The 57,671-nt window shown below is 58.2% G+C and carries 47 protein-coding genes and 2 pseudogenes (2 of these 49 only partly in view); 16 read left to right on the top strand and 33 right to left on the bottom strand.

The features are described 5' to 3' along the window. From V8J88_RS10980 to V8J88_RS11015, 8 genes are all read right to left on the bottom strand, one after another. Positions 1 to 268 carry the 5' portion of a TetR/AcrR family transcriptional regulator gene (locus V8J88_RS10980; RefSeq protein WP_338849543.1) on the bottom strand. The gene continues 380 nt to the left of window position 1, outside the view, so 268 of the gene's 648 nt are visible here — the first part of the coding sequence; it begins with the start codon at positions 266 to 268; the stop codon falls past the left edge of the window. A 153-nt stretch (positions 269 to 421) separates the two neighbouring features. After that, positions 422 to 793, bottom strand: a complete 372-nt coding sequence (locus tag V8J88_RS10985; RefSeq protein ID WP_338849545.1) for a hypothetical protein — start codon at positions 791 to 793, stop codon at positions 422 to 424. Continuing rightward, positions 794 to 2,194, bottom strand: a complete 1,401-nt coding sequence (locus V8J88_RS10990; protein WP_338849547.1) for an acyclic terpene utilization AtuA family protein — start codon at positions 2,192 to 2,194, stop codon at positions 794 to 796. After that, on the bottom strand, positions 2,191 to 3,906 hold the full coding sequence (locus V8J88_RS10995; RefSeq protein ID WP_338849549.1) for an isovaleryl-CoA dehydrogenase: 1,716 nt from the start codon (positions 3,904 to 3,906) through the stop codon (positions 2,191 to 2,193). The genes V8J88_RS10990 and V8J88_RS10995 overlap by 4 nt, the downstream gene beginning before the upstream one ends. Next, positions 3,903 to 5,939: a biotin carboxylase N-terminal domain-containing protein gene (locus tag V8J88_RS11000; protein WP_338849550.1), complete on the bottom strand. Its 2,037-nt coding sequence runs from the start codon at positions 5,937 to 5,939 to the stop codon at positions 3,903 to 3,905. Before V8J88_RS11000 ends, V8J88_RS10995 begins: the two co-directional genes overlap by 4 nt. Next, positions 5,936 to 7,093 carry an acyl-CoA dehydrogenase family protein gene (locus V8J88_RS11005; RefSeq protein WP_338849551.1) on the bottom strand — a complete coding sequence of 386 codons (1,158 nt, stop codon included), beginning with the start codon at positions 7,091 to 7,093 and terminating at the stop codon, positions 5,936 to 5,938. Before V8J88_RS11005 ends, V8J88_RS11000 begins: the two co-directional genes overlap by 4 nt. 17 nt (positions 7,094 to 7,110) lie before the next feature. Continuing rightward, on the bottom strand, positions 7,111 to 8,760 hold the full coding sequence (locus tag V8J88_RS11010; RefSeq protein WP_338849552.1) for a carboxyl transferase domain-containing protein: 1,650 nt from the start codon (positions 8,758 to 8,760) through the stop codon (positions 7,111 to 7,113). An 8-nt stretch (positions 8,761 to 8,768) separates the two neighbouring features. Further along, complete coding sequence (locus V8J88_RS11015) at positions 8,769 to 9,686, bottom strand: SDR family oxidoreductase (protein WP_338849553.1); 918 nt, start codon at positions 9,684 to 9,686, stop codon at positions 8,769 to 8,771. A 512-nt stretch (positions 9,687 to 10,198) separates the two neighbouring features. Between V8J88_RS11015 and V8J88_RS11020 the strand changes: the two genes are divergently transcribed. Next, entirely contained in the window at positions 10,199 to 10,564 is a 366-nt protein-coding gene (locus V8J88_RS11020; protein ID WP_338849555.1) for a hypothetical protein, read from the top strand. A gap of 73 nt (positions 10,565 to 10,637) precedes the next feature. Here V8J88_RS11020 and V8J88_RS11025 read toward each other — a convergent pair whose 3' ends face one another. After that, positions 10,638 to 11,384 (bottom strand): SDR family NAD(P)-dependent oxidoreductase, encoded by a 747-nt coding sequence (locus tag V8J88_RS11025; protein WP_338849556.1) that lies wholly within the window; start codon positions 11,382 to 11,384, stop codon positions 10,638 to 10,640. A 216-nt stretch (positions 11,385 to 11,600) separates the two neighbouring features. On the opposite strand from V8J88_RS11025, the gene V8J88_RS11030 reads away from it, so the two are divergent. From V8J88_RS11030 to V8J88_RS11050, 5 genes are all read left to right on the top strand, one after another. Continuing rightward, a complete protein-coding gene (locus V8J88_RS11030) occupies positions 11,601 to 13,193 on the top strand; it encodes a diguanylate cyclase (RefSeq protein ID WP_338849558.1) in 1,593 nt (530 codons plus the stop codon). Between the two features lie 20 nt (positions 13,194 to 13,213). Then, positions 13,214 to 15,841 (top strand): tetratricopeptide repeat protein, encoded by a 2,628-nt coding sequence (locus V8J88_RS11035; protein WP_338849560.1) that lies wholly within the window; start codon positions 13,214 to 13,216, stop codon positions 15,839 to 15,841. Then, the gene (locus V8J88_RS11040) at positions 15,838 to 16,641 is read left to right on the top strand and encodes a hypothetical protein (protein WP_338849561.1); all 804 of its coding nucleotides are present in this window, start codon (positions 15,838 to 15,840) and stop codon (positions 16,639 to 16,641) included. The genes V8J88_RS11035 and V8J88_RS11040 overlap by 4 nt, the downstream gene beginning before the upstream one ends. 21 nt (positions 16,642 to 16,662) lie before the next feature. Continuing rightward, positions 16,663 to 18,348, top strand: coding sequence for a hypothetical protein (locus V8J88_RS11045; RefSeq protein WP_338849563.1), 1,686 nt, complete (start codon positions 16,663 to 16,665; stop codon positions 18,346 to 18,348). Positions 18,349 to 18,466: 118 nt separating this feature from the next. Further along, a complete protein-coding gene (locus V8J88_RS11050; protein WP_338849565.1) occupies positions 18,467 to 18,937 on the top strand; it encodes a hypothetical protein in 471 nt (156 codons plus the stop codon). 36 nt (positions 18,938 to 18,973) lie between these two features. Here the strand turns inward: V8J88_RS11050 and V8J88_RS11055 are convergent, their stop codons facing one another. Then, a complete protein-coding gene (locus V8J88_RS11055) occupies positions 18,974 to 19,741 on the bottom strand; it encodes an alpha/beta fold hydrolase (protein WP_338849567.1) in 768 nt (255 codons plus the stop codon). 357 nt (positions 19,742 to 20,098) lie between these two features. Here V8J88_RS11055 and V8J88_RS11060 point away from each other — a divergent pair, with 357 nt between their 5' ends. Further along, positions 20,099 to 20,557, top strand: coding sequence for a T6SS effector amidase Tae4 family protein (locus tag V8J88_RS11060; RefSeq protein ID WP_338849569.1), 459 nt, complete (start codon positions 20,099 to 20,101; stop codon positions 20,555 to 20,557). Continuing rightward, positions 20,557 to 20,949 carry a hypothetical protein gene (locus V8J88_RS11065; RefSeq protein WP_338849571.1) on the top strand — a complete coding sequence of 131 codons (393 nt, stop codon included), beginning with the start codon at positions 20,557 to 20,559 and terminating at the stop codon, positions 20,947 to 20,949. Before V8J88_RS11060 ends, V8J88_RS11065 begins: the two co-directional genes overlap by 1 nt. On the opposite strand, the gene V8J88_RS11070 is transcribed toward V8J88_RS11065, so the two are convergent. The 6 genes from V8J88_RS11070 to V8J88_RS11095 all read right to left on the bottom strand — a co-directional run bounded on the left by V8J88_RS11070 (position 20,946) and on the right by V8J88_RS11095 (position 27,751). After that, positions 20,946 to 21,218 (bottom strand): DUF6429 family protein, encoded by a 273-nt coding sequence (locus V8J88_RS11070; protein ID WP_338849573.1) that lies wholly within the window; start codon positions 21,216 to 21,218, stop codon positions 20,946 to 20,948. The genes V8J88_RS11065 and V8J88_RS11070 overlap by 4 nt on opposite strands. 37 nt (positions 21,219 to 21,255) lie before the next feature. Then, positions 21,256 to 22,104, bottom strand: a complete 849-nt coding sequence (fdhD, locus tag V8J88_RS11075; RefSeq protein WP_338849574.1) for a formate dehydrogenase accessory sulfurtransferase FdhD — start codon at positions 22,102 to 22,104, stop codon at positions 21,256 to 21,258. Next, complete coding sequence (locus tag V8J88_RS11080) at positions 22,101 to 22,379, bottom strand: hypothetical protein (protein ID WP_338849575.1); 279 nt, start codon at positions 22,377 to 22,379, stop codon at positions 22,101 to 22,103. Before V8J88_RS11080 ends, fdhD begins: the two co-directional genes overlap by 4 nt. Next, entirely contained in the window at positions 22,376 to 24,691 is a 2,316-nt protein-coding gene (locus tag V8J88_RS11085) for an FdhF/YdeP family oxidoreductase (RefSeq protein ID WP_338849576.1), read from the bottom strand. Before V8J88_RS11085 ends, V8J88_RS11080 begins: the two co-directional genes overlap by 4 nt. Before the next feature lie 159 nt (positions 24,692 to 24,850). Beyond that, complete coding sequence (locus V8J88_RS11090) at positions 24,851 to 27,016, bottom strand: prolyl oligopeptidase family serine peptidase (protein WP_338849577.1); 2,166 nt, start codon at positions 27,014 to 27,016, stop codon at positions 24,851 to 24,853. Positions 27,017 to 27,088: 72 nt separating this feature from the next. Next, positions 27,089 to 27,751, bottom strand: coding sequence for a methylamine utilization protein (locus V8J88_RS11095; protein WP_338849578.1), 663 nt, complete (start codon positions 27,749 to 27,751; stop codon positions 27,089 to 27,091). Between the two features lie 174 nt (positions 27,752 to 27,925). Between V8J88_RS11095 and V8J88_RS11100 the strand changes: the two genes are divergently transcribed. The 3 genes from V8J88_RS11100 (at position 27,926) to V8J88_RS11110 (ending at position 34,187) form a co-directional block, all read left to right on the top strand. Beyond that, on the top strand, positions 27,926 to 30,940 hold the full coding sequence (locus V8J88_RS11100; RefSeq protein WP_338849579.1) for an ATP-binding protein: 3,015 nt from the start codon (positions 27,926 to 27,928) through the stop codon (positions 30,938 to 30,940). A gap of 56 nt (positions 30,941 to 30,996) precedes the next feature. After that, positions 30,997 to 33,825, top strand: coding sequence for an ATP-binding protein (locus tag V8J88_RS11105; protein WP_338849580.1), 2,829 nt, complete (start codon positions 30,997 to 30,999; stop codon positions 33,823 to 33,825). An 80-nt stretch (positions 33,826 to 33,905) separates the two neighbouring features. Continuing rightward, entirely contained in the window at positions 33,906 to 34,187 is a 282-nt protein-coding gene (locus V8J88_RS11110) for a hypothetical protein (RefSeq protein ID WP_338849582.1), read from the top strand. 157 nt (positions 34,188 to 34,344) lie between these two features. On the opposite strand, the gene V8J88_RS11115 is transcribed toward V8J88_RS11110, so the two are convergent. From V8J88_RS11115 to V8J88_RS11160, 10 genes are all read right to left on the bottom strand, one after another. Further along, positions 34,345 to 35,142, bottom strand: a complete 798-nt coding sequence (locus V8J88_RS11115; RefSeq protein ID WP_338849583.1) for a glucose 1-dehydrogenase — start codon at positions 35,140 to 35,142, stop codon at positions 34,345 to 34,347. Between the two features lie 452 nt (positions 35,143 to 35,594). Beyond that, entirely contained in the window at positions 35,595 to 35,936 is a 342-nt protein-coding gene (locus V8J88_RS11120; protein ID WP_338849586.1) for a DUF3579 domain-containing protein, read from the bottom strand. Between the two features lie 164 nt (positions 35,937 to 36,100). After that, the gene (locus V8J88_RS11125; protein WP_338849587.1) at positions 36,101 to 37,075 is read right to left on the bottom strand and encodes a CobD/CbiB family protein; all 975 of its coding nucleotides are present in this window, start codon (positions 37,073 to 37,075) and stop codon (positions 36,101 to 36,103) included. A gap of 15 nt (positions 37,076 to 37,090) precedes the next feature. Further along, positions 37,091 to 37,759 (bottom strand): CoA pyrophosphatase, encoded by a 669-nt coding sequence (locus V8J88_RS11130; protein ID WP_338849588.1) that lies wholly within the window; start codon positions 37,757 to 37,759, stop codon positions 37,091 to 37,093. A 154-nt stretch (positions 37,760 to 37,913) separates the two neighbouring features. After that, positions 37,914 to 38,297 (bottom strand): 50S ribosomal protein L19, encoded by a 384-nt coding sequence (gene rplS, locus V8J88_RS11135; protein WP_338849590.1) that lies wholly within the window; start codon positions 38,295 to 38,297, stop codon positions 37,914 to 37,916. A 104-nt stretch (positions 38,298 to 38,401) separates the two neighbouring features. Next, entirely contained in the window at positions 38,402 to 39,163 is a 762-nt protein-coding gene (gene trmD, locus V8J88_RS11140) for a tRNA (guanosine(37)-N1)-methyltransferase TrmD (protein ID WP_338849592.1), read from the bottom strand. 7 nt (positions 39,164 to 39,170) lie between these two features. Further along, positions 39,171 to 39,698 (bottom strand): ribosome maturation factor RimM, encoded by a 528-nt coding sequence (gene rimM, locus V8J88_RS11145; RefSeq protein WP_338849594.1) that lies wholly within the window; start codon positions 39,696 to 39,698, stop codon positions 39,171 to 39,173. A gap of 19 nt (positions 39,699 to 39,717) precedes the next feature. Continuing rightward, positions 39,718 to 39,963 carry a 30S ribosomal protein S16 gene (gene rpsP / locus V8J88_RS11150; protein WP_338849596.1) on the bottom strand — a complete coding sequence of 82 codons (246 nt, stop codon included), beginning with the start codon at positions 39,961 to 39,963 and terminating at the stop codon, positions 39,718 to 39,720. A 94-nt stretch (positions 39,964 to 40,057) separates the two neighbouring features. Beyond that, positions 40,058 to 40,660, bottom strand: coding sequence for a hypothetical protein (locus V8J88_RS11155; protein ID WP_338849597.1), 603 nt, complete (start codon positions 40,658 to 40,660; stop codon positions 40,058 to 40,060). 99 nt (positions 40,661 to 40,759) lie between these two features. Then, entirely contained in the window at positions 40,760 to 41,314 is a 555-nt protein-coding gene (locus V8J88_RS11160; protein WP_338849599.1) for a PEP-CTERM sorting domain-containing protein, read from the bottom strand. Between the two features lie 493 nt (positions 41,315 to 41,807). Here V8J88_RS11160 and V8J88_RS11165 point away from each other — a divergent pair, with 493 nt between their 5' ends. Continuing rightward, positions 41,808 to 42,377 carry a cob(I)yrinic acid a,c-diamide adenosyltransferase gene (locus V8J88_RS11165; protein ID WP_338849600.1) on the top strand — a complete coding sequence of 190 codons (570 nt, stop codon included), beginning with the start codon at positions 41,808 to 41,810 and terminating at the stop codon, positions 42,375 to 42,377. Between the two features lie 74 nt (positions 42,378 to 42,451). Here the strand turns inward: V8J88_RS11165 and V8J88_RS11170 are convergent, their stop codons facing one another. After that, positions 42,452 to 45,628 carry a M10 family metallopeptidase C-terminal domain-containing protein gene (locus V8J88_RS11170; RefSeq protein ID WP_338849601.1) on the bottom strand — a complete coding sequence of 1,059 codons (3,177 nt, stop codon included), beginning with the start codon at positions 45,626 to 45,628 and terminating at the stop codon, positions 42,452 to 42,454. Positions 45,629 to 45,672: 44 nt separating this feature from the next. After that, positions 45,673 to 47,001, bottom strand: a complete 1,329-nt coding sequence (locus tag V8J88_RS11175) for a DUF4214 domain-containing protein (RefSeq protein WP_338849603.1) — start codon at positions 46,999 to 47,001, stop codon at positions 45,673 to 45,675. A gap of 192 nt (positions 47,002 to 47,193) precedes the next feature. On the opposite strand from V8J88_RS11175, the pseudogene V8J88_RS11180 reads away from it, so the two are divergent. The 4 genes and pseudogenes from V8J88_RS11180 to V8J88_RS11195 form a co-directional block, all read left to right on the top strand. After that, a pseudogene (locus tag V8J88_RS11180) lies at positions 47,194 to 47,300 on the top strand (IS5/IS1182 family transposase); the annotation flags it as partial. Positions 47,301 to 47,304: 4 nt separating this feature from the next. Continuing rightward, positions 47,305 to 47,424, top strand: a pseudogene (locus tag V8J88_RS11185) (IS5/IS1182 family transposase); the annotation flags it as partial. A 413-nt stretch (positions 47,425 to 47,837) separates the two neighbouring features. Then, positions 47,838 to 49,577, top strand: a complete 1,740-nt coding sequence (locus V8J88_RS11190; protein ID WP_338849605.1) for a right-handed parallel beta-helix repeat-containing protein — start codon at positions 47,838 to 47,840, stop codon at positions 49,575 to 49,577. A 750-nt stretch (positions 49,578 to 50,327) separates the two neighbouring features. Continuing rightward, on the top strand, positions 50,328 to 51,437 hold the full coding sequence (locus V8J88_RS11195) for a DUF4214 domain-containing protein (RefSeq protein WP_338849607.1): 1,110 nt from the start codon (positions 50,328 to 50,330) through the stop codon (positions 51,435 to 51,437). 25 nt (positions 51,438 to 51,462) lie between these two features. On the opposite strand, the gene def is transcribed toward V8J88_RS11195, so the two are convergent. From def to smc, 5 genes are all read right to left on the bottom strand, one after another. Beyond that, on the bottom strand, positions 51,463 to 52,011 hold the full coding sequence (gene def, locus V8J88_RS11200) for a peptide deformylase (RefSeq protein ID WP_338849609.1): 549 nt from the start codon (positions 52,009 to 52,011) through the stop codon (positions 51,463 to 51,465). Then, positions 52,011 to 52,907, bottom strand: a complete 897-nt coding sequence (galU, locus tag V8J88_RS11205; RefSeq protein ID WP_338849611.1) for a UTP--glucose-1-phosphate uridylyltransferase GalU — start codon at positions 52,905 to 52,907, stop codon at positions 52,011 to 52,013. The genes def and galU overlap by 1 nt, the downstream gene beginning before the upstream one ends. A gap of 2 nt (positions 52,908 to 52,909) precedes the next feature. Then, on the bottom strand, positions 52,910 to 54,958 hold the full coding sequence (gene ligA, locus V8J88_RS11210) for an NAD-dependent DNA ligase LigA (RefSeq protein WP_338849613.1): 2,049 nt from the start codon (positions 54,956 to 54,958) through the stop codon (positions 52,910 to 52,912). 61 nt (positions 54,959 to 55,019) lie between these two features. Beyond that, a complete protein-coding gene (locus tag V8J88_RS11215) occupies positions 55,020 to 56,102 on the bottom strand; it encodes a cell division protein ZipA C-terminal FtsZ-binding domain-containing protein (RefSeq protein WP_338849872.1) in 1,083 nt (360 codons plus the stop codon). Continuing rightward, positions 56,102 to 57,671, bottom strand: partial view of a chromosome segregation protein SMC gene (gene smc, locus V8J88_RS11220; RefSeq protein WP_338849614.1) — the 3' portion only. Its footprint extends 1,955 nt past the window's final position; 1,570 of the gene's 3,525 nt are visible here — the last part of the coding sequence; its start codon lies off the right edge, out of view; its stop codon occupies positions 56,102 to 56,104. The genes V8J88_RS11215 and smc overlap by 1 nt, the downstream gene beginning before the upstream one ends.

Raw genomic sequence — 57,671 nt, forward strand, 5'->3', positions numbered from 1 at the left:
CCAGCCCCTCTTCCATCACCGCCGCCAGAATTTCCTGCTTGCTCTTGAAGTGGTAAAACGGACTGCCGGAACGCATGCCGACCGCATCCGCAATTGCGCGGATGGTGGTGCCCTCAAAGCCTTTTTCACGAAACAGGCGCGCCGCCACCCGTAACAAATCTGCACGCCGGTTGCCATCTTCATCGGCGACTGTCATCAATGCTGTCTTCACCACTGCGGTTTCTTCGGCTTTCATGTCTCTTTCGCTCAAGGTTGGCAGCTGCTTCATCCAAGCAGCCTGATATTGGCATTCTGTTGAGATGCATAGACAAGTATTGCTCATGACGCAACATGCCTGCAGGCAACAAGCCCACACTTTACCATGAGACAGGGCGTACAGACGCCTGTGCGCCATACCAGCGCGCGCCGCTTGCGCCAGGCTTCAAGCCTCAAGCGCGGGCACGGGCGGCCAATCCGGCGGCAACTGCAGGCGCATGCGCAGCAGCCCGGCGGCCAGCGATTTGCCCAGATTGTCGCTGCGCAGTGAATACGCTGCGCCGCCATCCAAGGCCTGATGCAAGACAAATTTGATCGCGAGCAGGCCCGGCAGGCAGTAACGTTCGACCTTGGGCGTTTGCGGATTGGCGAAAAATGCGCTGAATTGCTGCGCCACCGCCGCTTCATCAATCTGCGCCACCGCCAGGGCATAGCTGGCGGCGTCGGGCAAAAACAGGCTTAAGTCCGCGCTATTGCCTTTATCGCCGCCGCGCGCGTGGGCGATTTGCGCCAGATAAATACTTTTTTGCGTCTCCATTCACACCTCCAGCAGGGTGACTGTTGGCTGCAGGCAGTCAAACGGCAGCCGGCTTTGCCAAATGCCCAGCAATTGGCTGGGACTGGCCGCGCCCATGCGCCCGGCGACAAAGGGCGGGCCGGATAAGGCCAGCGGCGGAAACATGCGCGGCAGCGCTTCGGCAATCTGCCGTTTCGCGCTGCGCACCGCCAGGCGCAACCAGACTTCCGCATGATCTTGCGCCGCATCGGCTTGCGCCATCGGCCCCAAAATCGCATCATGTCCCAGCATTTCGACCCGCATATCCTGCTGCGCCACGCCGAGCTTGCCCAAACGCGCGCAAATCTGCTCTGCCGCAAAGCGCGCTTTGCGCAAGGCTTGCGGCCAGGCATAACCAATCATGCCCTGTCCCAGCCAGCCGGCGTGATAACCGGCCACCACTTTGGCTTGCGCCGGACGCGGCAGACCGCGCGCGCCGCGCAATTCCATCAGATCCGGGGCCACTTCATGCAGGCTGATGGCGCGCATATCCAATATCAGATCCGGGCTGTAATACGCCGCCGGGTCGTGCACTTCGTACAGCAGCTGTTCGCGCAGGGTGTCAAAATTGACCCGCCCGCCAGTCTCTGGCGCTTTGCCGATCTGCACCCGGCCATCGGCCCAGACTTCGGCGATAGGGTACGCCAGGTGCGCCAAGTCCATTTCAGTCCAGCCCAGGCCGCCGAAATTGCCGCCGCAAGCCTGGCCCGAGCATTCCAGCAAATGTCCCATCGCCAGTGCTTGCGCCAGGCGGTCGAGATTGTCCGGCCTGGCGTAATCCGGGCCAGACAAAGGCCAGCCGAATTCATGCGCCATGGGTGCTAAAAACAGGGCGGCGTCGGCGACCCGTCCGGCAATCACAATATCCGCGCCCTGCGCCAAGGCTTGCGCCAGGGCCTGCGCGCCGAGATAGGCATTGCAAAATTCCACTCGCGGCAACAAGGGTCCCTGTGCATCGCTGGCATCCGCCAACGCTACGCCGTCTTGCGCGAAGGCATGTCCGTCCTGCTGCAATTGCGCCAAACGCGGCAACACATCGTCGCCTGTCACCACCGCGATCCTGGCGCGCCAGCCCTGCTTGGCAAACAGCGCCGCCAGCGCCTGCGCCGCGCCATGCGGATTGAGGCCACCGGCATTGCTTAAAAAGCGCACCCCGCCTGCCGCCTGCGCCAGTGGCCACAAGTCTTTCATCATGGGCAGCAAGTCGCGGCAATAACCGGCGGCGGGATCGGCGGCGCGGTCTTTTTGCAAAATCGATAATGTCAGCTCGGCCAGATGGTCGGAGGCGAAATACTGCAGATTGCCGCGTGTGAAAGATGCTTTCGCGCCGTCCCAGGAGTCGCCGTAAAAACCGGGGCCGGCGCCGATGCGCACAGATTTCATGGCGCCCCCGCCGGCCAGGCGCGCGCGATAATCGCGGCGCAATCGGTGTCAAAGTCCAGCCCGCCGAAGCAAGCCGCCGGCCCCCCGTCACGCAAGCGGCTGTGAATGAAAGCCTGGGCCACAAAGCGCGGCGCATGACGCAATAAGAGGCTGGCTTGCAGCGCCAGCACGATGCGCATGGCCAGTTCGCGCGCGCCGAATTCCTGTTGCGCCTGGTTTTCGATGTGTGCAGGCGGAGTTTGCAACAAGTCTTCGCACAGTGTTTTGCTGTACGCGTCAAACTGGGCGTTGCGTCCCTGCGCCGCTTTCAATTCCTGTTGCAGCGCGAGTTGCGGGGCCGGCCCCTTGGCCAAGACGCGCAGCACATCCAGGCAGATCACATTGCCAGAACCTTCCCAAATCGAGTTCACCGGCAATTCGCGATACAGGCGCGCCAGCACGCCCTCTTCCACATAGCCATTGCCGCCCAGCACTTCCATGGCTTCCGCGCCAAACGCAGGGCCGCGCTTGCAGAGCCAGTATTTGCCGGCGGCGGTCAATAAGCGCGCCAGGGCTTTTTCTGCGGCGTCGTCAGCGTCAAAGCAATGCGCTAAGCGCAAGGCGAACCAGGTCGCGGCTTCGCTTTCGAGCGCCAGATCGGCCAGTACGTTTTGCATCAAGGGTTGTTGCGCCAGCGCTTTGCCAAAAGCCTGCCGCATGTGCGCATGCTGCATGGCGATGCTGAGCGCGGCGCGCAAGATGCCGGCGCTGCCCAAGACACAGTCCAAGCGCGTCAAACTGCCCATTTCCATAATGGTGGCGACCCCGCGCCCGCTGGGGCCAAGCGGGTAGCCGATGGCTTCCTGAAATTCGACTTCAGAAGAAGCGTTTGAGCGGTTGCCCAGCTTATCTTTCAAGCGCTGCACAAGAATCGGGTTGCGCTGGCCGTTGCGCAGATAGCGCGGCACAAAATAGCAAGACAGGCCGGCCTCCTGCCCGCTTTCATCCACGCTTTGCGCCAAAATCAAATGGGCGTCGCACTGTGGCGCGGAGAAAAACCATTTATGCCCGATGATGCGGTATTGCATGCCCCATTCATCCTGCACCCCGCTTGCGCAGGCGCGCGTGCTGTTGGCGCGCACATCCGAGCCGCCCTGTTTCTCGGTCATGCCCATGCCCAGCAACACACCGTTTTTCTGCTGCGCCGGCAAAGAGCGCGGATCATATTCGCGCGACAGAATTTTTGGCAGCCAGTCGCGCGCCAAGGCGGGATTGGCCTGCAGCGCCGCCACTGAGGCGAAGGTCATGGTGACAGGACATTGGCTGCCGTTTTCCAATTGCCCATACAGTAAATACAGTGCGCCGCGCGTGACATGGCTGCCGCCATCCCAGGGCGCGGCATGCGCGCCGCTGGCAATCAGGCTGCGCATCAGGGCATGCCAGGCTGGATGAAATTCGATTTCATCAATCCGGTTGCCCACGCTGTCATACGGCAGATGACGCGGGCCGTATTGATTGGCCAGACGCGCATGTTCTTGCATCTCCTGCGCGCCCCATTCCTGGCCGCGCTCGCGCAGCATGGCGCAATCTTGCAAACTCACGCCAAACACTGCAAGCGCGCTTTGCAGGGCTAAATCGCTGTCATATAAATTGACGTAGGCGCGCGGCGCCACATTGTGCACCCGGTGCGTGACAAAACGCTGCGGCGCAGCTGCTTCTGGCTCTGGCTTCATGTTTCTTCCCTGGTTTGCAGTCTGGCCAGCGCGGCGCCGCTGGCCACCTGGCCGCCGCTGCCAACCAGCAGCGCTTCCAGGCGCAGCGCCGCCGGGGCGCGCACCGCATGTTGCATTTTCATGGCTTCCAAGACCATGATCACATCGCCAGCGGCCAGGCACTCGCCGGGCTGACGGCAGATTTCCTGCACCCTGGCGGCAAATGGCGCATACAGCACGTCCCCGTTTTGCGATTGCGCCGGGGAACGCACGGCGGCCATGGCGTCTTCTGCGCAATAACTCACGCCATCCAAGGCAAACCACAGCTGTGCGCCGGCGCTGCGCCAGCAAAACGCATGGCTGGCGCCATTGATCTGCAGCTGCGCGCCATCGGCGGCAAATTGCAGCACAGTTGGCGGCGGCGCTTCTTTTTGCGCCGCTGCGCTGTCGATGCGTGCGCGCCAGACGCCATCGCACCACGTCAGGCTGGCGCGATAAGCTGTCGCCGCAGCGCTGGCGGCGTTTTGCTGATCGAGGTGAAAACGCCAATACACCGGCAAACAGGCGGTGCTGGAAAATGGCGCGGCAAGGCCCGGCGCCGGGTAGCGCGCCTGGCTTGCCAGCACATAGGCGGCGCAGGCGGCGCCCAAAACTTGCGGCGTGTGCGCCGGCTGGCCCCAGGCGGCAAGCATCTGCTCCAGCCAGGCGGTGTCGAGTGCGCCGCGCTGGCACGCCGGGTGCGCCAGAATCGCTTGCAGCAGCGCGCCGTTATGGCGCACGCCCAGCAGCTGCAGATTGCGCAAGGCGCGCTGCAAATCTGCCTGCACTTGGGCCCGGCTGGCGCCATGCGCCACCAGCTTGGCCAGCAGCGAATCATAATAATTGCTGATTTCATCGCCGGTGTGCAGCGCGCTATCGCAACGCAGCGCCGGCGCGCGCCAATGCAACACGCGCCCGCTTTGCGGCAAACAATCCTGCTGCGGATCTTCGGCGCATAAGCGCAGTTGCATCGCCACGCCGCCTTGCGCCAGACGTTGCGTGATTTGCGCTTGCGACAGCGGCATGGGCGCGCCTTGCGCCAGCTGCAATTGCCACGCCACCAGATCTTCGCCTAAACGCTGCTCTGTCACGGTGTGTTCCACCTGCAGGCGCGCATTCATTTCCATGAAATAAAATTGCGCGCCATCGAATAAAAATTCCAGCGTGCCCAGGCCCAGATAGGGGCAGCCGCGCGCCGCCGCCGTTTGCAACAGGGTGTGTGCGCAAGCCAGCAGCTGGTTGCGCAGTTCTGGGGACAAATCCGGGGCCGGACTTTCTTCCATGATTTTTTGATGGCGCCGCTGAATCGAACATTCGCGCTCGCCCAGATCAACTATCTGTCCCTGCGCATCGACCGCGATTTGCACTTCAATATGGCGCGGCGCTTCCAGCGCGCGTTCGAGCAGCAGATCAGCGCGCCCGAAAGCCTGTTGCGCTTCGGCTGCGGCCTGCCGCAAAGCGCCCGGCAAGGCCGCCATGCTGCTGACTTTGCGCATGCCGCGCCCGCCGCCGCCGGCTGCCGCCTTGATCATGATGGGCAGGCCGATTTGCTGCGCCATTTCCAATAAGTGCGCCGCATCCTGGCGCTGCCCGGCGTAGCCCGGCAAGAGCGGTAAATCCGCGCCTTGCAGCAGGCGTTTGGCGCTGGCTTTGTCGCCCAGGGCGCGCATGGCGGCAGGCGGCGCACCGATCCACAGCAAGCCGGCGTCTTGCACGGCTTGCGCAAAATCCGGGTTTTCCGCTAAAAAACCATAGCCGGGGTGCAGCGCATCCGCGCCCAGCGCGCGCGCCGCCGCCAACATCGCATCAGCCTGCAAATACGATTGCGCCGGCGTCGCACCGCCGATGCAACAGGCCGCATCCGCCGCACGCCACCAGGCTTGTTCCGCGTCCGCCTGCGAATACACGCACAGCGCGCGCGCGCCGGCTGCACGCACGCTGCGCATGATGCGCAAGGCGATTTCGCCGCGATTGGCGATTAAAACTGCATGCACGGGCCGCACTGAGGCGCTCATTTGCGCTTGCCCGGCAAAATGCCCATTTGCTTGGCGATAATGCCCAGCATCACTTCGTCGGCCCCGGCCCCGATTGAGGCTAAGCGGCCATCGCGATATAAGCGCGCCACCAGATTTTCTGCGGTATAGCCCATGCCGCCCCAGAATTGCAGGCAGGCGTCGGGAATGATGCGCATCAAGCGCCCGGCTTTGAGTTTTGCCATCGAGGCCAGCTCGGTCACGTCCTGACCGGCTAAAAACAGGCTGCCGGCGCGGTAGGTCAGCGCGCGCAGGGCTTCCAATTCAGACTTCAATTCCGCCAGCTTGAAATACACCGCCTGATTATCGAGCAGCGGCGCGCCGTAAATTTTGCGTTCGCGCGCCCACTCCACTGTCCAGTCAATGCAGTTTTGCAGGGATTGCAAGGAATTCGCCGCCGCCCATAAGCGTTCTTCCTGGAATTGCAGCATCTGGTATGTGAAGCCCATGCCCTCTTCGCCGACCGCATAATGTTGCGGCACCCGCACATTGTCGAAATAAATCATGCCGGTGTCTGAGGCGTGCATGCCGATTTTGCGGATTTTTTTGGCCACCGAGACGCCCGGCGTCTTCATCGGCAGCATGATCAGGGTTTTATTGCGGTGCGGCGGGCCGTCCGATGTATTGGCCAGCACGCACATCCAGTCGGCCTGAATGCTGTTGGTGATCCACATCTTGCTGCCATTGATGATGTAATCGCCGCCATCTTTGCGCGCCGTGGTTTTAATCGCCGCCACATCCGAACCGGCCCCGGCTTCTGAAACGCCGATGCAGCCCACCATTTCGCCGGCAATCGCCGGGGCCAGAAAGGCGCGTTTCAAGGCGTCCGAACCAAAGCGCGCCAGAGCCGGCGTGCACATATCGGTTTGCACCCCGATCGCCATCGGAATCGCGCCGCAGTGCACATGTCCCAGGGTTTCCGCCATGGCCATGGAAAAGGAATAGTCCAGCCCTAAGCCGCCATATTCCGGGTCGCGGGTTAAGCCCAGCATGCCAAGCTTGCCCAGCTTGCCGAAGATTTCATGCGCCGGGAAAATCTCTGCCTCTTCCCATTCTTCCACATGCGGATTGATTTCATTATCGATGAAGCGTTTCAAGGTGTCTTGCAGCTGACGGTGTTCCGGGGTGTCGTACATGGTGGGGTCTCCTGAATTCATGCGCGTTGTACGCCAAAAGCCAAGGGCCGCAAGGTGCGCTGGCGCGCGCTGCGGCAGATATCGAATAAGAGGGACAGCACGGTGCGGCTGTCGCGCGGGTCGATCACGCCATCGTCAAGCAGGCGCGCGGAGGTGTGAAATGCCCCGCTTTGGGCCTGGAAATTTTGCACAATGCGCGCACTGTTGGCGGCGATTTGCTGTTCTGCCTGGGCGATGGCGGCTTGCGCCTGCTCGGGCGGCAGCTTGGCGGCGCGCCGCAATGCGCCGGCGCGCGCCACTTCGGCCATGGTGGCGGCGGCTTGCTCGGCCCCCATCACCGCGCTTTGCGAGGCCGGCCAGGAGAGGCAGAAATCCGGCGCAAAACCGCGCCCGCACATGCCGTAATTGCCAGCCCCGAAGCTGGCTCCGCAATACAGGGTGATGCGCGGCACATCGGCATTCGCCACTGCCTGCAGCATTTTGGCGCCATGCTTGATCATGCCGCCCTGCTCTGCCGCCCGGCCAACTAAAAAGCCGGTGGTGTTTTGCAAAAACAGCAGCGGCGTGCCGCTTTGCGCCATGAGCTGAATAAAATGGCTGGCTTTGTTGGCGCCGGCTGGATCGAGCGGGCCGTGATTGCTGACAATGCCGATCATCCGGCCCTGCAAGCGGGCTTGTCCGCACAGGGTGGCGGGGCCGAAATCGGGCTGAAATTCGAGCCAGGCTGAGCCATCGACTATGCGTGCAATCACTTCGCGCATATCGAGCGGGGTTTTCAGATTCGCCGGCAACAGGGATAACAGATCGTCGGCGGCGTAAAGTGGTTCAGCAAATGGCCCGGGCGCGGCGGCGATTCTGTCCCACTGCAAGTTTTCCACCAGCATGCGGGCCAGCGCCAGGGCGTGCGCATCATCTTCGGCGATGAAATCGGCCAGGCCGGTCATGCTGGCGTGCATTTCAGCGCCGCCCAATTCTTCTTCCTGCGCCACTTCGCCGGTGGCGGCCAGCAGCAGCGGCGGGCCGGCCAGAAACGCGCGCGCACGGCTGCGCACCATCACCACATAATCCGACAAGCCCGGCATATACGCGCCGCCGGCGGTGGAAGAGCCATGCACCACGCTGATCACCGGCACGCCGGCGGCGGACAGCCTGGCCAGATTGCAAAACACGCTGCCGCCGTGGATGAAGTGCTCGACCTTGTATTCCATCAAATTCGCGCCGGCGCTCTCGACCAGATGCACAAAGGGGAGTTTTTGCTGCAGCGCGATGGCTTGTGCGCGTAAAAATTTATCCAAGCCGGCTGGCTGCAGGGCGCCGGCCTGAATCCCGGCGTCGGATGCGACCACCATCACGCGCACCCCGCACACCTGGCCAATGCCGCAAATCACCCCGCCGCCGGGCAGACTTTGCGCCAGATCCCGCTTATCCATGCCGTAGCCGGCCAAGGTGGACAATTCCAGCCAGGGGCTGGCCGGATCAAGCAAAGCGGCGATGCGCCAGCGCGGCAAGAGCTGGCCGCGCTTGTCAAATTGCGGCGCGGCGGCGTCTGAGGCATCGCGCGTGCGCTGCTCCAGCGCGCGCAAAGCCTGCAGCGCGGCCAGTTGCGCAGCGCGGTTGGATGCAGTTTCTTCACTCTGGACAAGCGGCTGACAGCGGATCACTTGCATGTGCGGCCTCATTCCTGCGCCAGGTTTTGCAAAACGCGCGGCGCCGAAGCCGCCGCCGGATCGGCAAAGCCGGTAAAGCCCTCCGTTTTACGCTGCACGCGCGCTTGCGGCCAGCCGGAGCGCACCTGCGGTCTGGCCCCATCCACGCGCACACATGTCCCGCTGATAAAGGCTGCCGCCGGCGAGAGCAAAAAGCAAATCGCCGCCGCCACTTCGGCTTCTGTCCCCATGCGCTGCAGCGCCACGCCCTGCACCGCCTGCCCGATCAAGGGCAAGACCTGGGGCGGATATTGATCCATGCCGCTGGAGGCGATATAGCCCGGCGCGACACAATTCACGCGCACCCCATACGCGGCCCATTCCAGCGCGGCAGTTTCGGTAAAACTGTGCATGCCGGCGCGCGCCGCGCCTGAATGGCCCATCATCGGCATGCTGCCAAACACATCCGCGCTGATATTCACCATCGCGCCGCCATGTTCTTGCATATATTGTTTGAGCACTTCGCGCGCCATCAAAAAGCCGCCGGTCAGATTGGTTTGCAACACCGCTTCCCAGCCTTTTTTGCTGATGTCTTTCAGGGCTGCCGGAAATTGGCCGCCGGCATTATTCACCAGGCCATCGATTTTGCCATGCGTTTGCAACACCGCCGCCACAGTGGCCGTCACCGCTTCCTCGTCGCGGATATCGCACACATGGCAGGAAATCTTGACATCCGCAGTTTGCAATTCCTGCGCCACCGCCTGCAATTTTTCCAGCTTGCGCCCGACCAGGGCCAGATGCGCGCCCAGGCTGGCCAACTCAAACGCACAGGCGCGCCCGATGCCGGAACCGCCGCCGGTGATGACAACAGTCTGACCGGCGAACAAAGCGGGACGGAAAATGCTGTGATACAGCGGCGCCGCAGCGCCTGTGTTGGCCTGATTCATAGTGTGATGTGGAAAGAGAAAATAGATGGAAAAACGCCGCCGGCGCAATGGGACAAGCGGACAGATGGCTTGCGCAAAATGCACCAGAATGGTGCAGATTCGCACAAAACCCAGGCAAGCCGCTTACCATGCCGCCGCCGCAGCGGTATCGCTGGCGGGCGCAGGGATATTTTTTGCAAACCGGACCGATGTTTCATAAAGATGCAGTAATACAGATTTATCTTCCAAACCGCCATGGCTGGCGAGCGCTGACGCGGGCAAACATGATGGCATGGAAAAGCCGGCGCGCATCAAACAGTGCCGTCAAACGCCATAGATGGCCATGGATTTGTTGCGGCGATTGTAGCAACCAAGCAATTGCTTTGTAAAGTTATCGCAACAAATCCTGCAAAAAGAGCGGAAATTGCATTAAAGAAAGACAAAAGGCATCCGATATGCTTTCCATACGGAAATTTTTGCAAGCAAATCTTACAGCAGGCCCGGATTTTGCTTGTTGTGCTGTTACAGTGACGATGCTGCACAGTTATCTCAAACCTGATTTCTCACAACAACAGATTGCCGACATGAAGCCATCCACCAGCCTCGCCACCGTATGCACCGCCTGCCTGCTGGCAGTCGGGCATGCTGACGCCGGCACGGAACGTGCGTGCCGGCAGGCCAGCGCCGGCCATGCCGCGCATTGCGTGCAAGAACGTCTGCGGCAAAACCGCGCCCAGCCCGGCCCCAACGCCAGCGCGCCAAATTACGACTCACCGCAACTGCTGCAATTTTTCAGCACGGTGCAAGCCTATACCCAGGCCCCGGATGTCTTGGCCGACAGCGCGCCGGCGGAACAGGAATGCACCGGCAACACCGCCAGGACTTATTTTTCAGAGTGAAGCAAAGGCTTTGCGCGGCAGCGTCTCAGGCCGCGCAGCTCTGCTGAAAAGCCAAAACGGGCCGCCCGCACATTCACTGATCAAAATCATCCACCACATAGCGGCCGCCATTTTCCACTTCTGCGGCCAGCACATTTAACAGCGCCTGCGCCACATTTTCCGGGCTGCGCAGCTGGCCCTGCTCTTTTAGGGCGCGGAAACGTCCGACATCGGCAAACAAGGCGTCCGGCGTGGCGCGGATTTCAGCTTGCATATCGGTATCGATCACGCCCGGGCCAAAATTCACGCACAACACCGGATGCGGCAAGCCTTGCTGTTCAGCCGCCAGCGAGCGCACATAGTTTTCCAAACCGGCTTTGGCCGCGCAATACATGGCCCAAGAGCCGTAGCCGCGCAAAGCCGCGCCGGACGAGACTGAGAGCAAGACCTTGCGCGCGGCGGCATGGCCCTGAAAATGGCGCATGAAGGCCGCCATCACGCGCAGGCCGGAAGTGAAATTGATCGCGATATTATCCAGCATCTGCGCATCCGCCAATTGCGCCGCCGGCGCCACGGGGCCGACCACCCCGGCATTATTGATAAATGCAATCTCTGACCATGGCTGTTGCGCCAATTGCGCCAGATGCGCTTCCAATTGCGGCAGGGCTTGATCCGGTTTGGCTAAATCCAGCGCCCAGTGTTCGCCGGCATTGCCGCCCTGGCTGCGGGCAAAACCATAAACCTGCCAGCCGGCGTCTTTGGCCAGCCGGCTCAAGGCCGCCCCCATGCCGCGCGAGGCGCCGGAAATGACCATCAGTTTGTTTTCATGCGTGGCTTGCATCTTACTTCCTGCCTTTCATCATGCGCCGCGCAGCAAGCTGCTGATCACGGCGTAAAAGTTTCACCAGAGAAATATCGTTGTATCAGTGCATCAAAAGCGGCGGCAAGCGGGAAAAAACTGAAGTGGCGCCGATAAAGCCTGTTAATTTGCAGAATGTGCGCCAGGCTTCTGACGTAACATGGAATGTAATCCAAGGCTCATTGCTGGAACATCGTCATGACCACCAAGAAATCGCCTGCTGAAATCGCCCGTGAAGCATTCCGCCAATTGGCGGTGCGCCGCATTGTACCGACCCCGGAAGCATACCGCGATATTTATTACGAAATCGCCGGCATGCCGCCGCCGACGCCGGAACCGGTCGAGAGTGAAGCGGAAAAAATGTTGAGCGGCTTTGCCGCCACCCTGTCCGGCGCGCCCGGCGACTATGCCGATTTTGGCCGCCGCTGCAGCCGCGCAGCCAAATCCCGGGATTGGGAAGCCTACGGCAAAATTCTGACCCAATTTATTGAGCGCAGCTTGAAAAAACCGGCTGGCGGCATCGAACTCGCGCCACCGCCGCCGCCGCCCGCCTCAGCCAATATCCCATTGAGTCTGGTGGATGAAAAACAAGACGCGCGCCAGTTGCGTGAAATGCTCGGGCGCGCGCTGAATTTCGCCCTGCCCTGCCTCTTACAAGCCACGCCGGAACTGGCTGCCGAATCCGAAAACCTCGGACGCGCCTTAAAAGACGCGCACAGCGATGAAGCCTTGAACGGCATCGCCGCGCGCTTAAAACAACTCTGCTATCAAATTGAAGTGCGCAGCGGCGACGCCGGCGAGCAACAGGAAATGCTGTACCGCCTGTTTAAGCTCTTACTGGAAAATATCAGCGAGATGCTGGAAGACGACAGCTGGCTGCGCGGCCAGATTGAAGTGGTGCAGGATCTGCTTTCCGGCCCGCTGGATCAACGCGCGCTGGAAGACGCCACGCGTGCTTTCAAAGATGTGATTTATAAGCAAGGCCAGTTGAAAAACAGCATCGCCGACGCGCGCGGCACGGTCAAAAATCTGATGCAAACCTTCCTTGACCGCTTAGCCGGCATGGTGGCCTCGACCGGTGACTTTCACGACAAAATGGGCGGTCTGAACCAGCGCATCTCACACGCGCAAAATATCGCCGATTTAAGCAGCCTGATGGATGAAGTGCTGGCTGAAACCCGCCATATGCAAGAAGAGGCGCGCAACTCGCGCGACCGCATGGCGAGCGCGCAAAACGAAGTCACCGAAGCCGAACGCAAAATCGCCGAGTTGGAACAAAAACTGCAGCAACTCAGCGAACTGGTGCGCGAAGACCAATTGACCGGCAGCTTGAACCGGCGCGGACTGGAAGATGTGTACGAGCGCGAAACCGCGCGTTCTGAGCGGCGCGGCACACCGCTGTGCGTGGCCATGCTGGACTTGGACAACTTCAAAAAACTCAATGACTCACTCGGCCATCAGGCTGGCGACGGCGCCTTGAAACACCTGGTGCGCATTGTGAAAAGCACGCTGCGCTCAATGGATGTGATTGCGCGCTATGGCGGCGAAGAGTTTTTGATTTTATTCCCGGAAACCACAGTCGAGGCCGCCACCACCTCGATGATGCGGGTGCAGCGCGAATTGACCAAACATTTTTTCATGCATGAAAACGAAAAGGTCTTGATCACCTTCAGCGCCGGGGTCGCCTTGCGGCAACCGGGCGAGAGTCAGGAAAGCTTGTTAAAACGGGCAGATGAAGCGATGTACCAGGCCAAACGCACCGGCAAAAACCGGGTCGTGGTGGCCGAGTAAATACGTCTGAAAGCGAAACCATGAATGCAGTCAGCAATCCGCCCATGGCGCAAGCCATGACGCAAGAGCAAGCCCAGCAACGCTTGCAAGACATGTTGCAAATGCTGGCGCACGCCGTGGCAGCCAACCAGGTCGCCCAAGTGATCGAGCTGGCCAATCGGCTGGCCTCAGTCAACCTCTTACCCATTGTTGAATTATTCACCAGCGCGGAAACGCTGGCGCGCAATGGCCGCATGGACGCCAATATCGCGCTGTACCAGAATTGGCTGGCGCACACCGATCACCCGGTGGCGTATGCGGCCTGGTTCAATCTGGCGGTGAATCTCTCCGGCCAGGAACAACAGGTCGCCGCCGAAGCCGCCTACCGCGAAGCGATTGCGAGCAAGCCGGACTTTATCGAAGCGCATTTAAACCTGGGCACCCTGCTGGAAAAACTGGGCCGCCCGGATGAGGCGCTGGACTTATGGCGCAAAACGCCCGCCTTTGGCGATGCGCAAAAAGACAAAGCGCTGCATGTGCAGGCGTATAACAATCTGGGCCGCCTGCTGGAAATCCGCAAGCAATTGCTGCCGGCGCGCGAGATGATGGAAAAAGCGCTCGCGCTCGATCCCGCCCAAACCAACACCCTCACCCATTGGGTGCATGTGCGGCAAAAAATGTGTGAGTGGCCGACTTACACCAGCCTGCCCGGCATCAGCGTCGAGCAAGCCAAACAGGCCACCTCCGCACTGGCCCTGTTAAGCGCCTCAGATGATCCGGCGGTGCAACTGGCCAGCGCGCGCCGCTTTGTGGCCGATAAAGTGATCAAAGACGCGCCGCGCCTGGCCCCGCCGCATGGCTATGCGCATCAACGCTTGCGCATCGGCTATCTGTCTTCCGATTTTTGCGCCCACGCGGTGAGCATTTTGACCGCTGAACTGTATGAATTGCACGACCGCAAGCGGGTTGAGGTGTATGGATTTTGCTGGAGCCGGGAAGACGGCTCGCCCTTGCGCGCCCGCGTGGTGCAGGCGTTTGACCACCACATCCGCATCGGCCAGATGACTGACCGCCAGGCCGCCGAATGCATACGCGCGCATGAAATCGACATCCTGATTGATCTGCATGGCCTCACCTCCGGCACCCGGCCCGACATCATGGCCTACAAACCGGCCCCGGTGCAAATGACCTATTTAGGCTTTCCCGGCACCTCGGCCATGCCGCACACCGATTATGTGCTGTCTGACGAGCGCGTGCTGCCGCCTGCGCTGGCTGAATTTTTCTCAGAAAAACCGGCCTATCTGCCGCGCTGCTTCCAAATCAATGACCGCAAGCGCGAAGTCGGCCCGCGCCCCGAGCGCGCCAGCCTGCAATTGCGCGACGATCAATTTGTGTTTTGTTCGTTTAACAATAATTTCAAGATCACCGAACCGGTGTTCGCCTGCTGGATGCGGATCTTGCAGCGCTGCCCGCATGCCGTGCTGTGGCTGGTGGCGGACAACCCCTGGGTGCAAAACAATCTGCGCCAGGCGGCGCACAGCGCCGGCATTGAAGCGTCGCGCCTGGTGTTCGCCGAACGCGCCGTGCCGGCGCAATATCTGGCGCGCTACCAGGCCGCTGATCTGTTTTTAGACAACTACCCTTTTAACGCCGGCACCACCGCCAGCGACGCGCTGTGGGCCGGCCTGCCCTTAATCACCATGTATGGCCGCACCTTTTCCTCGCGCATGGCGATGAGCTTATTGCACGCCGTCGATTTACCGCAATTAGCGGTGGACAATCTGGCCGCCTATGAGGAATTGGCGGTGTCGCTGGCGCATGATCCTGCGCAAATCGCCGCCTTGAAACAGCATTTGCAACAAAACCGCATGACATGCGCCCTGTTTGACAGCCCGCGCTTTGTCAAAGATCTGGAAGACATTTACGAAAGGCTGGCCGTGCATCCTGCTGAACAACCCACCGCAGAACAAGCCGCCGAGAGCGGCGCAGAACCCTTGCGCAGCCTGGCGCAGACGCCGATTAACGACATCTACAACGTCGATGTCTTGAATATGATGCGCAAAGATTGCCGCAAAGTGGTTGAAGTCGGCTCCTCCAGCGGGGTGCTGGCGCGCGCCTACCGCGAACAAAACCCGGCCTGCGAATATGTCGGCATCGAAGTGGTGCAAGAATACGCTGAACGTTCGCGCGCGCATTGCCAGCGGGTGATTTACGGCGATGTGGAAAAACTGCCGGACGCTGAATTCGCCAGCCTGCAAGACGCCGATTGCTGGGTGTTTGCCGATGCGCTGGAACATTTATACGACCCCTGGCGTTTATTGCGCCGCATCCATGACAGCCGCAACGGCGCGGTGGAAGTGGTGGCCTGTATTCCGAATGGCCAGCATTGGGGCGTGCAAAGCTGCCTCAACTCAGGACGCTTTATTTATCAAGACGCCGGTTTGCTCGATCGCACCCATATCCGCTGGTTTACCCGCATCACCATCCTGGACATGTTCGCCAGCTGCGGCTTTCAAATCACCAGCATGATCGCGCGCAATATGCACCTGCCCAACCCGGAACAGCAGGCCGCGATTCGCGCCATGGCGCAAAGTTTTGGCCATGATCCTGAGCAGGCCATGGCCGACGCCATTCCCTTCCAATATGTTTTGCGGGCTGTTTCCGTATGAGCGCAAAAAAACTCTCGCTGCACCATATTGCCTATAACGATGCAACCGTGGCCGGCCTGCCGCCCGGCTTTGTGTTGATGGACAACACCGACCATGCGCGTGACGATTGGCGCGAATACTGGCCCATCCGCCGCTTTTTACTCTCCGCTGCGCTGGATGAGGATTGTTATTACGGCTTTTTATCGCCGCGTTTCGCTGAAAAAACCGGCCAGACTTTCGCCAGCGTGCAAGCCTTCTTAGACCAGGCGCCGGACGATGTGGATGTCATCGCCTTCAGCCCGCAGCCGGATATGGGCGCCTTCTTTTTGAATATTTTTGAGCAGGAAGAATTATTCCAGCCCGGCTTTCAGGCTGTGGCGCAAAGCTTTTTCGACGCCATCGGCTACCCGGTGCAATTAGCCGGCCTGGTGATGGATTCGCGCCATGTGGTGTTTTCCAATTACCAAATCGCGCGCCCGCGCTTTTGGCGCGCCTGGCTTGAGATCAATGAAAAACTGTTTGCCCTGTGCGAAGGCGAAGACAATCCGCTCATGCGCGAACTCAACAGCGCCACCGCCTACCCCGGCGCCGTGCCGCGCAAAGTGTTTTTGCAAGAGCGCATCTGCTCGCTGATGTTAGCCACCCAGGCCGGCTGGAAAAGCAAGCTGTTTGACACCTTCCAACTGGCGTGGTCAGCCTCGCGCTTAAACCAATTCCAGCATGAAGCGGTGTTATCCGACGCCCTGAAAATCGCCATGCGCGAACAGGGCTACCCGGAATATCTGAGCGCGTTTGCGCAATTGCGCGATAAATTGCGCTAACCCGATACCCGCCCGGCGGCCATGGATAACGCCCTGCTGATCTTGCATGCCGAAGATATTCCCTTAGCCGAACAAGTGGCGGCCAAGGTCGGCAATTTCTGCGTGGTGGTGTTTGACCCGGTATTGCAAGACCGGGTTTTGCAAAGCACCCTGCCGCAAGCGCATTTTATTTCCTGGGATGAAGCCCCCGCCTACGCCAGCCTATACAGCCAGGCGCAGCGCAGCGCGCAAGCGCTGGAGCGGGAATTAGACGCCATCCGGGCCCGCCATTTGCCGCAATTTTCCATCCAGGGCTGGCAGCATCTGCACCTGTATTACCTGCACCTGAGCTTGCATTGGCACCGCAATCTGGCGCAAAGCATGTTGCCGCGCCTGCAAAACTATCGGCTGCATTTATTTTTGTGCGAACACGTCGCCGCCTATCATTTGAATTCCTTTGTGCCAGCGCTGATGTTTTTACAAATGGCGCGCAATTTCGGCCTGGATTGCCAGGCATACACCTATCGCAGCAAACAGGAAGCGCCGGAACTGATGCCGGATTTCAGCACCCCCTGCCCGCACGCCGACGGACAATATCTGCTCGCGCACCTGCCCACATGCGTGTATGACATGCCGTATTTCAACCAGGAAATGCAAGCCAGCGGCTTGCCGGTTTTGGAAATTGCGGCGAAAAACTTTGATGTGCCGATTCCCTGCGCCAGCATGGTGGGCTTATTCCCCGCCAGTCAATATCAAGCCGCCGCTGACATCAGCGGCGCGATTGAGGCGTTTTTAGAACAAGGCGCAGATCTGGTGCAAGGCTTTTTGGAACAGCATATCGCCACCCCGGCGTTTTGCGCGCGCCAGCTGGAAAAATGGCGGCAAAGCTGCCGCAGCCAGCTCTACACCTGGTTTGCGTTGCAAGCCTATTGCCAGCACAGCAAACCGCGCCGGCTCTTGATTTCCGATCATGACGCCGGCTTGCACGGCCCGCTGCTGGCCTGGGCGCAAAGCGCGCAGATTCCCGTCTTGATGTTGCCGCACTCAAAAACCTCGCCCGACCAGGAATTTTCCTGCGCCGGCGTACAAGCCCTGGTGCATGCGGCGCAAGGCGAGGCGATGTACGACGCGCAGCAGCGCCCGATTCCGCACGCCGCCCTGGCCTTTCCCGGCCAGCTCCGTTTTGACTGCGCCATGCCGGCCCCGCTGAAAACGGTGGGCTTGTTGTTAAACGCCTTTTCTTTAAGCGGCATTTATTACGCCAATTGGCGGCAATATCTGGACGGCATACGGCAAATCCATGCTTTTTGTCAGCAGCGCGGTTTACGCTTATTGCTGCGCTGCAAACCCAGCTACACCCTGATGCTGAATCTGGCGCAGGATCTGAATATTGAGCCGGAGCTGGTGCACAGCCAAACCCGCATCAGCATGGCCGAATTTGCCGCCAACTGTGATGTATGCGTGATGTACGACACCCCGAGCGCCGCCGCGCTCGATTTTTTAGCGCAGGGCATACCGATTCTGAACCCCATCCTGGCGCATTTAAGCCGCCACCAACTGCCCACCACCCCACCCGACGCTCTGCCGCGCATCGCGCTGGATGACTGCCTGCACAAACTGGCTGCATTTTGCGCTGATCCGGCGTTTTTACTGCAATATCGCCTGCAGCAAAGCGCGGCTTATGCCGCCAGATTTGCGCAGGCGCGGGCTTTGCGGGCCTTTCTTTGATGGCGGCGCATTGCAAATCCGTTTGAATTGGCGGTAGAAGATAAGGGAGAAGCGGATGCGGGGCACGGTGAGCAACTTCAGACGGCGCAAGCTCAGCCTGCAGGCAAAGCAGGCGGCTGTGGCTGCGGGTTTTTCTGGTTCGGCGACGCCCTCACCCCCTGCCGCCTCTGCGGCTGCTAGCGCAGATGCCGCCCCTGCTGCAGCGGCTGTCCCTGCCGCCACGCCTGCCGCAAGCAGCGGTAAACTGAGTCTGGACGAAGCCAAGAAATCGCTGGATAAATCCGCCGAAACCAACCGCAATCTGTTTTTCGCCTTCAACGTCCTGCTGACCACCGCCTTGATTCTCTGCCTGAGCATCACGGATGAGCATTTATTGATAGGTTCCACCACGGTCAAAATCCCATTGATCAGCGTCGATTTGCCGATCTGGGCTTTTGCCAGCGTGGTTCCTTTTTTTGTGCTGGTGGTGCATTTTGATCTGCTGCATAACTTGAATGAACGCAGCCATAAACTGCACGCCTGGATGGAAAAACAAGCGGCCTGCCGCCCCTTTATTCCGCTCTTTGAGTTGATTGAGAAAGAGCGCTGAGATACTGCGCTTTGCCCAATAAGCACGGCCCTGTAATCATCGCCCAAGCTTCAGCAAAGCCTGCCGATACACCGCCGTTTCGCTGATATTGTGATGATCCGCCCCCTCCACCATCAGCATTTGCGCCCGCCCCGGGGTAAAACCCTGCGCCAGTCTTTGCGCATGGACTGGCGGCACGACCTGGTCTTGTGCTGCGGCGAAAATGATGCAAGGCGCTTTCACCTGTGGCGCATACTGTAGCGATGCATAGCGCTCGCGCAGCAGCCATTGCACCGGCAGCCAGGGGTAATGATGTGCGGCCACGGCCTGCATGCTGTCGTAGGGGGTGACTAAAATCAGGTGTTGCAATGCGCTATCTGCGCGCGCGGCCAGGCGGGTGGCAATGCCTGTCCCCAGGCTGCGGCCCATGATGGTGATCTCGGCGTACCGGCTGCGCAGCAACTGCCACAGCGCCCAGGCATCGGCATGATTGCCCACCTCGTTTGGCTCGCCTGCGCTGCCGCCATAGCCGCGATAATGCAGGGCATAGATGGCGTGTTGCGGAAATAATTGCGCCAATTCGCGCACGCTATACGCAACATCTTCGGCATTCCCGCCAAAATACAGCAAGGCCTTGCCCTGCCCCGCCGCTTGCGCCTGCGCCACCTGCAACTGCAAACCATCATTTTCCAGAGATAAATTCTGCGCGCCGGGATGGGCCGGGGTCGGGTGGTAGATCAGTTTGCGTTGCAACACAAACATGGCTGCGCAGATCAGCAGATAGCACAGCCCCAGCAGCAAGAATATTCGCCACAAATTTGTCATCGCGCCTCCGTATTGCATCTGTTCTTGTGGGAAGTCGGGCCAGTGCTGGTCTTTTGCACAAGTGCAGCATTCAAATCATGCCTTAGCGATAAAATATGGCCCGATTACCGGTTTGATGAAGATTATTTCAACGTCCAACATCCGTCTGACAGCTCAGCACGACCAGGAAGGCTCAACGATTCCTATGGTCACAAATCAAAATGTTGCAATCACAACAAATACAGTTGTGATACAATAAAAATATTGCATGTATTGCAACATTAGATCCTCTCTTTTATCTGCTTTTCAAAAAAAAAGAACAAACCATTTTTCCACAAACTATGGGAAGAATTCCCTGATCACATTCAATACCGCACTATGAAGGATTTATATTCTGCGCTTGGCGGCGCCGCTGAAAAAAATATTCACCTGCCCGGTTTCGGTCCAAACGGAAACACATGCGCCAGCCGACTAAGTGTGGCATTCAACAAATCAGGCGCACCCATCGATGCCGGGTTGGCAAGCACAGTTGGTGCGCTTACTCTGGGCACGGCGAATGGCAATCGGATCATCTTTCGGGTCGCTGACTTTCGCAAATATCTTCTAAAGTGTCTTGGAAAGCCTACCATTGATAACACCCGTCCATTTGATGACGCCTTTCGCAAACGCAAAGGAATTATTGCCTTTAGTGTCAACTGGCAAGGCGCATCAGGTCATATTGCCCTTTGGAATGGCCATACCTATCGGGAGCCTGAGCATGACAATTATTCAAGCTATGTCAGTCCGAGCTTCCCGAACATCAAAACCTCGCTTGCCGAATTTTGGGAATTGAAATAATGCGCCCTTTTGCATTGATCCTCTGTTTAAGCGCAGCCGCTTGCAGCGCAAAAACTGAACATTTCCCGTCTCCAGCGGCTTTGCGCAGTATGGAACATTACGCCATAGCGAGCTGTTTTGCCTATCAAGGTCAGCCCTATTTAAAAGACCAGGGGGATGCCTGGGCCGCCGTCCTGGTGCAAGGTATGTCGCTCAAGCCTGATGACTTGGCAAAGATTGCCGCACAAGTCAAACTGGAACTTGGCAAAGGGGAAATGGCGGTGATGCGGGATGAGACTAATCCAGGAAGAGATAAAATCCTGCCGGTGCAGTATTGCGTTGAAATCATAGACAAGCCGGGGGTGCGCGAGGTGTTGAACAAGCTTGCTGCAAACAGCGCTATTCGCGGCTAAAGCCGCTCCTGCCGGGACATGCCTGCGCTGTTGCAGTCGCACTCTTTTGCGGCGAAATATTTCCCGGCCAGCTCTTTTGCTAATTGCAATCCCTCCGGAGTCAAACGGACGGATTCTGTGCGGCCATGGGGATTGCTGATATATCCCTTTTCAAACAAGGTATCCATCACATCGAAGTCAATCCGCTTCCAAACTCTGCCATTTTCAAACTCGAATACGCCCAGCAGCGCCAACACGGTTTCTGTGATTTTTTCCTTGTCATATTCCATGGCGTCCCCCAAATGCATCAAGCGCTGTCGCAGGCAACTACGCCCCCACCCGCTCCTGCCCCGCATAACACACCAAACCCGCCCCGCGCACAAAGCCCAGTAAGCAAAGTCCGGCCTGCTGCGCCAATTGCGCCGCCAGCGCGGTCGGGGCGGACACGGTGGCCAAAATGCTGATGCCGGCGCGTGCGGCTTTTTGGATCAGTTCATAGCTGGCGCGCGAACTCATCAGACAAAAGCCGTTTTCATCCCGCACGCTGTGTTTTTGCGCCATGGCGCCGATTAATTTATCCAGCGCATTGTGTCGCCCCACATCTTCGCGTATCAGTTGCAGATTGCCCTTCGCATCAAACCAGGCGGCGGCGTGCATGGCGCCGCAGCGCTGGTTTAAGACTTGCGCCGCCGGCAGCGCGGCGGCGGCTGCTTGCAGTGCGGTGCGCGACACGCCGCGCGCTGTCACCTGCGGCAAATCCAGGTCCAGCCCGCGCAAGCTTTCCAGCCCGCACACGCCGCAGCCGGTGTTGCCGCTCATGCTGCGGCGCTGTTGTTTGAGTTGGGAAAAATCAGCGCTGGCCAATTCGATCTGCGCCTGCCAGGCGGCAACGCCATTGGCCAGAGTTTGGCGCTGCAGGTCGATGCCATAAATCGCGTTGGCGGGCGCGATATTGGCGCTCATGGTGAAGCCGCGCGCAAAGTCTTCCAAATCGCAGGGGGTGGCCATCAGCACCGCATGGGCGATGCCGTTGTATTCCATGACGACCGGGACTTCAGAGGCCAGGCTGTCGTCTTCCTCCTGTCCCGCCTGGCCCTGGGCAAAACGGGTGACGCCGCTTGCGCGCAAGCCGTCTTCATAGCGCCATTCATCTTGCGCGCCAAACTGCTGTGTCATAAAGCCCCTTCTTGCTGCTGGCGCCAGGCTTGTGCGCCGCTGTCCGTCAATTGCAAGAGTAAGCGCTCGCCATCCTGGCGTTGCGCGATCCAATCCAGGCCAGGGCAATCCGCTCCGCCCTGTCCCAATGCGGCCAGGGCGCGCTGCAGGGTGCTCATGCGCACCCCCAGGCGCTTGCACAGGCGGGCGGCGGATTGCGCGCGGCCATCCGCCAGTTCCGCCATCAGGGCGTGCGCCAAGGCCCAGAATGCCTCATCCGCCGCCGCTTCGCTCATGCAACGTCCCGCCGCGCATGCAAGACCACCGGCAAGGATTTGGTGGTCGGGGTGCGCGCCACATCGGCCACCGCATCCAGCGGCGCTAAGCAATTGGTTTCCGGGAAATACGCCGCCAGACAGCCGCGCGGGATGTTGTATGGCGCCAGCATGAAGCGCTCGGCGACACGTTTGACGCCATCTTCGTACAGGCTTTCAATATCCACCCACTGCCCGGCTTGCAAACCCTGGGCTTGCATATCGGCTTCGTGGATGAACAGCACGCGGCGCTCGCCGAACACACCGCGATAACGGTCGTTCATGCCGTAAATCGTGGTGTTGTATTGATCATGTGAGCGCACGGTGGACAGGTTGAACACCAGCTTGTCGCCGGCGGCGGCGCGGGCGCGGTGCACCGGGGTGTCTTGCGCAATCGGATGCACTTTGAAATTGGCTTTTTTATTCGCCGTGACCCAGACCCGCTCAGCAGCGGTGTTGCGCAAATGGAAGCCGCCCGGTTTTTTTACGCGGAGATTGAAGTCTTTGAAGTCATCAAAAGTTTTTTCGATCAGGTCGCGGATGCTGTCATAGTCTTGCACCAGCTTGAGCCAATCGATTTTGCTGCGCCGGCCCAGTGCGGCGAAGGTGGCTTGCGCCAGACGCGCCACAATCACCGGTTCTGACAAGAGGCCGGGGGCAGCCGGCGGATTGATGCCGGAAGACAGGTGCACCATGCTCATCGAGTCTTCCACCGAGATGGCTTGCGCCCGGCCAGCCTGCATATCAATTTCGGTGCGCCCTAAGCAGGGCAGCAAAATCGCTTCTTGGCCGCACACCAGGTGGCTGCGGTTGAGCTTGGTGGTGACGTGCACGGTCATGGCGCATTGGCGCAGCGCGGCGCGGGTGCGTTCGGTGTCGGGGGTGGCGGTGGCGAAGTTGCCGCCCAGGGCAAACAGCACTTTGCCGGGCTGCGCTTCCATTGCGGCAATCGTGGCCACGGAATCACAACCGGCTTTGCGCGGGCTTTGGATGCCAAACACCTGGTCTAAGCGGTCAAGCAGGGCCGGGGCCGGTTTGCTGACAATGCCCATGGTGCGGTCGCCTTGCACATTGCTGTGCCCGCGCACCGGGCAGGCGCCGGCGCCGGGGCGGCCCAGATTGCCGCGCAAGAGCAAGAGGTTGACGATCATCTGGATTGTGGCGACGGAATATTTGTGCTGGGTGATGCCCATGCCCCAGCAGGCAATCACGCTTTTGGCCTTGATGTAAATCGCAGCGGCGCGCCGGATCTCGGCTTCGCTCAAGCCGGATTCGCGGCAAATCAAGTCCCAGGATTCGGCTTCGACATCGGCCTTGAGTTCGGCAAAGCCGACGCAGTGCTCATCAATAAAGGCGGTGTCTATCACGCGCGTGCTGCCTGCAGCCTGCGCTTTGGCGTCTTCTTCCAGCACGACTTTGATCATGCCTTTGAGGCAGGCCATATCGCCGCCGACCTGGATCTGGAAATAGTCAGAGGAAATCGGACTGGCGCTGTCTGACAGCATTTCAAGGGCGCTTTGCGGATTTTGGAATTTTTCCAGGCCGCGCTCGCGCAAAGGATTGAAGCTGACAATCGCGGCGCCGCGTTTGGCGGCGGCGCGCAATTCGCCCAGCATGCGCGGGTGATTGGTGCCGGGGTTTTGGCCGAACACGAAAATCGCTTCGGTTTCGGCGAAGTCCGATAATTCCACCGTGCCCTTGCCCACGCCGATGACTTCGCGCATCGATACGCCGGACGGTTCATGGCACAGATTGGCGCTGTCGGGCAGATTATTGGTGCCGAATTCGCGCACAAATAATTGGTAGAGGAAGGCCGCTTCATTGCTGGTGCGGCCCGAGGTGTAGAAGAAGGCGTCGTCGGGGCTGGGCAAGGCGGCCAGCTGGCGCGCGATGCGGGCAAACGCTTCATCCCAGGAAATTTCCTGATAGCGGTCAGTCTCGCGCACATAGCGCATCGGCGCGGTGAGCCGCCCTTGCTGCTCCAGCCAATAGTCGGATTGCGCCGCCAATTCGCTCACGGTGTAGCTGGAAATCAATTCCGGGGTGGCGCGCCGCGCGGTCGATTCGGCGGCTACGGCCTTGGCGCCGTTTTCACAAAATTCAAAGCTGGAAGAATGTTCGCGGTCGGGCCAGGCGCAGCCCGGACAGTCAAAGCCGTCCGGTTGATTGGCTGATAACAGGGTTTTGGCGCCTTTGAGCGGGATGCCCTGCTCAAAAACTTGTTGCGCCACGCTTTTCAATGCGCCCCAGCCGCCAGCCGGGCGTTTATAGACTTTGACTACCTTGCTTTGCATCTCATGCCTCTGTGTTTTGATGATTTTGGATATGCGGCCGTTCCGGTCGGCCTGTGAGGAGGGGCAGGCCCCGGCATGGCGCCGGGGTGAGTCGCATTATACAAGTCTTAGACAAGTTTGCCCGTTTTTGCATGCAAACACGGGCCGTTTTTGCCGGCTTTATTGGCCCGTGGCTTTGCTCTGCGCCGGGGCGCTCCAGCTTAAGCCCATCACGCGCGAGAGGAAGCTTAAACGGTCAGTTGCTTCGTCGATCTGCTTGGTGGTGGGTTTGCCTTTGCCGTGTCCTGCGCGCATATCCACACGCAACAGAATCGGCGCGCTGCCGCCCTGCGCCGCTTGCAACGCCGCCGCCAGTTTGTAGCTGTGCGCCGGCACCACGCGGTCGTCATGGTCGCCGGTCAAAATCAAGGTCGGCGGATAGCAGGTGTCGGGCTTGACATTGTGCAGCGGGGAATAGGCGTACAGGGCTTTGAATTGTTGCGCATTCTCTGCTGAGCCGTAGTCTGAGACCCAAGTCCAGCCGATGGTGAATTTATGGAAGCGCAACATATCGTGCACGCCGACTGCCGGCATGGCGGCGCCAAACAAATCAGGCCGCTGCAGCATGGTGGCCGCGACCAGCAAGCCGCCGTTGCTGCCGCCATAGCTGGCCAGGCGCGCCGGCTTGGTATATTTGTTGTCGATCAGCCATTCGCCGGCGGCAATGAAGTCGTTAAAAGTGTTTTGTTTTTGCAAAAGCGTGCCGGCTTCATGCCAGCTTTTGCCATATTCGCCGCCGCCGCGCAAATTCACCAGCACATACACGCCGCCGCGCTCCATCCAGGCCAGATTGGCCGGGGAAAAGGCCGGCGTCATCGCAATATTAAAGCCGCCGTAGCCATACAAAATGGTCGGATTGTCGCCATTTAAGACCAGGTCTTTGCGATGGCTGATGAACATCGGCACGCGCACCCCGTCGCGACTCTTGAAAAACACTTGGCGCGTGACATATTGGGCCGGGTCAAATTGCAATTTGGGCGACAACACTGGCCGGCTTTCGCCGCTGGCCAGGTCGTAGCGGTAAATCACGCCGGGATTGCTGAAATTGGCAAAGGAATAAAACGCTTCGGCGCTGCTGCCGCCTTTGAAATCTTTGGCCGTGCCGATGCCGGGCAATTTGACTTCTCGCACCAGCTTGCCATCTAAATCCATTTGCAAGACCTGGCTGTGGGCGTCTTTCAGATAGCTCAAGATCAGCTGGCCGCCCATCATTTCCGCCTCGGTCAGATTGTATTCACGTTCGGCCACCAGCACTTCCTGCTGTTCCGGGGTGTCGGCGCGCATGCGCACCACGCGCGAACGGGGGGCGTCTTTATTGGTGCGGAAATACAATTCTGCGCCACGGCTGCCGATGAAGTGATATTCGCCATCGCTCTTGTCGAGCAATTTCACCAGCTTGCTTTTTTCGTCTTTCAAGTCTTGCAGGTAGAAGCGGTTTTTGCGTTCGCCGCCCATGCCTACATCAATTAAGAGATAGCGCCCGTCTTCGGTCGGTTTGGCTTCAAACATCCAGGTCTTGTTTTCGCGGCTCTCAAACACCAGGCGGTCTTCGCTTTGCGCTGTGCCCAATTTGTGGAAATACAGTTTCTGGTAGTAGTTGGCGTCGGCATATTTGCCGCCGCCCTTCGGTTCGTCATAGCGGGAATAGTAAAAACCGCTGCCATCAGCGGCCCAGGCCGGTTCGGAAAATTTGACCCATTGCAGCAAATCTTTGGTGTCTTTGCCGCTGGCCACGTCGCGCACCCGCACTTCGTTCCAGTCGGAACCGGCGCCGGCGACTGCATACGCCAGATAACGGCCATCCGGGCTGAGTTTGGCGTGCTCCAGCGCCAAGGTGCCGTCTGCTGACAAGGTGTTGGGATCGAGAATCATGCGCGGCGCGTCCTGCCAGTTTTTTTGCACATACAGCGGCGCTTGATTTTGCAAGCCGTTGTTGTGCGCAAACAGATACAGGCCGCCTTGCTGCTCGGGCACGGTGTAACGGCTGAAATTCCACAGCGCGCTCAAACGCGTATGAATCGCGCTGCGCTGCGGGTATTGATCAATCCAGCTGCGCGCAAAACTGTTTTGCGCGCCGACCCATTGCGCCACTTGCGGGCTGTTATTCTCTTCCAGCCAGCGATACGGATCGGCCACCCGCACACCGTGCATCAGATCGACTTGCTCGACTTTTTTACTGGCGGGATATTGGAAGGAATGGGCGCTGTGCAGGCAGGCGGCGTTTTGCGCTAAAGCGCTCAGCGGGAGCAGCGCGGCCAGCAGGCCGGCAGTCAATTCAGCTTTCATATGCATTTCCGGAATGGCGAAGAAGGAGCTGACTTGACTGCCGGCATGCGAAAAAGTTTCCCGCCATCGGACTTAATAAATCAATTCGTCCGCTTTGGTTTCTTGCTTGAGCGGCGGCGCGCCCTTGGTTTGCACCTTGATTTGCAGATGCTGGCTCTGTTCTGTGATCTGCAGACTTTGCTCGGCGCTGGCGCTGCCGGCTTGCTGCGCATGCCAGACGCGCAAATTGTATTTGCCTTTGGGCAAATCGAGTTTCAACTCCCCCTTGGCGTCGCTTTTGGCGAAATACGGCGTGTCCACCACCACTACCCAGGCGATCATCTTGTCATGGATATTGCAGCCCAGGGTGACCACGCCGGGCTTGTCAAACACCACATTTTCTGACGGCACGCCGGAATACAGCTTCATTTCAAATTTTTTGGCCGGCGAAAAGCTGTAGATGTGATGCCGCACCGTGTCCAGATTGGGAAATGAAACCGCGCTGCCGGTTTGCAACACCGTCACAGCCGGGATGAATTTGCGGCCATTTTGCTCAATCTTGATCAGCCCGGCATTGCTTTTGGCAGGCGCGCCGCCTTCCGGAATCGCCGCCACCACCGCATCTTGCAGCGCTGCGCCGGCCCCATCGCTGAGTTGCACGTTCAGGCTGGCCGCCTGGCAGGCCGCCAGCATGCCGTATGCCGCCAGCCCGATGCCGCAATGCAGCATCCACCCTGTCCCCTTGTCTGTTTTCATGCGCTTTCTCCTTGGCGTTGGCGTCAGGCCGACTCGCCTGTGCGCTGATTGTAACGACAAGGGGCCGGCGCTGCCAGCGCCAAGTGGCGTGCCGCGCGCTGCTTTTTGGCGCGCTATGTCGCAGGCGGCATATTTACAGGTAAGATGCAACTTCCCCATAGCAAATGGAAAGTCATGGATCTTCTGGTTTCTGCCGCAGAGCTGGAACAGATGCAGATGCGCGCAGCGCAGCTGCAAGGGGCCCCATGCGCGCTGGCCCTGGCTGCGCTGGTCTGGTATCAGGTGGAAACCGATGGCGCGAGCGCGCGCGCCAATTTGCAAAAACTGCACGCCCTGTTGCCAAGCCTCAAACCCGGTTGGGAGCAGGAATATGTGCGCATGCGCATGATGCTGGCGCAGGCCAGAATCGCCTTGCTGCAAGCCGAATTGCCATTGGCGCAACAAATCGCAGCCCAGGTCTGGCATATCGCGCAAACGCAAGCCGCGCTGCTGGCGCAGGATGGCGGCGCAGCCGGCTTGCTGTTGACCTGTTTGCAAGCAGTGCAAGCGCGGCTGGATCGTTTGGAAGGCGGCAAGCTGCGCAATCCGCACCTGCCAGCCGCAGATGAAACCCCGCCCTGGCAATTTCATGATCACCCGGCGCGCGATCTGCTGTTTGCCGGGGCCGACGCCATGCATATCCTGGCGATTACCGCGAATGACGCCGGGAACGCCGATTTGCGCGATGCGCACTGGAACGCCATGCGTCATCTGGCTCTGGCCGCCGGCGATTTGTTGCGCGCGCGATTGCCGCTGCTGTTATCGGCCTTGCGTCAGCGCGGCGCGGCGCGCGAGCTGGTGTTGCAGGAATTCGGCCCGTTTGCGCCAGAGGAATGGGCCGAATCAAGCCCGGCGCTGCAGGCCTGCCTGTTGGAATATTGGGGCGGGGTGCTGTTCCGGCAGGATGATTATGCGCAAGCGATTAAGTGTTTTCAGCAAGCTTTTGAACTGGCGCAATGCCATTGCATGAACAGCCGCGCGATTATCTCCGGACTCTCGACCGGCATCGCCTACGCCACCCTGAATGATCACGATACCGCTTTGAAATGGAAACAGCGTGCGCTTGATCTGGCCAACCGTTGCGGCTGGCCGGTAAGCATTGGCACGGCGCTGGTGTCTTGCGGCGAAACCTTGCGCTTGCTGCGCCAATTCGGGCCGGCGCGGGAAACCATGCAACAGGCTTTGCATGTGCTGGACGGCTTGCAAAACTCGTTCAATTACGCCATGGCCTTGCGCAATCGCGGCTTTTTGGCGCTGGATGAGCAAGACCCCGGCTTGGCGAATCAGTATTTCACGGCGCTGATTGAGCGCACCCGGATTTTGCATACGCCGGAGCTGGAAGTGGACGGCTTGCGCGGGCTGGCGCTGGCCTGGCTGCATCAGGGCGAGGCGGCGCGCGCGCTGGAAGTGGCGCAGCAAGCGCTGCAATTGGCGCGCACGCATGAAAATCGCAGCGACCAGATGGAGTGCCTGCAAACGCTGGCGGCGATCTGGCGTCAATTGCCGCCGCAAGCCTTGCCGCCGCCATGGCGCGACGATGCGCAAGGCGCCGCCCGCCTGTGCCTGGATTTATTGGAGCAGGCGTATCAATTAGCCGGCCAAATCACCCAGCATCAAGTGTCCGACAGCCTGCTCGAAGCCTTAGCCGATGCGCATGCCGCCTTGCACAATTTCGCCGCCGCCTACCACTGGGCGCAACAGGCGGCGGCGGCGCGTGAAAAAACTGTCAGCCGCGCCGCCACTGCGCGCGCCATCGCCATGCAAGTGGCGTACAGCACAGAAGAAGAACAGGACAGGCGGCGGCGCCATCAGCAATTGGCCTTGGCCGAAGCGCGCCGCGCCGGCTTGCTGCAACAAACCACGCACACCCTGACCGAACTTGGCGCCATCGGCCAGGAAATCACCACCCATTTGCAAGCCGATGCGATTTTTGCGATTTTGCACAATCATGTGCGCGAATTGCTGGCGGCGGATGCGTTTTGCGTGTATTTCCTCAGAGCGCGCGAGCATGGCCCGCTGATGTTGGAGCTGGCGTATGGAATTGAAAACGGCAAAGCGCTGCCGCCTGTTGCGATGGCGCTGGATGATCCGCATTCGTATGCCATCCGCTGCCTGCGCGAGGAACGCGAGATTCAACTCGAATTGCCGGCCAGCGCGCCGCATCTGGCGCAGCAGTTAAACGCCAGCAGCACCCTGCCCTGCTTGAGCTGTTTGTATATTCCGATGCAAGCCGGACAGCGCAGCATCGGCGTAATGAGTGTGCAATCCTGTCAGGAGCAGGCTTATCAGGAACAGCATTTATTGATTTTCCGCACCCTGTGCGCGTATGCCGCAATCGCCTTTGACAATGCGCATGCGTATGCCCAGCTGCAGCAAACCCGGCAGCAATTGGTGGCGCAGGAAAAATTGGCGGCGCTGGGCGGGCTGGTGGCGGGCGTGGCGCATGAACTCAACACCCCGCTTGGCAACAGCATGTTGATGGCCTCAGCCCTGCATTTGAAAACCGAGCAAACCATCGCCGGCCTGGAAAACCAAAGCCTGCGCCACGCCAATCTGGCCGAATATCTGGAAGATGCGGCGCAGGCGGCGCAATTGATCAGCAAAAGCCTGTCCACCGCCGCCACCCTGGTTGGCAGTTTCAAACAGGTGGCGGTCGATCGCACCAGCGCGAAACGGCGCTGTTTTGACTTGCAGCAAACCTGCGCCGAATTGTGCGCCACCATGATGAATCAGGTGCGCCAGCGCGGCCATCAATTGCAGCTCGACATACCCGCCAATATGCTGATGGACAGCTACCCCGGCCCCTTGGGCCAGGTGTTGGGGCATTTGATCAGCAACGCCTTGCAACATGCTTATGCGCCGGAGCAAAAGGGTTGCATGCGCTTATCGGCGCGCGCCTCCAGCACGCGGCGCGAATGGCTGGAATTGCGTTTTTCCGATGACGGGGCCGGCATCGCCGCAGCCGAGTTGCGTCAGGTCTTTGATCCTTTTTACACCACCCGCATCGGCCAGGGCAGCATCGGACTCGGTTTATCGATTTGCCACAATATTGTCAGCAGCATCCTGGGCGGCGTGATCCGGGTGGAGAGCGAAACCGGGCAAGGGGCTTGCTTCATTCTTGATTTGCCGCAAATCTGCGACAATGCGTAAGCGCCCGCTGCCGGCCAAAATCGGTTACAGTTAGGCGGGCGTGGAAAGAAAAAGGCATGGAATTATTCGCATACAACGAGGAAGTCAACCGCATGGAGGCCATGTTGCCGCCAATCGCCGGTCTCGCCCGTTTGCTGGGCTTGCTGGAATTGGCGTGGCATTTGCGCCAGCGCGACACCCGGCGCGCGCTGCACTTGGCGGCGCAGGCGCTGGAGTTGATGGATCTGCCGCAGCTCGATGCCGAATTACGCCGCCAGGCCCAGGCCCGCATTCTGTTGGTTCAAGGCGAAGCCGCCATGCTCGGCGCGCGCCTGGAAGAAGCCGGCAAGCTGGCAAGTGAAGCGTTTCAAATCTGCCAGGCGCTGCAAGATGATATCGGCATCGCTGACGCCCATTTGCTGCAAGCCTGGGTCGCCTCCCACGGTGGCCGGCATGCCCAATCCAAACTTGAAATCGAAGCCGCCTGCCATCACGCCGCCCTGGCCCAGGATAGCTTGCGCCAGGAAGTGGCGGACGCGATGCTGGCGCGCTTTACCGTGTTTCGCGAGCCGCAAACCGCGCAAGCGCGCTGGGGCCGGCGGTTTACCGCCGAGCAGGACGAATGGCATGCCGGTTTGCAAGTCTGGATCAATGATTTCCTTGGCATTTACACCGGCTACACCAGCGATTTCGCCAAGTCGATTGTGCATTTCATGCGCTCGCATGAGGCCGCGCTGGCGACCGGGCAAATCCGCTCCGCCATCATCGCCGCCACCAATCTGGGCAATTCGCTGACCAATTTGAATGACCACCACGCCGCACTCGAATGGATGCAGCGCGGGCTGGATCTGGCGCGCAAAGCCGGCTGGGAAGCGTCGATCGGGGCCTGCCTGATGCAAACCGGCGAAACCCTGCGCCAACTCGGCCAGCTCGATGCCGCGCGCGAGTTGCTCGATGAGGCGATGCAAAAACTCAAGCCCTTATCGGCTTCGCGCAATTACACCATCGCACTGAAATACTATTCCGACATTGCGCTGGCGCGCGGCGAATACGCCCAGGCTTTGCAGAGCTTTCGCCAGCTGGAGGAAAACGCAGCCCTGCTGGGCCAGGCGGATTTCCAGTCTGACGCCTGGCGCGGTCAGGCGCACGCCTTATCGCGTCTGGGACAAGCCGAGCAAGCCTTGCAAATCGCTCTGGCGGCGCTGGAAATGGCGCGAGACACGAATGACGCCTATTGCCAGGTCAGCACGCTGCAAGTATTAGCCGACATTCACGCTTATCATCAAATCCTGCCGCCCTACGGCATGACCGCCAACAGCACCGCGCTGCATTATCTGCAACAAGCGCTGGATGTGGCCGCAACTATCGAAGGCTTTACCGTGCCCGGCGATTTGCTGGATATGGTGGCCAGCGAATATGCGCGCATGGATGAATATGAAAAAGCGTATGAGGTCTCATTGCAGGCGATTGCCGCGCGCGAAAAAACCCACAGCGCACAGGCCACCAACCGTGCGATTGCGATGCAGGTGCGCTATCAAACCGAGCAGGCGCAGGCCGAAGGTGAACAGCAGCGCCAGCTCGCCTCCTCCGAAGCCAAGCGCGCCGAAGCCTTGCAACAGCACAGCGCCACGCTGGAACATTTGGGCGCCATCGGGCAGGAAATCACCGCACATCTGGATTCCAATGCGGTATTTGCCGCCTTGAAGCGGCACGTCGAGAGTTTGCTGGATGTGACCTCGATGGCGGTGTTTTTACTCGACGCCGATGGTCAGTCGCTGGTGTGCCGCTTTGGTGAGGAAAACGGCAAGCCGATCGGGCCGCATGTGGTGATGCTGACCAGCCCGGTGTCTTACGCCGCGCAATGCGTGCGCGAGCGGCGCGAATTATTGATTGATATGGCGCCGGATGAGCATTTGCCCAATCTTGTGCCGGGCACCCTGGCCTGCCTGTCAAAATTATTTGCGCCCCTGGTGATCGGTGAACGCATCCTTGGCGTGATGACGGTGCAAACCCCGCGCCGCTTCGCCTATGACGAAAGGGAGCGGCTGATTTTCCGCAGCCTGTGCGCGTATGGCGCGATTGCGCTGGGCAATGCGCATGCATATCGCCAGCTGCAGGGCGCGCAACAGCAATTGGTGGCGCAGGAAAAACTGGCGGCGCTGGGCAGTCTGGTGGCTGGCGTGGCGCACGAATTAAACAGCCCGATCGGCAACAGCCTGATGATCGCCAGCAGTTTTCAAGATCAGACCGATGATATCCGCGTGCGCCTGGAGCGTCAGCAATTGCGGCACGCCGAATTGGTGACTTTCCTGCAGGAAGCGCAAGAGGCCTCAACCCTGATTTTGCGCGGCCTGACCAATGCCGCCGACCTGGTCAACAGCTTCAAGCAGGTGGCGGTGGATCGCACCACGGCGCAGCGGCGCTGCTTTGACCTGGCCAAGACCTGCCATGAGATCGTGGCCACCATGATGAGCCAGATCCGCAGTAACGGCCATCAAATCACACTCGATATTCCGGCAGAGATCAAAATGACCAGCTACCCCGGCCCCTTGGGCCAGGTGCTGACAAATCTGATCAATAACGCCATGCTGCATGGTTTTGACGGCATGCCGAATGGACAGATGAAATTACTGGCGCGGCAGGATCATCCGGGCCGGGTCATGCTGCAATTTTCTGATAACGGGCGCGGCATTCCGCCACAGCACAAAAAACGCATCTTCGATCCTTTTTTCACCACCAAACTGGGGCAAGGCGGCACCGGGCTGGGCTTGTCAATCAGCTATAACATTGTCAGTTCGCTCTTGCACGGCCATTTGCAAGTGCAAAGCGAAGTCAATCAGGGCACCGTATTCATGCTCGATTTACCGCTTACCGCACCGGAACAGGAATTGGAGCAAAGCGCGTAAAACCGCGCCCGCCCTGACTCTTGCGCAATAAAGCCAAAGACTGCAAAGTCAATTTGACATCCGCCTTTGCGCAGACAACAATGGATTCGCTGTCCATGCTATTGCCGGAGGTAAAGATGAGGCCAGAGAAACGCACGCCTGCTCATGCAATCAAATTCCAGAATTCCGGCCATACAGAGCATCATAAGCTGCATCATTTTCAGGAATCTTTACTCTTATTGAGTCTCTTGCTGGTGATGGTGACCGGCATCGCGGTACAAAAACCCCTGGTGTTTTTCGTTGGCGCGGCGGCCGCCATCGGCGTAGCTTTTGCGCTGGGGCGCAGAATACGCAAGGCGGATCAGCCGCCTGCACGCCGCTAGCAAGCGGCCTGAATGCGGCTGCGAAAATCAGCCGGGCGAAGCGGGCTTTTCGCAACGCCGGGGCGTCAATCGTGGCGCGTTTGATCAGAAAATTGCTGAATCTGACCAGCGCTGCAGGTTTTGCAATAGATTTTCTTCTGCAAACACACTGCCGATATCAAGCCAGCAAGCCGCCATCCACGGTCAATTGATGGCCGGTGACAAAGCTGGCGCCATCAGAACACAACCACAGCGCAGCTTGCGCCACTTCATCGGCCTGCGCCACCCGGCCGATAGGATGCAGCTTGGCGATATAATCGGCGCGCGCCGGATCGCGTGCAATCGCCCTGTCCATCATTTCCGTTTCCACAACGCCAGGGCAAATACTGTTGATGCGTATGCCGTGCCGGGCGTATTCCACCGCCGCACTCTTGGTCAAGCCCACCACCGCATGCTTGCTGGCGGCATAAATCGCCTGGCGCGGCGCACTGGCCAGGCCGGCCACTGAGGCGGTATTCACAATCACGCCGCAAGAATGCTTTTGCATCATCTCCAGCTCAGCGCGCATGCACAACCACACCCCTTTCACATTGACGCGCATGATGCGGTCAAACAGCGCTTCATCGCCCAGCCCCAAGGGCTGCGCCTCTTCTTCAACGCCTGCATTATTAAAGGCAAAATCAAGCCGGCCATATTGCTGCGAGATGGCGTCAAATAATTCTTTGATATGCTTGGCATCGCTGATATCAAGTTGCATGCTCAGCGGCGGCAAGCCCAGGCCATCCAGGCACGCGACGCTGGCCTGTAAGCCTGCGGGGTGCAAATCCACCAACACCAGTTGCGCCCCGGCCTGGGCAAACGCAATGGCGGCGGCGCGCCCTATCCCGCCGCCAGCCCCGGTAACCAGCACGATACGGTTTGTATAGTCATATTTCACCTGCGCCAATCCGGGCGCGCATTGCTCTCTGGCATTCATTGATTTCTTCCTGTGTTGGCAACGCCGGTGGAGAAGTGGGCAGTTTGCGCCTGCTGAAAACAGCGGGTCGCACCTGGCGCGGCGTGAGTTAAAAAATGTGCATCTGATACATGGCGCGGTACGGCTGACGCTGATGCGAACATGCGGTTTTGCGGGAAACGCCTGCGCTGAACAAAACAGCTGCATGACGCGGCCATATCAGCCGGCAGCGAAAAACATAGATATACGTGAATATTACCCGCAAGCTTGACGGGATCAAGCATAACACAGGAAATTTTTTTCTGCTTGAGTCAGCACAGTTTTATCAAAATGCCATGTTTATGGGCAATGCGCTCTGTCATTCAAAGAGCATTACCCATTTTCCCGATCCAATCTTCACGGCAACAAGAATCCTGTGCAAGGCAGCAGCCGCGCCGCCAGTCCCCGGCTGCGCTGGTTTAACAGGAAGGAAATCAGCTGGACGCCTGACCGGCATCAAACAGGCAGGCGTCAATCACCTGCAAATCATTATCTTTGGCGAAATCCACCACAAAGTGGTAGGCCATAGGCTCGATGTCGCGCAAGGCGGCATTGACCACCACGGCTTTCACGCCATCGACCATGGTTGGCCGCACATAGGGGGAATATTGCAGATGGTTGTGGCGGTTGCGCGGGCTGGAAGGCGGCCGGAAACAGGACATCACACCGCACAGACGCTCCGCCCAATCACTGGGGCGGAATGTGCGCCCTTTACTGGTCAAACCCAGGATAAAAAACTCTTTGACAACAGGCGCGCTTTTGCTGGATTCGTCCATGACGGGGGTCTTCACTATCGGGCTGCGGGGGCAGCGGTTTCATACCAGGGGATGGCGGCAGCGCTGTGCAAAACTGTTGGATTTGCTGCGCAATGCCGCAAACCGCCAAACCCCGTATTATAGACGAGGACAGGGTGAAAACCTATGTCTGCGGCATGTGCGCATCAGCCAAAGAAGACCGCGACTGACAACAACAGCAATAACATCATCCACAGCACCAGAGCGCGCCAGACCAGGGCGACCGTGCTTTGCAAGGCGCGCGGGCCCGGCTCCTCGCCCGGCATGGCTTCCGTCTCGGCGCCGGCGACAGTATCCACCATGGCGGCATCCGGCGGCAAGACATTGGCCGCGCCTTCCGCTGCAGCGCCCAGGCGCACCCCCAGCGCCCCGCTGCCGGATGCGAGAATAATGCCGACCGCCGCTTCGCGCCAGCGGCTGGCGAAATTGCGCCAGCAGTAAATGGCGTCTTCAAAATTGCCCACAATCGCAAACGCAATCGCAGTCAAGCGCACCGGAATCCAGTCAATCACATAAAAAGCGCGCTGTGCAAAGTGGCCAAACACCTCATTTTTCATATGCGCCGGCTCATTCCAGGCGCGCGCCAGATATTCCGCCAGGCGGTACATGATCGCGCAAGCTGGGCCGACCGGCATCAGGAACCAGAAAAACACCCCGAACACGCTGCGATGCGAAGTCACCAGCGCGCGCTCGACAGCAATGCGGCAAACTTCACTGATTTCCATACCCACCGTATCAAGCCCGGTCCAGTCGGCCAGTAACTGGCGTGCGCGCGATTCGTCGCCGGCGCTCAAGGCCAGTTGAATCGCGCTGAAATAATGGCTGTAATGCCGGAAACCCAGGGTCAGATAGACGATCAGCACATTCCAGCAAAACACCGCCAGCATCCGCACTTCCGGCGCTGGAATCAATTTCAGGAGCCAGTAAATAATTGCCACCGGCAACGCGAGTGAGGCCATCACCAAGCACCAGGCCAGGCGGCCATGCGAGGCTTGGCCGGCATTAAACCAGGATTCCATGCGCATCGCATAGGCTTTGATCAATGCGTACACCGGATTATCCGCACGCAATGGCTTTAATTGCTCCAGCACCAATGCGATCAGAATCGAAAAGAATGTCATGCCCTTCTCTCTTGGTTAGACACGCAAAAAATGAAACAGATTGCGTAACATGGCCGCAGTTGCGCCCCAAATAAAATGATCTTGCCATGGCATGGCGTAAAAGCTGCGCCGCCGCCCATCGCCTGCCGGCAGCATGCGGCGCTGGTGGTGCGCGCCATCCATCAAAAACGCCAACGGCGCCTCAAACAGTTGCGCCACTTCATGCGGATCCGCCTGCAAATGGAAAGGCGGATGCAACAACGCCACCACAGGCGTCACCCGATAGCCGCTGATGGTGCAATATTGCGGCAAGCAGCCCAGCACCTCGACATGGCGCGCATCCAGCCCCACTTCTTCACGCGCTTCGCGCAATGCGGTGGCGACCGGGTCGGCATCGTCGTCTTCGGCCCGCCCGCCGGGAAAACTGATCTGTCCCGCATGATCGGACAAATGCGCGGTGCGCTGGGTCAATAAAACGGTGATGCCGTCTGGCCGCAGCACCAGCGGAGTTAATACAGCGGCAGGCGTCAAATCGGCCTCATGCATGCGGGCGCGATGTTCATCGCCGTATTCTGCCTGCCACAGCGGCGGCGCGGCAAAGCGCGCTCGCAACCAATCCGCCTGCAAACGCTCAGGCGGCACTGCAGCCTCGCCGGCGACTTCATGCAGCGGGACAGATTGCGGATCAAAATCGGGCAGTTTCATACGGCGACTCTCATTCTTTGGGGCATTATCGCATGAACCCGGCAACAGCAGCGTTTGCGCCGCGCACAGCATAAAAAAAGGGGAAGCCGAAGCTTCCCCTTTTCTGTTTTTTCCCGTTCCTGCGAAAACCGCAGTGATAGAACCTGCGAGGTTCTTATACTGCAGCAGCCTTATCCGCGCGGCGGGTCGGCAGTTTTTCTTTGATGCGAGCCGACTTGCCAGAACGTTCGCGCAAGTAGTACAGCTTGGCGCGACGCACATCGCCACGACGTTTGACTTCGATCGAGGCGATCAGCGGCGAATACAGTTGGAAGGTACGTTCCACGCCTTCACCGGAAGAAATCTTACGCACGATGAAGTTCGAGTTCAGGCCGCGATTGCGGCGGGAGATGACCACGCCTTCATATGCCTGAGCGCGCTTACGCGTGCCTTCGACCACCATCACATTCACCACCACGGTGTCGCCAGGGGCGAATTCGGGGATGTTTTTGTTCAGGCGCTTGATTTCTTCCTGTTCGAGTTGTTGAATCAGATCCATGTTTGACTCCTAAAACCATCTTGCCAGCGCTGATCTTTGCCTGGTAGAGGATGGGGTTAAACCGTGCAGATCTCGCGATCTGCGCATTCTTGTTTTACTGCAAATTACTGCATTTCTTCCTGTATCTGCCGCAGCGCCGCTTCATCTTTGGCGTTGAGCTGACCTTGTTTGCGCGCCGCGTCGATCAAGTCAGGGCGCTTTTTCAAGGTCGCCGCCAACATTTGATGTCTGCGCCAGCGCGCGATTTCCGCGTGATTGCCGCCTAACAGCACCGCCGGCACACGCTCCCCGTCAAACACTTCAGGGCGCGTATAGTGCGGCGCATCCAGCAAGCCATGCACAAAGCTGTCTTCCAGCGCCGATTGCGCAGTATTGAGCACTCCCGGCAGCTGGCGGATCACGGCGTCCATCAATACCATCGCCGCCAATTCACCGCCGGAGAGCACAAAATCGCCGATGCTGATTTCCTCATCGACATGACGCTCCAGCAAACGCTGGTCCACAGCTTCATACCGCCCGCACAGCAAGACAGCGCCCGGACTTTGCGCCAAATCCATCACTTTCGCGTGGTTCAGCGTTTTGCCTTGCGGCGACAGGTAAATCACGCGCGGGGCGCTAATTCCTGCTTCGCTTTGCGCTGCTTTCGCTGCGCCAATCGCCTGCTGCAAGGGGGCTGCCATCATCACCATGCCCGGGCCGCCGCCATAAGGCCGGTCGTCCACAGTGCGGTGCACATCGCTGGTGTAATCGCGCGGATTCCACAAACCCAGTGCAAACTTCTGCTGCTCTGCTGCGCGCCGCGACACGCCGGATTCGGTGAGTGCGGCGAACATTTGCGGAAACAGCGTGATCACGTCAAAGCGCATCGCCGCCTCAGAAATCCAACTCCCAGTCGGCGCTGATCTGACGCTTGGCCAAATCGACTTCACGCACAAACTGATCAACAAAAGGAATCAAGCGCTCCTCTTTCTGTCCCTCTTGCGTCAGGCGCAAAATGGGGTGGGCGCCGTTATCCATCATATCCGCCACCTGCCCGAGCACTTGCCCTTGCAGATTGACGACTTGCATGCCGATCAGATCAGTCCAGTAATACTCGCCATCAGACAAAGCCGGAAAACGGCTGCGCGAAATCATGATCTGCGCGCCCTTGAGCGCTTCTGCTCCGTCACGACCGGCAATGCCGGTAAACAAAGCCACCAGATCCGCGCCATGCTGTTTCACCTGCCGCACATCGACATCTTGCATCTGCGGTTTATCCAGCCACCAGGTTTTGGCGCCGAACATCGCATCGGCATCGCTGGAATAAGGTCTGATTTTGACCCACCCCTGCACGCCGAAAGCGCCCGTCACATGCCCCACCAACACCAGGTCAGCGGGCGGCGTCAATGCGTTTGTCTGCATCAGCGACACTGCGAAAAAATCAGGAAGAAGTCTTGGTGGACAGCAGGCGGGAAACTGCCGGGCTGACCTGGGCGCCTACGCCGGTCCAGTATTCCAGGCGGTCTTGCGCGATGCGGAAAGGCGATTCCTGGCCAGAGGCGATAGGATTGTAAAAACCGATGCGTTCGATGAAGCGGCCGTCACGACGGCTGCGGGAATCGGTTGCAACGATGTTGTAGAAGGGGCGCTTCTTGGCGCCGCCACGTGCTAAGCGAATTACGACCATGATGTATCCAAATAAAGGGTTACAGGGCGGGAAAACAGCAGATTATATCCGCCCCACACAGCCTTGGCAAGCCGGACTTCCTTGGATACATTCATTAACAGCCATTCTTTTTCAACTCTGCTTCCAGCGCTTCGAGCTGTCCCGCAGGAGCTTGTTTTTTCAACGCGTCCAACTGAGCGCGCGCCTGTGCGCATTGCCTGGCGGCGGACTCCTGCTTCGGCTCAGGCTTGGCCTGGGTCTTTTCCTCAGGCTTGGATGGCGGCCTGGTATCGGCTTTCGCTTCTGTCTTTGTAAGCGGGGGCGGTGCTTGACGCTTTTTCTCATCCATGCAGGCCGTCACAATCGCGCGTTTGATTTGCTGCAACGTGCCGCGTTGCGCATACACTTCCCGCACCAATTGCTGCTCAGCGGGATTAGCGCTGCGCGCCAGCATCTGCTCTTCGATTTGCCCGGCCTCACGCGCCCAGACAATTTTCTGCGCCTGCTCGCCGCGCTGCCGGCATTGCACATCACCCTCGATTTCCGCCCCTGCCGGCGTGCTGCCGGATACCGGCGGCAGTTTTTTGCCGCCGCCATCGGCGCAGGGTTTATCCTGATAGACGCTGCCGCAACGGTACAACGTCTGCCCCTGCGCACAGCTGACGCTGAACAATCCGGCCAACAATACCGCGCGCGCCACAGATCCTGACAATTTCATATCCCCTCCCCTGCTTTTTGTCGGAATAGTATGCGCCTGCTTTGAAAAATGAAAAAGCCGGGGCAAGCCCCGGCTTTTGAAATTCTGAAAAAATCAGAATTAAGCGGATTTGCGACGACGCAGCGCCAGCAAGCCCAGCAGGCCCACGCCCATCATGGCATAGGTTTCAGCTTCCGGCACAGCTGCGCGCACCACCAGCTGATCAGCCCAGGACGGAGCGCCGCTTTGGCCAGCCCACGGGCCATAGATTTGGCCCAGGCCGTCTTGCCAGTCGCAATGGCTGTAGGTATTGGAGAAATACGGAGCAGCGCAAGCAGCAGCGCCGGTCAGGTTCGGATTGGTGGCCGAGAAACGGGCGCCAGACACCGAATCCGTGCCGCCCAGCGGCACATTGGCGCCCTGGAAGATGAAGTCGGTTGCGCGCGGAGCATTGGCCAGCTCAGCAGCGGTCGGCACGTGCCAGCCGAATTGTGCCTGATAGGACAGATCCAGGCCGGAAGCTGCCGGCAGCGGGAAAGCCCAAGCCCATTGCAGACCGCCAATGGTGATATAAGCGTTGGACGGCAGCGGAGCATTCACCAGTGCTGCGTGAGCGGAACCGAAGCTGGCGGCCAGAACAGCGGCAACAGCGATTTTTTTTGCGATTTTCAACATCGTATTTCCTGTCTTGAAGGGTTTAGGTTGCAGTTACACATCCAGGTGGGTCCTACAACAAGGATGGCTCTATATGGCCAAATTTATTTCCTTGATCGCCAAAGCGGGTATCAGCTTCAATGCGGCGCTGTGCGCCACAACGGCTCCTCGCACCCCAGCTTGTTTCAAGCGACGTTCAAAGTGTAACAAACCCTGAAAATTGCCGCAAGCATATTATTTCGCTTTTTTGCATGAATTACGGAAAAGTTAATTTCTTTATGGAAATATTTTGCCGGATTATTTTTACTTCTTTCTTCTTTTAAGTAAAAAATACTGCTTTTCATCAGTGTTTTGCTGATATCCGCAAGCATTATTCGCATTACTGCACAGTCAAGGCGAAATACAAATTTTACAATTTGTTGCAAGCCGCATGAGCGATGCATTCAGCCTTGCCGGAAAGCCGGCACAGCGCGCGCCATGCTATGCTTGGCGCACTTTTTCCAAGGATGACAATATGGGCAATCGACTCTCTAAAATCGCAACCCGCACCGGGGATGATGGCAGCACCGGTCTGGGCGATGGCAGCCGCACCTTTAAAGACAGCTTCCGCATCCATGCGCTGGGCGAGGTGGATGAATTGAACTCGCATGTCGGCTTATTGCTGTGCGAAGATTTACCGCAGGAGATGCGCGCCGAATTACTGGAAATTCAGCACGACCTGTTTGATATCGGTGGTGAGTTGTGCATCCCCGGCTATCAAATGATTCAGGCCGAACAGGTTGAAAAACTGGATGGTTTGCTGGCCAAGTACAATGCCGACCTGCCGCCTTTAAAAGACTTCATCCTGCCCGGCGGCACGCGCGCGGCCAGTCAGGCGCACATTTGCCGCACCGTCTGCCGGCGCGCCGAGCGCAATGTGGTGCATTTGGGGCGGGAGGAAAATATCTTTCCGTTTGCGCGGCAATACCTTAACCGCTTATCGGATTTGATGTTTGTGTTGGCGCGCAGTTTGAACCGTTATGCCGGCGCGAATGGCGATGTGCTGTGGCATCACCGCAGCAAAACTGAGGCCAGCGAAACATAACAACGCGCGCATCTGCGCCTCGCCCCCCTTCAACAGACAGGCGCATACCGTCTTTGGGGTATGCGCCTGCTTTCTTATGCCTGCGGATAATATTCAAGCACGCTTGGCGTCACCCCGATCAAACGCGCCTCTTCGCTGACGCAAATACTGTAGAGCAAGGGGCCGAAATCCGCATGCCCTGTGGCGCCGATTTGTTGCTGCCAATAAACCAGCTCGCTTTGCGTGGCATGCCGCTGCAAGCCTTGCTGATACAGCAGGTCAATACTTTGCTGCAGCGCAACTTCAGTCTGCTTTGGATGCAGGGTCAGAAATTCCGTGCTGTTGGCAAAAAGATGGCCAAGCTGACTCAAATTTGCGCTGCCTGCCTGCTTGAGCCAAAAACCGGCGCCGCCCGGATCCGGCATGCGCCCGAATGCGGTTTGATACAGGCGCAGTAAATTGCCGGCCGCCCCACCCCACTCGACATCGTGCGCAAAGCCTTTATCGGCATACTCAATCCGCTCGATTTCCGCAAAACTGATGCTGGCCGCGCTGTGGACATCAAAGCGCGCCTGGATCTGTACGCCGTCCCGATAAGCCTCTCTGGCGCCAGGCAACACCAGCGTATCCACCCCGCCGCCGCCATGCACCACCCAATCCATGCCATCCGCCGGCAAGACCAGGCGCTCATCCTGCGCTGAACCTTGCATGACTTGCGGCGCCTTGACCTGCACGAACAGCGTTTGCAAAACGCCGGCGTTGCCGGCCGCGTCTTTAACTTGCAAATCCAGCCGGTGGCGACCCGCTTGCAATTGCAAATTATCGAGCAGCATCGACACTTGCCCCTGCCCATCCGGACTGGCTATTATCACCGGCCCGCCATCAATGTTGAGCAGCAAACGCGCATCGCTATCCGTGCGCGCTTGCAATCCCAGCCGGTTCCAGGGCAATGAACCATCCGCATGGGTATCCAGGCGCACATCGCGCAACTGCGGGGCGCTGCTATCGACGCGATATTGGCCCAACACCACGCTTTCCGCCGCAAATCCCTGCGCGTCGCTGATTTCGGCGCGCAGGCGCAATTCGCCCGAGGCGTGCGCCTGCCGCCATTGCCACTGCCCTGCGGCGTCAGTATTCAACTCCGCCAGCTTGACTTCCACCCCATCCGCTGCCGTGCCGAACAAGGTCAACAGCGCATTCGGCGCGGCCACGCCGCTTAACTTGATTTCGCCTTTGCCCAACATCGGGCCGGGGTGCAATTCCGGCAAGGCCAGATAATGCACCGCACGCTGGCTGCGGTCGGCAAACTGCATGCTTTCCACCTGATCCAGCAAAATGCTGAGGCGCTCGCCATCCGCCCCCAGTTGCGTCAGACGCAGACTGGTTTCACTCATTTTTTCAATCTGATACTGCGCGCGCGCCAGGGGAAAACGCGCCACATCCCAACCGGCGCCGCCAATCAAGGTGTCATTCCCGCTGCCGCCGTGCAAAGTATCGTCGCCCGCCCCGCCCTGCAATACATCATGGCCCTGCTCGCCGTCCAGCACATCATTGCCGCCACCGCCGGAAAGCAGATTATCCAACTCATTGCCATTGATCACATCATTGCCGCTGCCACCTGAGGCTGCTTCGATTTTGCTGCCGGGATTAATGCTGATCTGGCCGGCGGCGCTGATTTTCTCTGCTTTGCCGCCGACAAAATCCCAATGGCCCGGGCGCAGATGCAAATGCATGTCCTGCGTTAATTCCGAGCCGTCAATCGTATCTTCGCCGCCGCTATCCCAAAACAGATTCGGCGCATCCGGCTGCACCACCAGCACATCGTTCTTGGCTTTGTGGGTCGGCGGGCCATACAGATATTGCATGGCGGCGATATCAAAGGGCTTCATTTGCAAGTGATAATCCGCCTGGTAACTGATATAGCTCATCACCGTCCAGGCGCTGCTATCCTCGTCCCCTTGCAACCAGGGCGGCGGCTCACTATTGATCTGGAAAGGATGGCGCAAACCCAGGGCATGGCCGATTTCATGAATCATGGTATAGACGCCATAACTGCCGTCTTGCATGGTGAGATTGCTGTCATTGCCAGGACTGATGTCAATGTGCACATCGCTGCCATAAAACTCGGCTTCAGGGAAATAAGCGTAACCGCTGGAAGTCACCTGAATATTGGCGGCAAACGCCAGCACATCGCGCGCATTGGGTTCTGTGGTTTCGACAAACTGCACATTCGCGATGCTCTCAATGTAACGCATCGCCTCCAGCGCGGCCGCCTTTTGCGCCGCATTAAAGGGCGCAAAACCATTGCTGTCGGAAGCGTCAAAATAGGCCGGCATAGTCTCCAGAAAGATGTATTTGAAGACATGCGCCTGGCCAAACCCGCCATTGCTGCCGATGAATGCATTGGCTTCGACCGGAATCATGGCGTCAATCCAATACGGCAGCGGAATATGTCCGTTGTAATCGACTTGCTCGATATCCGCCGGCAGTTTGTACAAATCGCAATTGACCACAATGCGGTCTTGCCCGCCAGCGTCCTTCACCACCTGATTGGGCGTATTGACGTAATACACATCATCACCCATGCCGCCTTCCATCGTGACCAACCCTAAGCCTGCATGCAAGACATCATCGCCATCGCCGCCGGATAAAAAATCATCGCCCTCGCCGCTGCTTAAAGTGTCATTGCCCGACCCGCCATACAAGCTGTCATTGCCGCCCCCGCCATCCAAACGGTTATTGCCAGCGTCAATGATCAGCTGGTCATTGCCATCGCCGCCTGACAAAATGCTGGCGCCATCAATCCCATTTTCCACAGTCAGCTGATCATTGCCGGCCCCGCCGTCAAGCAAATTGCGGCCGCCATCATCTTGCAAATAATCATCTCCCTCGCCGCCATACAAGCTGTCGTGTCCGGCGCCGCTGTGCAGTGAATCCTTGCCGCTATCGCCCTGCAGCCAATTATTGCCAAACAGATCAAGCAAACGGTCATCCCCGGCATCGCCATGCAAAACATCATGATTGCCGCCGCCATTGAGCAAGTCATCGCCATCGCCGCCATGCAGAGTGCTGGCTTGCGCGCTGAGATCCGGCCCGGCGCCGCCGTGAAGTTCATCATCGCCGGCGCCGCCTTCAATCCAATCGCGCCCGCCATCGGCATACACAGTGTCATTGCCACCCTGCGCCTGATAATGCAAACCGCCGATCAGCACCGGCAAATGGATGGATTCGGCCTCATCTGCGCCGCGCATGTGATTGGATGGAGGAAACATAATTTTTCAAAGAAGCGCGCCGGCTATGCCGGCGCAGGTTGAGTTCAGCCGGAAAAGACAGAAAATTCCATGCCGTTTTGAATTGTGCCGATGACTTGCGCCTGGTTTTCCGGGCTGTCGGCAAAATACGCCAACACATCCGCCACCGGATTGCCTTGTTTGATCACATTCACCCAGAAATTGTAGCCATCCGGCTCAGCCTGCCGGTGCAGCACATGGTTATACAGCAAGCCGACCACAGTTTCCGCCGATGGATTGCTGCCATACATGGCTTGAAACTCTGCCGAGCCCATAAAGCCTTGCGCGATCTGGGTCAGGGTCGAACCATTGTTTTCCATCTGGTGGAACCAAAAACCGAGGCCGCCGGCGTCCGGGGTGCGGTCAAACGCCGCCTGATACAGGCGATACACTTTGCCGGAAGCGCCATCGGTGTCGAAATTGACATATTTATCAGCAAAGCGCAGGCGTTCCACCCCATTCAAGGTATCCACGCCAAGCGCCCCGGTATTATCCGTAACCGTGATCACGCTGCCGTTCTTGCTGATGGTGAAATTGCTGCGCGCCAAAGAATAGGTCGCCAAATCGAGGCCGGCGGCGCCATTGATGGCGTCATTCCCGGCCAGGCCGGTAAACACATCATTGCCGGCGCTGCCGCTCAAGGTGTCTGCGCTGGCGCTGCCGATCAAGTACACCGCATTGCCGCCCACGCCAAGCTTGCCGGCCAAGCCATCGCCGCCGTACAGCCAGTTCAGCGCCGCCACATCGTAGGGCCGGAAGGTGGAGTATGGGCCGCCGGAATCGGTATAAGACATGAGGGTGTTGCTGGTGTTATCTTGATTGGCGGGCAAGCGCGTACCGCCTTGAAAAGGATGTTTCAGCCCCAGCGCATGTCCGATTTCATGCAGCAGGGTTTCATATCCCGCCTCCCCCGCGATCAGGTTTTGATTTGCGCTGTTCCATTCAACATTGTCCAGATAGATCCAGGCTTGCGCGCTGTATTCTGTAATCTGTTGATTGCCATCATAGTTATATGAAGTATTCCAGGAACACAGCCCGGCGACCGAAGACTCTTCGATATCGCGCATGGAAAAGCGCCAATCGGCGACGCTGGCGTCAGACACTTCCTGGAACTGGATGCCGGTGACGCTGGAAACATAACTGAGCATGCTGCGCGTGGCGTTTTGCTGGCTGGCCGAAAACGCACTTAGCGCATATGTGGGATCTTCCTTGCCACTGTTAATAGAAAAACTGAACTTCAGGATGTTGTTATTACCCGGTAAAACATAATTCCAAGCCGGCCCGGTATCAATCAAGGCGTCAATGTGATTCAAGCCTGAGGTATGGGCGGTGGTGACGTCTGTAACGGTGGCCATCAGTATGCTCCCTGCAGCAAGAAGCTGGCGCAGGATGCGCCAGCCATCATTGGCATCATAACTGATTGCGAAAAATCCGCCAGTGAAGACAGGGTGCAGTCCACCACGCAAACAACACAAAGTCACTTCCAGCAACACAGCATTAGCAGAGCTTTGTTGCACAAATCATCGCCCCGGCGCGCAATGCCTTTTTTAGCCCTCACCCGGCGCCTTGGGCGCATGGCCTGACAGAAGCGGGTGGCTATCACCGGCGCAGTTTGGTCGAAGCTAAAGTGCGTTGCTTCAAATTCCTTGGTGAAATTGAGCACTGCCCCGGAAGCAAGACTGTACAAAAAATCTGAAGGGGACAAAGCAAGACTTTGTTATATGAGACAGGGGCTGATGGAAAACCGAAATGGATTGATCGTCGATATGACCGTCACTTTGCACAGCATGGCGAGAGGCTGCGCTGCAAATGGCGCAGCGCACGGTAAAAAGGCCTTGGCAGCCTGCCACTCCCGGCGCAGCCGGCTTATTTCACGCCTTTTGCACGAAATGACAGCATCGTATTGCCAACCCCGCTTTCCCCCGCCTTAGGCGTACCCATCCGGGGGAGCGGAATTGTCTCATCAAGCGCCAGCGCTACATTGACCGGCTGTTTGAATGTGATTCAAAAGAGCATACATTTTCCATTGCCAATACATTCAATGTTTCTCCCTGCCGAATAGACTGATTACGGAATCTCTCACTTCATCCATAGCACAAGTCACTGATGACACACTTACATAAAGTATTTGCAAAACAATCATTTCAGTGCCAACATTGCATTCTATTTAACAAAACAAGGAGGTCGTTTTATGAAATCGCACTTTCCCCTCATCCTGGCGGCCAGCATTCTGGCGCCGCTCGCAGTCACTCAAGCACACGCCACCGCCTTGTATCTCGCGCCCGACGGCATAGACTCTAACTCCTGCGGCGCTTATGCCAGCCCTTGCAAAACCGTCAAGCGTGCATTACGCACCTCAAGCGGTGTGGACAGATTGCGTCAGGGTGATCAAATCTATTTCAAGCAGGGGGTGTACACCATCAACTACGCCAACCGTAACGACTATTCGATTAACGATTTCGCCCCGCCGCTTGAGTCCTGCGCCACGCCCACCCAAAGTAATGCCTTGCTGCTGGGGCTGGATCCCGCCGCAACGGCTGACGCGGTGCTTGAAATGGCGGAGGATTTTGAGGATCCGGCAGTCAACCGCAACTTTTTCGGCACCTTGATGAGCATCAGCAAAAGCAATTGCGTGATTCTTGACGGCGCGAATGGCGCTAAAAAACGCATCATCCTCGACGGTAAAGAACGCAAGTTTGGCGGGCTGGATAATCCATATTATCTGGCGCATGAAGGCGGGCCGATTCCTGACGATGACGACCCCATGCCATCTGACGCCAGCCTGCTGCAAGTCAAACATGACATTCCGGCAAACGAGCCGCCGAGCGCCTTGAGCTATGGCGGCGTGGTGATCAAAAACATGGAAGTGCGCAACACGCGCGGGCGCGGCATCCGGGTGAGTTTGTATAAAAATGTCGAAATCTCAAATAATATTGTGCGCAATGTGAATTATCGGGCGATTGGCGGTTTTGGCGAAAATGTGCGTATCCTGAATAATCATGTCAGCGATGCGGCAAAAATCAATCGTAACAATATCGTGTTTTATGCCAAGCAGCGGTCCGGCGGTTGGCCTGGGGTGGTGCAGATGGGCGGCGATTGGACTTTCCACTCCATTTTTCCGCGCTCGAAAAACATCGTCATTTCCGGCAATCTGGTCGAAAAAAGCTGGGGTGAAGGCATTATGTGCAGCTGTGATGAAGCGCAAATCCGTGGCAATACCGTGCGCGACACTTATTCTGTCGGCATCTATTTGCACCAGCTCAGCAAAGCGCTTGTCGAACAAAACTACATTTACACCACCACTGCCTGGTATCACCGCCCGCTCCAGCGCACTCCGGTGATTCCACCCTCGCCTGTGCCGGACAATTTACGCCGTCCAATGAATGGCTTCACACTGGCAAGTGAACAAAGTGTGCATGGATCAATCAGATTAAGCGATATTCAGGTGCGCAATAATCTGATTCACACCACCGCTTTTGGCATCAATTATTGGTATGACAGCAATAACCCCGGCCCGGATAATACCTACGAAAAGATCAATATCTCGCACAATACCATTCTCAACAGTCAAAGCAGTCACGCAATCTATATCGACACGCTGCCGCCGACATCGATGCGCTCACCGGATAATCTGATTGCGAATAACCTGATTGAAAGAACTGCAAGTGGTCAGGATATCCGGGTTACTGACACCGATCTGTGGTTGATCAGCGGCAACTATATGATCAATCGTGGTGATTACAGCATCTTTGCCAGACTGGACGCAGACCGCAGCCTGCATGCCGGCAGCCCGCCTTATTTATTCCGCCCGGCGACTGGACACCCTGTGCGCAATTATCCTACCCAATCTACCTTCACCACCGGTGTATTGAAGGATTGGGATTTGCAATCGCGCATTCCGTTCAAGCCCATCCCTGGCATTTTTGAATAAACGGGCGGCTGTTCAGGCGCAAAAACCTGAACAGCTTGATACCGCGCCAGCCTGCGTTGCCGTATCTGCTTTGAGAGAAAAAGCATTTTCAGGCTGGCTCTGACCGATCTCGCCCGCACAATGCCTGCTGCGCCTGGTGTCGGCCTCATGTCAACACATTGCAATCCTGTGCAAGCCGGATGCACAGCGCCTGCTCTGTGCTCAAGCCACCCATATCAATATTACTTGCCACACAAGATGCAAAACACAGCATAAGCGGACATAGCAAGCGATGCGGTCTTTTTTTTATAAAAATTTTACAGTACTGATAGCATTTTCAGACCGTATAATCATGCCCCAAGAAGCATGCAATGTATCAAAAACACTGCGCTGTCTGATAGCGATGGCTTGTCGCACAAAGGCGCTTTGATTGACATCGGATTATTATGAAAAATCACATTTATACATGAATGAATCCACACAATCCGTCCCCGTTCGAGCATGCATTCCGACCGGGTTCGCATTTCCCCGTCTGAGGTATCAATTCAGCTGATTTCCACCATGTCCAACATCACCGCCAGCATTCCCGCTTCTGCCAAGCCGCCATTTTCCGGCCTGGTGCATATCGATTCGCTTCTCACCAACTATCTATCCTGGAATTTTGTAACGAACGCGAATAATACAATTCGCTATACCTTCGCATTGGAGGACGCTGACCCGCGGGGCTTAAGCGCATTCACAACGGCGCAACAGGGGCATACCAGAGGATTGATGCAGTATGTCACCCAGATCACCGGCATCAAACTTGAAGAGGTGGATAATGTGGATGCTGCGAATTGGCGTTTCTCGAATGGCAATGTCTGGCCACGCGAATGGGCTGGCGCCACTTTCCCCAAAGATTTGACGGAAAGCACTGAAAAAGGGACTGAGTACCGGGCACAGGCTGAAATCTTTTTAGATAACGAAGAGTTTGAATATTTGACGTGGGATTTGACGCCAGGAAAAACCGGTTATCAAATTTTACTGCACGAAGTTGGCCATGCGCTGGGTTTAGGTCATCCTTTCGATGGAGAAGTCAGGCTGCCACATGAACAAGACCATACTGACAACACTTTGATGTCTTACACAAGTGGTAAGACGCAAAGCACATACAGCCCGAACGATTTGGCGGCATTGCATTGGCTGTACGGCGGCGATGGCTTAGGCGGCAAGCTTGGCCTTGGCGCCGAAGGAAGATATCTGACCGGAACGGCACAGAAAGAAGAACTGCGCGGCAGTGGCGGCAATGATCTTCTGGTGGGAAATGGCGGCGGCGATACCCTGTATGGCGAGGCCGGGATAGACACTGCGGTTTTCAATCAAGCGCTGAGTTCCTACAACATCATCAAACAAGACAATGGCGTCTTGACGGTCAGCCCAAAGGAAAATGCCGGCGATAGCAATACCTTGCACAATGTTGAGCGCTTACGCTTTAGCGATCAATATCTGAACTTTGATCTGGATGGCGCCTCCGGCCAGATTTATCGCTTATATCAGGCGGCGTTTGACCGCAAGCCGGATGCGTCAGGCTTGGGTTTCTGGTTTCATCAAATGGAGAAAAATGGCGCCAGTCTGCATCAAATCGCGCAAGGCTTTATGCAGTCAGATGAGTTCCAAAAAATGTATGGCGCCAATCCGGATCACAAAACCTTGATCAATCTGATGTACCAGCATGTCTTGCATCGCACGCCTGATGCGGAAGGGGAGAAATTCTGGCTGGATACGCTCAAGCAAGGCAAGGCGCCAGCAGAGATACTGAGTTTTTTTGCCCAATCCCCGGAAAATCAGGCTCAGCTTAACGGCGTCATGCAGCAGGGAATGGCGTTTTCCCTGTTTAGCTAAGCCAAGCCCCGGTGCTGCGGTGCGCTTAATCATCCGCCAATTGCTGCCCCGGAAACAATTCTTCAATGAAGCCGAAATAACGCATATCCTTGATCCGCATCGGGTACAGCACGCCTTGCAAATGGTCGCATTCGTGCTGCACCACGCGCGCATGAAAGCCGCTTGCCTCGCGTTCAATCGCCTGGCCATATTGATCAAAGCCGCTGTAACGCAAGCGGGTGTGACGCGGCACCAGGCCGCGCATGCCGGGCACCGATAAACAGCCTTCCCAGCCCTCTTCCATCTGCGGCCCTATCGGCTGCAGCACGGGATTGATCAAGATAGTCGGCGGCACCGGCGGTGCGTCCGGGTAACGCGGGTTGGGCGCGCCCGAGCCGAAAATCACCAGCTGCAGATCGACCCCGACTTGCGGCGCGGCCAGACCGGCGCCATTCACCGCCTGCATGGTGGCGCACATATCCGCAATCAAGGCGTGCAGTTCCGGCGTATCAAACTGGCGCACCGGCTGCGCCACCCGCAACAGGCGCGCATCGCCCATGCGCAAAATCGGCAGTACACGTCCCTTCTGCTCCATCAATCTTCCCCGTTGCGACCTTGTTGCAAATCGCTCAGATATTGACGGAATTCATTGGCGGTCTCAGGGTGTTTCAAGCCCATCGCCACCATCGCCTTCAAATAGCCGATTTTCGAGCCGCAGTCATAGCGTATGCCGTCATAGCGGTATGCCAGCACGCGCTCGGCTTTCATCAAAGCGGCGATGCCGTCGGTGAGCTGAATTTCACCGCCGGCGCCAGTGCCCAAGCCTTCCAGGAATTCAAAAATCTTGGGCGAAAGCACATACCGGCCCACCACCGCCAGGGTGGACGGCGCGTCTTCAGGCTGCGGCTTTTCCACAATCCCATCCACCAGCTCTAATTGCGGGCGGTAGGAATGCGCGCTGACAATCCCGTATTGCTTGGTGTTGGCGCGCGGCACATCGTGCACCGCCAGCAGGCTGCAGCCTTCATATTCATAGACATCGCTCATCTGGCGCAATACCGGCAAGGTCTGGCCGCTGACATCCATAAAGTCGTCGGCCAGAATCACCGCAAACGGCTCATCGCCAATCACCGGGCGCGCGCACAGCACCGCATGGCCCAAACCCAGCGGCTCGGATTGGCGGATGTAGATGCAGGAAATGTGTTTTGGAATCACATTGCGCACCTGCTCCAGCAATTTTTGCTTGCCGGCCTCTTCCAATTCCGATTCCAGCTCATAGGCTTTGTCGAAATGGTCTTCAATCGCGCGCTTATTGCGCCCGGTGATGAAAATCATCTCCGTAATGCCAGCCGCGACCGCTTCTTCTACTGCATATTGGATCAAGGGCTTATCGACGATGGGCAGCATTTCCTTGGGCTGCGCTTTGGTGGCCGGTAAAAAACGGCTGCCCAGGCCGGCAACGGGAAATACGGCTTTTCTGATTTTTTTCATTTTTACGCCTCGTTTTCTAGGGGGTCTTGTTCAGTCTGCACTGGCTGCAAGAGACTTAAGAATTGCGCTTCGTCTATCACGGCAACGCCCAATTCCTGCGCCTTGGCGAGCTTGCTGCCGGCATCGCTGCCGGCCACCACCAGACTGGTTTTCTTGGATACGGATGAGGAAACTTTACCGCCGGCTTTTTCAATCATGCCTGCCGCCGCATCACGGGTTAAGGTCGGCAGGGTTCCAGTCAAGACCACGGTTTTGCCGGCAAACACTTGTGGCGTATTGTCGCGCTCGCCCTCGCCTTCCTTCAGCGCAATCCCGGCGGCGCGCAATTGCTCCACCATTTCGCAGTTGATCGGGTCGGCGAAAAATGCGCTGATCGACGCCGCCACCACCGGGCCGATATCTTCGACTTGCAATAATTCTTCGGCGCTGGCGGCTTGCACCGCTTCGAGCTTACCGAAATGGCGCGCCAAGGCTTTGGCGGTCGATTCGCCAACGTGGCGGATGCCCAGCGCATAAATAAAGCGCGCCAGATTCACATTTTGCTTGGAGGCGGCCAAGGCGCTCAAAATATTTTGCGCCGATTTTTCCGCCATACGCTCCAGGGCCGCCAGCTTGGCCACGCCCAGCTTGTACAGATCGGCAGGCGTATTGATGATGTTTTTCTCCACCAATTGCTCAACCAACTGCTCACCCAGACCTTCAATATCCATCGCGCGACGCGAGGCGAAATGAATCAGCGCGCCTTTTTTTTGCGCCTTGCAACGCTGCCAGCCGCCGCTGCAGCGTGCGATTGCTTCTTCCTCCGGGCGCTCAATCGGGCTGCCGCATACCGGGCAGGCTTGCGGCATGACAAATTCGCGCGCATCAGCCGGTCTGCGTTCGGGCACATGCGCCACCACTTCCGGGATCACGTCGCCGGCGCGCCGCACAATCACGGTGTCGCCAATCCTGATATCTTTGCGCCGCACTTCGTCTTCATTGTGCAAGGTGGCGTTGGTGACGGTGACGCCGCCGACAAACACCGGGGCCAGGCGCGCCACCGGGGTGATAGCGCCGGTGCGTCCCACTTGCACTTCAATCTCTTCCAGCGTGGTCAGGGCTTCTTCCGCCGGGAATTTATGCGCAATCGCAAAACGCGGGGCGCGTGAGACAAAGCCGAGTTTTTGCTGCAAATCAAACTGATTGAGTTTGTACACCACGCCGTCAATGTCATATGGCAGGCCGGCGCGCTGCAAGCCGATATTGCGGAAAAATTCGAGCAGACCGGCGGCGTCTTGCACCACGGCGCGCTTATCGCACACCGGCAAGCCGAGCGTGACATACCAATCCAGCAGCGCGGCCTGGGAGGGCGGCATCGGCGCGCCCTGCAAATCGCCGATGCCGTAGGCGAAGAAGCGCAGGCTGCGCTGGGCTGTGATGCGCGAGTCAAGCTGGCGCAAGCTGCCGGCGGCGGCGTTGCGCGGGTTGGCGAATTCTTTTTGCCCTGCGGCGCGCTGACGCGCATTCAGATTTTGAAAATCCTGTTTGAACATCAAAACTTCACCGCGCACCTCCAGCACCTGCGGCACAACCGCGCCAAACAGGCGCAGCGGAATCACATCAATTGTGCGGATATTTGCTGTCACATCTTCGCCGGTGGCGCCATCGCCGCGCGTGGCGGCCTGGGTCAGGATGCCGTTTTCATAGCGCAGGCTGATGGCCAGACCGTCAAATTTCAAATCCACCGCATATTCGGCGTGGAATTGATCCAAGCCTTCTTTCACGCGACGGTCAAAGTTTTCAATGTCCTCATCGCTGAAACCATTGTTGAGCGACAACATGGGGACGCTGTGCTGCACCTGGGAAAATTCCGGCAGCGGAACCCCGCCCACGCGCTTGGTGGGCGAATCGGCTTGCGCCCATTCCGGGTGCGCCGCCTCCCAGGCTTGCAATTGTTTGAACAGGCGGTCGTACTCGGCATCGGGAATGCTGGGATTATCCAGCACATAATAGGCATGCGCATGGCGGTTTAATTCGGCCACCAGGGCAATCATGTCTTCTTGTGTCGTCATGTCATTCTCAAACAGGGAAGGACGCGGGAATCGAACCCGCGTCCCGGCAAGGCGTCGCGGCTCAATTGAACAGGCGCTGCGCGCGCGTGGAGCCGGCGGGAATCTGCGAGCCTTGCATCTCAATATAAAAGGCTTGCACCTGACCGGCGATTTCTTGCAATTGAGCGTCGCTCAAAATTTGATTGCTGTCATCAACAATGCTGGCGTCAAGCCGCTGCGCCAGGCTGTGCGCGCAGGCGGTCATGGCGCCAAACGGATCTTTTTCCGGGGCCACGCAAGGCACATCCAGCAACAGCGTTAAGCGCGACGTGGTGTCCGCCGCCACTGTGACATTGGTGGAGAGGGAAAACAGATTGCCGCCGGCCCCATCTTTCATCACAAAACGGCCATCCGGGCGCACGTCAAAGCCCTGTTTTTCCAGCGCCAGCAATAAGGTGTTCATGGCCCAGGGCGCGCCGTTGCTGGCCAGATTGATGCCCAGTTGCGCATCGTGCTCCAGCACAAATTGATGCAGCGAGCGCGCGCGCGCCATGACATCAATCATGTCCGGGATATCCGCTTCTGCGCCGATTTCATCGCCCAGCTGACGCAGCCTGGTCACCAATTCGGAATATTCCAGCTCATTCATGGCGGTGGCGCGGCTGGCCATCTGCACCCCGACTTTAAGCTCGGCATATTGGCCGCCATACACAATCGGCTCCCAATCGCCATCCACCCGCAAGCCGCAGTAATGCACCGGCTTATTGCCGACATGGCGCAAATGCTGCAACACCGGCAACAGTTTTTCCGCGCGCATCGGCGCTTCCATACTCATCTTGATGACGCAATCAATCAATTTATCGATTGGCAATTCCGGTTTGGGTTTTGCCTTGGGCGCAAGCTCAGAGGCCAGCTCTGACGCGCCGCCCTCCTCTGCCGCAGTGTGCGCCTGAGCACTGGCCGGCGCATGCTGGGCGGGGACTGCATGCGGCTGCAGATCCATTTCCGGCTCTTGACGCGGCTGCATCAAGACATCGTCGGGATTGCCGGCAAAGGCCCGCTCGACGCTCTTGCGCGCGCGCACCTCTTGCCATTTGTTATAAGAAAACACGGCGACCACGGCGACTGCGCCGCCGGCGATCAATGTGAGTTGAAGATCCGTTATCATGCTGCTTGCGCCTCAGAAGCAAAGTTGGCGGCTGACTCCATGTCAACCGCGACGATACGCGACACACCTTGTTCCTGCATGGTGACCCCGATTAACTGCTGGGCCATTTCCATCGCTATTTTATTATGCGAAATGAACAGGAACTGCGTGTGCGCAGACATCTTTTTCACCATATTACAGAAGCGTTCGGTATTTGCGTCATCCAGCGGTGCATCCACCTCGTCCAATAAGCAGAACGGCGCGGGATTGAGCTGGAACATGGCAAACACCAGGGCGGTGGCGGTGAGCGCCTTTTCGCCGCCGGATAATAAGTGAATCGTGGCATTTTTTTTGCCCGGCGGCTGCGCCATCACCTGCACCCCGGCGTCAAGAATTTCATCGCCGGTCATGATCAGGCGCGCCTGGCCGCCGCCAAATAAAATCGGGAACAAGGTCGAGAAGTGGCCATTCACCTTGTCAAAGGTTTCTTGCAATAAGTCGCGCGTCTCGCGGTCAATCTTGGCGATCGCGTCTTCCAGCGTGGTGATGGCTTCGGTCAAATCCTGGAATTGCGAATCAAGGAATTGCTTGCGCTCTTGCGCTACCGCCAATTCTTCCAGCGCCGCCAGATTCACGGCGCCCAGCGCGTTAATCTGGTTATTGATGCGCGTGACTTCCCCTTGCAGCCAGGAGGGACGCAGCTCAGGGGTGAGTTTTTGCGCCAGCTCCGCTTCGTTCGCATTGGCAGCCTGCAATTGCTCAGCGAATTGCTCTTGATTTAAGCGCGCCGCCTGCTCTTTGAGTTGCCATTCGGTGATTTTGTCGCGCAAGGGTTGCAAGCTGCGTTCGCCCTGCATGCGCGCTTCTTCCATGCCGCGCAGTTTTTGCGTGATCTGGTCTAATTCATGGCGCGCATCAGACAGGGCTTTTTCCTGTCCCATGCGGCGGTCTAACAATTCCTGCAAGCCCTCATTTGCGCTCTGATCGTCCAGGCTTTCCAATTCTTCCTGCCCGGCTTGCAGATTTTCCTGCAGCTGCAAACTCTGCTCACGCGCGGTGGCGATGCCGCGCTCCAATTCGGCAATCCGGTTACGCTGGCTTTTTTCGGCGAATTCAGCCTCGCGCGCCGCATTTTCCGCATCGCGCAGGGCTTGCCGCGCCAGCGTCAATTGCGCTTCTTTTTGCAAAAACTGGTTTTGTCCTTCTTCATGGCTGGCCTGCAATTCGGCCAGCTCAATGTCCAATTCCTCGAATTTCTGCTCAGCTTCAAGCCGGCTTTGCTGGTGCTCGGCTTCCTGCGCGCGGATTTCCGCCAGATCCTGCTCAATCTGCCCGCTGCGCTGGCGGAAGCGCTCCTCAATTTCAGACAGCTTGACCAGTTCAATCTGGCCATTGTGCACAGCCTGGGTCACGCTTTGCTGCTTTTGCCGCCATTGCAAAATTTGCTGATTGAGATGATTGAGCTGATTTTCAGCACGCTGCAAACGGCTGCGCGCTTCCTCGGCTAACATCTGCTGGGCGCGGATCTGCTTGCCAAGATTGTCGATTTCCTGCTGGCGCGCCAGCATGCCGTCCTGCTCAGAGTCG

It is taken from the genome of Massilia sp. W12, assembly GCF_037300705.1.
In the GTDB taxonomy this organism is placed as follows: Bacteria; Pseudomonadota; Gammaproteobacteria; order Burkholderiales; family Burkholderiaceae_D; genus JACPVY01.

What these genes read in the sequence shown, in the direction of transcription:
- fdhD (WP_338849574.1), bottom strand. Translation starts at nt 22,104, where the DNA reads ATGACACAGCAGTTTGGCGCGCAAGATGAATGGCGCTATGAAGACGGC.
- ligA (WP_338849613.1), bottom strand. Translation starts at nt 54,958, where the DNA reads ATGACGACACAAGAAGACATGATTGCCCTGGTGGCCGAATTAAACCGC.
- V8J88_RS11065 (WP_338849571.1), top strand. Translation starts at nt 20,557, where the DNA reads ATGCGCCCTTTTGCATTGATCCTCTGTTTAAGCGCAGCCGCTTGCAGC.
- V8J88_RS10985 (WP_338849545.1), bottom strand. Translation starts at nt 793, where the DNA reads ATGGAGACGCAAAAAAGTATTTATCTGGCGCAAATCGCCCACGCGCGC.
- V8J88_RS11195 (WP_338849607.1), top strand. Translation starts at nt 50,328, where the DNA reads ATGCAGTATGTCACCCAGATCACCGGCATCAAACTTGAAGAGGTGGAT.
- V8J88_RS11000 (WP_338849550.1), bottom strand. Translation starts at nt 5,939, where the DNA reads ATGAGCGCCTCAGTGCGGCCCGTGCATGCAGTTTTAATCGCCAATCGC.
- V8J88_RS11055 (WP_338849567.1), bottom strand. Translation starts at nt 19,741, where the DNA reads ATGACAAATTTGTGGCGAATATTCTTGCTGCTGGGGCTGTGCTATCTG.
- V8J88_RS11080 (WP_338849575.1), bottom strand. Translation starts at nt 22,379, where the DNA reads ATGAGCGAAGCGGCGGCGGATGAGGCATTCTGGGCCTTGGCGCACGCC.
- V8J88_RS11085 (WP_338849576.1), bottom strand. Translation starts at nt 24,691, where the DNA reads ATGCAAAGCAAGGTAGTCAAAGTCTATAAACGCCCGGCTGGCGGCTGG.
- V8J88_RS11155 (WP_338849597.1), bottom strand. Translation starts at nt 40,660, where the DNA reads ATGAAATTGTCAGGATCTGTGGCGCGCGCGGTATTGTTGGCCGGATTG.
- V8J88_RS11115 (WP_338849583.1), bottom strand. Translation starts at nt 35,142, where the DNA reads ATGAATGCCAGAGAGCAATGCGCGCCCGGATTGGCGCAGGTGAAATAT.
- V8J88_RS11190 (WP_338849605.1), top strand. Translation starts at nt 47,838, where the DNA reads ATGAAATCGCACTTTCCCCTCATCCTGGCGGCCAGCATTCTGGCGCCG.
- V8J88_RS11040 (WP_338849561.1), top strand. Translation starts at nt 15,838, where the DNA reads ATGAGCGCAAAAAAACTCTCGCTGCACCATATTGCCTATAACGATGCA.
- trmD (WP_338849592.1), bottom strand. Translation starts at nt 39,163, where the DNA reads ATGCGCTTTGACGTGATCACGCTGTTTCCGCAAATGTTCGCCGCACTC.
- V8J88_RS11170 (WP_338849601.1), bottom strand. Translation starts at nt 45,628, where the DNA reads ATGTTTCCTCCATCCAATCACATGCGCGGCGCAGATGAGGCCGAATCC.
- V8J88_RS11120 (WP_338849586.1), bottom strand. Translation starts at nt 35,936, where the DNA reads ATGGACGAATCCAGCAAAAGCGCGCCTGTTGTCAAAGAGTTTTTTATC.
- V8J88_RS11105 (WP_338849580.1), top strand. Translation starts at nt 30,997, where the DNA reads ATGGAATTATTCGCATACAACGAGGAAGTCAACCGCATGGAGGCCATG.
- V8J88_RS11060 (WP_338849569.1), top strand. Translation starts at nt 20,099, where the DNA reads ATGAAGGATTTATATTCTGCGCTTGGCGGCGCCGCTGAAAAAAATATT.
- V8J88_RS10990 (WP_338849547.1), bottom strand. Translation starts at nt 2,194, where the DNA reads ATGAAATCTGTGCGCATCGGCGCCGGCCCCGGTTTTTACGGCGACTCC.
- def (WP_338849609.1), bottom strand. Translation starts at nt 52,011, where the DNA reads ATGGAGCAGAAGGGACGTGTACTGCCGATTTTGCGCATGGGCGATGCG.
- V8J88_RS10995 (WP_338849549.1), bottom strand. Translation starts at nt 3,906, where the DNA reads ATGAAGCCAGAGCCAGAAGCAGCTGCGCCGCAGCGTTTTGTCACGCAC.
- V8J88_RS11165 (WP_338849600.1), top strand. Translation starts at nt 41,808, where the DNA reads ATGGGCAATCGACTCTCTAAAATCGCAACCCGCACCGGGGATGATGGC.
- V8J88_RS11015 (WP_338849553.1), bottom strand. Translation starts at nt 9,686, where the DNA reads ATGAATCAGGCCAACACAGGCGCTGCGGCGCCGCTGTATCACAGCATT.
- V8J88_RS11045 (WP_338849563.1), top strand. Translation starts at nt 16,663, where the DNA reads ATGGATAACGCCCTGCTGATCTTGCATGCCGAAGATATTCCCTTAGCC.
- V8J88_RS11130 (WP_338849588.1), bottom strand. Translation starts at nt 37,759, where the DNA reads ATGAAACTGCCCGATTTTGATCCGCAATCTGTCCCGCTGCATGAAGTC.
- V8J88_RS11095 (WP_338849578.1), bottom strand. Translation starts at nt 27,751, where the DNA reads ATGAAAACAGACAAGGGGACAGGGTGGATGCTGCATTGCGGCATCGGG.
- V8J88_RS11005 (WP_338849551.1), bottom strand. Translation starts at nt 7,093, where the DNA reads ATGTACGACACCCCGGAACACCGTCAGCTGCAAGACACCTTGAAACGC.
- V8J88_RS11030 (WP_338849558.1), top strand. Translation starts at nt 11,601, where the DNA reads ATGACCACCAAGAAATCGCCTGCTGAAATCGCCCGTGAAGCATTCCGC.
- V8J88_RS11125 (WP_338849587.1), bottom strand. Translation starts at nt 37,075, where the DNA reads ATGACATTCTTTTCGATTCTGATCGCATTGGTGCTGGAGCAATTAAAG.
- galU (WP_338849611.1), bottom strand. Translation starts at nt 52,907, where the DNA reads ATGAAAAAAATCAGAAAAGCCGTATTTCCCGTTGCCGGCCTGGGCAGC.
- V8J88_RS11025 (WP_338849556.1), bottom strand. Translation starts at nt 11,384, where the DNA reads ATGCAAGCCACGCATGAAAACAAACTGATGGTCATTTCCGGCGCCTCG.
- V8J88_RS11020 (WP_338849555.1), top strand. Translation starts at nt 10,199, where the DNA reads ATGCTGCACAGTTATCTCAAACCTGATTTCTCACAACAACAGATTGCC.
- V8J88_RS11010 (WP_338849552.1), bottom strand. Translation starts at nt 8,760, where the DNA reads ATGCAAGTGATCCGCTGTCAGCCGCTTGTCCAGAGTGAAGAAACTGCA.
- rimM (WP_338849594.1), bottom strand. Translation starts at nt 39,698, where the DNA reads ATGCAGACAAACGCATTGACGCCGCCCGCTGACCTGGTGTTGGTGGGG.
- V8J88_RS11070 (WP_338849573.1), bottom strand. Translation starts at nt 21,218, where the DNA reads ATGGAATATGACAAGGAAAAAATCACAGAAACCGTGTTGGCGCTGCTG.
- V8J88_RS11175 (WP_338849603.1), bottom strand. Translation starts at nt 47,001, where the DNA reads ATGGCCACCGTTACAGACGTCACCACCGCCCATACCTCAGGCTTGAAT.
- rplS (WP_338849590.1), bottom strand. Translation starts at nt 38,297, where the DNA reads ATGGATCTGATTCAACAACTCGAACAGGAAGAAATCAAGCGCCTGAAC.
- V8J88_RS11110 (WP_338849582.1), top strand. Translation starts at nt 33,906, where the DNA reads ATGGATTCGCTGTCCATGCTATTGCCGGAGGTAAAGATGAGGCCAGAG.
- V8J88_RS11035 (WP_338849560.1), top strand. Translation starts at nt 13,214, where the DNA reads ATGAATGCAGTCAGCAATCCGCCCATGGCGCAAGCCATGACGCAAGAG.
- V8J88_RS11090 (WP_338849577.1), bottom strand. Translation starts at nt 27,016, where the DNA reads ATGAAAGCTGAATTGACTGCCGGCCTGCTGGCCGCGCTGCTCCCGCTG.
- V8J88_RS11100 (WP_338849579.1), top strand. Translation starts at nt 27,926, where the DNA reads ATGGATCTTCTGGTTTCTGCCGCAGAGCTGGAACAGATGCAGATGCGC.
- V8J88_RS11160 (WP_338849599.1), bottom strand. Translation starts at nt 41,314, where the DNA reads ATGTTGAAAATCGCAAAAAAAATCGCTGTTGCCGCTGTTCTGGCCGCC.
- rpsP (WP_338849596.1), bottom strand. Translation starts at nt 39,963, where the DNA reads ATGGTCGTAATTCGCTTAGCACGTGGCGGCGCCAAGAAGCGCCCCTTC.